General features: G+C 71.6%; 44 protein-coding genes, 3 tRNA genes and 1 pseudogene. 24 read left to right on the top strand and 24 right to left on the bottom strand.

Annotated elements, in window-relative coordinates; translation table 11 throughout:
* Positions 1 to 44 precede the first annotated feature (44 nt).
* From ACYVKX_RS11010 to ACYVKX_RS10995, 4 genes are all read right to left on the bottom strand, one after another.
* Positions 45 to 413 carry a nitrilase-related carbon-nitrogen hydrolase gene (locus tag ACYVKX_RS11010; protein ID WP_460831972.1) on the bottom strand — a complete coding sequence of 123 codons (369 nt, stop codon included), beginning with the start codon at positions 411 to 413 and terminating at the stop codon, positions 45 to 47.
* Positions 413 to 1,330, bottom strand: a complete 918-nt coding sequence (locus ACYVKX_RS11005; RefSeq protein ID WP_460831968.1) for a cyclase family protein — start codon at positions 1,328 to 1,330, stop codon at positions 413 to 415. Before ACYVKX_RS11005 ends, ACYVKX_RS11010 begins: the two co-directional genes overlap by 1 nt.
* On the bottom strand, positions 1,327 to 1,629 hold the full coding sequence (locus tag ACYVKX_RS11000; RefSeq protein WP_460831966.1) for a Dabb family protein: 303 nt from the start codon (positions 1,627 to 1,629) through the stop codon (positions 1,327 to 1,329). The genes ACYVKX_RS11005 and ACYVKX_RS11000 overlap by 4 nt, the downstream gene beginning before the upstream one ends.
* A gap of 792 nt (positions 1,630 to 2,421) precedes the next feature.
* Positions 2,422 to 2,494, bottom strand: a tRNA-Arg gene (locus tag ACYVKX_RS10995).
* A 428-nt stretch (positions 2,495 to 2,922) separates the two neighbouring features.
* Between ACYVKX_RS10995 and ACYVKX_RS10990 the strand changes: the two genes are divergently transcribed.
* Positions 2,923 to 3,207: a transposase gene (locus tag ACYVKX_RS10990; protein ID WP_460831964.1), complete on the top strand. Its 285-nt coding sequence runs from the start codon at positions 2,923 to 2,925 to the stop codon at positions 3,205 to 3,207.
* A 13-nt stretch (positions 3,208 to 3,220) separates the two neighbouring features.
* Here the strand turns inward: ACYVKX_RS10990 and ACYVKX_RS10985 are convergent, their stop codons facing one another.
* From ACYVKX_RS10985 to ACYVKX_RS10975, 3 genes and pseudogenes are all read right to left on the bottom strand, one after another.
* A complete protein-coding gene (locus ACYVKX_RS10985) occupies positions 3,221 to 3,385 on the bottom strand; it encodes a hypothetical protein (RefSeq protein ID WP_460831962.1) in 165 nt (54 codons plus the stop codon).
* Positions 3,386 to 3,474: 89 nt separating this feature from the next.
* Positions 3,475 to 3,687: pseudogene (locus tag ACYVKX_RS10980) on the bottom strand (hypothetical protein); the annotation flags it as partial.
* Positions 3,688 to 3,917: 230 nt separating this feature from the next.
* Positions 3,918 to 4,496, bottom strand: coding sequence for a lactate racemase domain-containing protein (locus tag ACYVKX_RS10975; protein ID WP_460831960.1), 579 nt, complete (start codon positions 4,494 to 4,496; stop codon positions 3,918 to 3,920).
* A 729-nt stretch (positions 4,497 to 5,225) separates the two neighbouring features.
* Between ACYVKX_RS10975 and ACYVKX_RS10970 the strand changes: the two genes are divergently transcribed.
* Positions 5,226 to 6,401: an LLM class flavin-dependent oxidoreductase gene (locus ACYVKX_RS10970; protein ID WP_460831958.1), complete on the top strand. Its 1,176-nt coding sequence runs from the start codon at positions 5,226 to 5,228 to the stop codon at positions 6,399 to 6,401.
* 194 nt (positions 6,402 to 6,595) lie between these two features.
* Here ACYVKX_RS10970 and ACYVKX_RS10965 read toward each other — a convergent pair whose 3' ends face one another.
* The 3 genes from ACYVKX_RS10965 to ACYVKX_RS10955 form a co-directional block, all read right to left on the bottom strand.
* Positions 6,596 to 7,885, bottom strand: coding sequence for an NtaA/DmoA family FMN-dependent monooxygenase (locus ACYVKX_RS10965; RefSeq protein ID WP_460831955.1), 1,290 nt, complete (start codon positions 7,883 to 7,885; stop codon positions 6,596 to 6,598).
* Between the two features lie 412 nt (positions 7,886 to 8,297).
* The gene (locus ACYVKX_RS10960; RefSeq protein ID WP_460831953.1) at positions 8,298 to 9,539 is read right to left on the bottom strand and encodes an NAD(P)/FAD-dependent oxidoreductase; all 1,242 of its coding nucleotides are present in this window, start codon (positions 9,537 to 9,539) and stop codon (positions 8,298 to 8,300) included.
* The gene (locus ACYVKX_RS10955; protein WP_460831951.1) at positions 9,536 to 10,891 is read right to left on the bottom strand and encodes a rhodanese-like domain-containing protein; all 1,356 of its coding nucleotides are present in this window, start codon (positions 10,889 to 10,891) and stop codon (positions 9,536 to 9,538) included. The genes ACYVKX_RS10960 and ACYVKX_RS10955 overlap by 4 nt, the downstream gene beginning before the upstream one ends.
* Positions 10,892 to 11,029: 138 nt before the next feature.
* Between ACYVKX_RS10955 and ACYVKX_RS10950 the strand changes: the two genes are divergently transcribed.
* The 8 genes from ACYVKX_RS10950 to ACYVKX_RS10915 all read left to right on the top strand — a co-directional run bounded on the left by ACYVKX_RS10950 (position 11,030) and on the right by ACYVKX_RS10915 (position 19,405).
* Positions 11,030 to 11,830 carry a GntR family transcriptional regulator gene (locus ACYVKX_RS10950; RefSeq protein ID WP_460831948.1) on the top strand — a complete coding sequence of 267 codons (801 nt, stop codon included), beginning with the start codon at positions 11,030 to 11,032 and terminating at the stop codon, positions 11,828 to 11,830.
* Positions 11,827 to 12,171, top strand: coding sequence for a rhodanese-like domain-containing protein (locus ACYVKX_RS10945; RefSeq protein ID WP_460831946.1), 345 nt, complete (start codon positions 11,827 to 11,829; stop codon positions 12,169 to 12,171). The genes ACYVKX_RS10950 and ACYVKX_RS10945 overlap by 4 nt, the downstream gene beginning before the upstream one ends.
* A gap of 7 nt (positions 12,172 to 12,178) precedes the next feature.
* The gene (locus tag ACYVKX_RS10940; RefSeq protein ID WP_460831944.1) at positions 12,179 to 13,012 is read left to right on the top strand and encodes a sulfite exporter TauE/SafE family protein; all 834 of its coding nucleotides are present in this window, start codon (positions 12,179 to 12,181) and stop codon (positions 13,010 to 13,012) included.
* Positions 13,013 to 13,249: 237 nt separating this feature from the next.
* A complete protein-coding gene (locus ACYVKX_RS10935; protein WP_460831942.1) occupies positions 13,250 to 14,533 on the top strand; it encodes an MFS transporter in 1,284 nt (427 codons plus the stop codon).
* A complete protein-coding gene (locus ACYVKX_RS10930) occupies positions 14,530 to 17,349 on the top strand; it encodes a dihydrodipicolinate synthase family protein (protein WP_460831940.1) in 2,820 nt (939 codons plus the stop codon). Before ACYVKX_RS10935 ends, ACYVKX_RS10930 begins: the two co-directional genes overlap by 4 nt.
* Position 17,350: 1 nt before the next feature.
* The gene (locus ACYVKX_RS10925; RefSeq protein ID WP_460831937.1) at positions 17,351 to 17,803 is read left to right on the top strand and encodes a GlcG/HbpS family heme-binding protein; all 453 of its coding nucleotides are present in this window, start codon (positions 17,351 to 17,353) and stop codon (positions 17,801 to 17,803) included.
* Positions 17,800 to 18,549, top strand: coding sequence for an enoyl-CoA hydratase/isomerase family protein (locus ACYVKX_RS10920; RefSeq protein ID WP_460831934.1), 750 nt, complete (start codon positions 17,800 to 17,802; stop codon positions 18,547 to 18,549). The genes ACYVKX_RS10925 and ACYVKX_RS10920 overlap by 4 nt, the downstream gene beginning before the upstream one ends.
* 70 nt (positions 18,550 to 18,619) lie before the next feature.
* Complete coding sequence (locus ACYVKX_RS10915) at positions 18,620 to 19,405, top strand: IclR family transcriptional regulator (RefSeq protein WP_460831932.1); 786 nt, start codon at positions 18,620 to 18,622, stop codon at positions 19,403 to 19,405.
* A gap of 61 nt (positions 19,406 to 19,466) precedes the next feature.
* Here the strand turns inward: ACYVKX_RS10915 and ACYVKX_RS10910 are convergent, their stop codons facing one another.
* Positions 19,467 to 20,321: a M24 family metallopeptidase gene (locus ACYVKX_RS10910; protein WP_460831975.1), complete on the bottom strand. Its 855-nt coding sequence runs from the start codon at positions 20,319 to 20,321 to the stop codon at positions 19,467 to 19,469.
* Here ACYVKX_RS10910 and ACYVKX_RS10905 point away from each other — a divergent pair.
* Both ACYVKX_RS10905 and ACYVKX_RS10900 read left to right on the top strand, forming a co-directional pair.
* Positions 20,320 to 22,143 (top strand): phosphoenolpyruvate carboxykinase (GTP), encoded by a 1,824-nt coding sequence (locus tag ACYVKX_RS10905; protein ID WP_460831930.1) that lies wholly within the window; start codon positions 20,320 to 20,322, stop codon positions 22,141 to 22,143. The two genes, ACYVKX_RS10910 and ACYVKX_RS10905, sit on opposite strands and share 2 nt — an antisense overlap.
* 126 nt (positions 22,144 to 22,269) lie before the next feature.
* Positions 22,270 to 23,277 (top strand): LuxR family transcriptional regulator, encoded by a 1,008-nt coding sequence (locus ACYVKX_RS10900; protein WP_460831928.1) that lies wholly within the window; start codon positions 22,270 to 22,272, stop codon positions 23,275 to 23,277.
* 125 nt (positions 23,278 to 23,402) lie between these two features.
* On the opposite strand, the gene ACYVKX_RS10895 is transcribed toward ACYVKX_RS10900, so the two are convergent.
* The 3 genes from ACYVKX_RS10895 to ACYVKX_RS10885 all read right to left on the bottom strand — a co-directional run bounded on the left by ACYVKX_RS10895 (position 23,403) and on the right by ACYVKX_RS10885 (position 24,358).
* Positions 23,403 to 23,537 carry a hypothetical protein gene (locus tag ACYVKX_RS10895; RefSeq protein WP_460831925.1) on the bottom strand — a complete coding sequence of 45 codons (135 nt, stop codon included), beginning with the start codon at positions 23,535 to 23,537 and terminating at the stop codon, positions 23,403 to 23,405.
* Between the two features lie 214 nt (positions 23,538 to 23,751).
* Positions 23,752 to 23,845: transfer RNA gene (locus tag ACYVKX_RS10890), tRNA-Ser, on the bottom strand.
* A 45-nt stretch (positions 23,846 to 23,890) separates the two neighbouring features.
* Positions 23,891 to 24,358: a hypothetical protein gene (locus ACYVKX_RS10885; protein ID WP_460831922.1), complete on the bottom strand. Its 468-nt coding sequence runs from the start codon at positions 24,356 to 24,358 to the stop codon at positions 23,891 to 23,893.
* 113 nt (positions 24,359 to 24,471) lie between these two features.
* On the opposite strand from ACYVKX_RS10885, the gene ACYVKX_RS10880 reads away from it, so the two are divergent.
* Positions 24,472 to 24,855, top strand: coding sequence for a hypothetical protein (locus ACYVKX_RS10880; protein ID WP_460831919.1), 384 nt, complete (start codon positions 24,472 to 24,474; stop codon positions 24,853 to 24,855).
* 16 nt (positions 24,856 to 24,871) lie between these two features.
* Here ACYVKX_RS10880 and ACYVKX_RS10875 read toward each other — a convergent pair.
* From ACYVKX_RS10875 to ACYVKX_RS10860, 4 genes are all read right to left on the bottom strand, one after another.
* A tRNA-Ser gene (locus ACYVKX_RS10875) sits at positions 24,872 to 24,956 on the bottom strand.
* A gap of 46 nt (positions 24,957 to 25,002) precedes the next feature.
* Positions 25,003 to 25,233, bottom strand: coding sequence for a biotin/lipoyl-binding carrier protein (locus ACYVKX_RS10870; RefSeq protein ID WP_460831917.1), 231 nt, complete (start codon positions 25,231 to 25,233; stop codon positions 25,003 to 25,005).
* A 146-nt stretch (positions 25,234 to 25,379) separates the two neighbouring features.
* The gene (locus tag ACYVKX_RS10865; protein ID WP_460831914.1) at positions 25,380 to 26,453 is read right to left on the bottom strand and encodes a hypothetical protein; all 1,074 of its coding nucleotides are present in this window, start codon (positions 26,451 to 26,453) and stop codon (positions 25,380 to 25,382) included.
* Positions 26,454 to 26,463: 10 nt separating this feature from the next.
* Positions 26,464 to 27,228: a carbon-nitrogen hydrolase family protein gene (locus ACYVKX_RS10860; RefSeq protein WP_460831913.1), complete on the bottom strand. Its 765-nt coding sequence runs from the start codon at positions 27,226 to 27,228 to the stop codon at positions 26,464 to 26,466.
* A gap of 18 nt (positions 27,229 to 27,246) precedes the next feature.
* Here ACYVKX_RS10860 and mobA point away from each other — a divergent pair, with 18 nt between their 5' ends.
* Genes mobA through ACYVKX_RS10840 form a run of 4 tightly spaced genes read left to right on the top strand, consistent with a single transcriptional unit; the run spans position 27,247 to position 29,719 of the window.
* The gene (gene mobA, locus ACYVKX_RS10855) at positions 27,247 to 27,795 is read left to right on the top strand and encodes a molybdenum cofactor guanylyltransferase (protein ID WP_460831911.1); all 549 of its coding nucleotides are present in this window, start codon (positions 27,247 to 27,249) and stop codon (positions 27,793 to 27,795) included.
* Positions 27,796 to 27,836: 41 nt separating this feature from the next.
* Positions 27,837 to 28,163: a DUF6457 domain-containing protein gene (locus tag ACYVKX_RS10850; RefSeq protein WP_460831909.1), complete on the top strand. Its 327-nt coding sequence runs from the start codon at positions 27,837 to 27,839 to the stop codon at positions 28,161 to 28,163.
* 18 nt (positions 28,164 to 28,181) lie between these two features.
* On the top strand, positions 28,182 to 29,159 hold the full coding sequence (locus ACYVKX_RS10845; RefSeq protein WP_460831906.1) for an NAD(P)H-quinone oxidoreductase: 978 nt from the start codon (positions 28,182 to 28,184) through the stop codon (positions 29,157 to 29,159).
* 17 nt (positions 29,160 to 29,176) lie between these two features.
* On the top strand, positions 29,177 to 29,719 hold the full coding sequence (locus ACYVKX_RS10840; RefSeq protein ID WP_460831904.1) for a bacterial proteasome activator family protein: 543 nt from the start codon (positions 29,177 to 29,179) through the stop codon (positions 29,717 to 29,719).
* Between the two features lie 164 nt (positions 29,720 to 29,883).
* Here ACYVKX_RS10840 and ACYVKX_RS10835 read toward each other — a convergent pair whose 3' ends face one another.
* Genes ACYVKX_RS10835 through serS form a run of 5 tightly spaced genes read right to left on the bottom strand, consistent with a single transcriptional unit; the run spans position 29,884 to position 33,821 of the window.
* Positions 29,884 to 30,450 carry a hypothetical protein gene (locus tag ACYVKX_RS10835; protein ID WP_460831900.1) on the bottom strand — a complete coding sequence of 189 codons (567 nt, stop codon included), beginning with the start codon at positions 30,448 to 30,450 and terminating at the stop codon, positions 29,884 to 29,886.
* 17 nt (positions 30,451 to 30,467) lie between these two features.
* On the bottom strand, positions 30,468 to 31,253 hold the full coding sequence (locus ACYVKX_RS10830; RefSeq protein ID WP_460831897.1) for a Cof-type HAD-IIB family hydrolase: 786 nt from the start codon (positions 31,251 to 31,253) through the stop codon (positions 30,468 to 30,470).
* Entirely contained in the window at positions 31,250 to 31,729 is a 480-nt protein-coding gene (locus ACYVKX_RS10825) for a GNAT family N-acetyltransferase (RefSeq protein ID WP_460831895.1), read from the bottom strand. The genes ACYVKX_RS10830 and ACYVKX_RS10825 overlap by 4 nt, the downstream gene beginning before the upstream one ends.
* A complete protein-coding gene (locus tag ACYVKX_RS10820; RefSeq protein WP_460831891.1) occupies positions 31,726 to 32,556 on the bottom strand; it encodes an HAD family hydrolase in 831 nt (276 codons plus the stop codon). The genes ACYVKX_RS10825 and ACYVKX_RS10820 overlap by 4 nt, the downstream gene beginning before the upstream one ends.
* On the bottom strand, positions 32,553 to 33,821 hold the full coding sequence (gene serS / locus ACYVKX_RS10815) for a serine--tRNA ligase (protein WP_460831889.1): 1,269 nt from the start codon (positions 33,819 to 33,821) through the stop codon (positions 32,553 to 32,555). The genes ACYVKX_RS10820 and serS overlap by 4 nt, the downstream gene beginning before the upstream one ends.
* Positions 33,822 to 33,874: 53 nt before the next feature.
* On the opposite strand from serS, the gene ACYVKX_RS10810 reads away from it, so the two are divergent.
* From ACYVKX_RS10810 to ACYVKX_RS10785, 6 genes are all read left to right on the top strand, one after another.
* A complete protein-coding gene (locus tag ACYVKX_RS10810) occupies positions 33,875 to 35,446 on the top strand; it encodes a bifunctional phosphatase PAP2/diacylglycerol kinase family protein (RefSeq protein ID WP_460831887.1) in 1,572 nt (523 codons plus the stop codon).
* Between the two features lie 223 nt (positions 35,447 to 35,669).
* Positions 35,670 to 37,334 carry a potassium-transporting ATPase subunit KdpA gene (gene kdpA / locus ACYVKX_RS10805; RefSeq protein WP_460831883.1) on the top strand — a complete coding sequence of 555 codons (1,665 nt, stop codon included), beginning with the start codon at positions 35,670 to 35,672 and terminating at the stop codon, positions 37,332 to 37,334.
* Positions 37,331 to 39,304, top strand: a complete 1,974-nt coding sequence (gene kdpB, locus ACYVKX_RS10800; RefSeq protein ID WP_460831879.1) for a potassium-transporting ATPase subunit KdpB — start codon at positions 37,331 to 37,333, stop codon at positions 39,302 to 39,304. Before kdpA ends, kdpB begins: the two co-directional genes overlap by 4 nt.
* A 9-nt stretch (positions 39,305 to 39,313) precedes the next feature.
* Entirely contained in the window at positions 39,314 to 39,928 is a 615-nt protein-coding gene (kdpC, locus tag ACYVKX_RS10795; RefSeq protein WP_460831876.1) for a potassium-transporting ATPase subunit KdpC, read from the top strand.
* Positions 39,929 to 39,930: 2 nt separating this feature from the next.
* The gene (locus ACYVKX_RS10790; protein ID WP_460831873.1) at positions 39,931 to 42,414 is read left to right on the top strand and encodes a DUF4118 domain-containing protein; all 2,484 of its coding nucleotides are present in this window, start codon (positions 39,931 to 39,933) and stop codon (positions 42,412 to 42,414) included.
* Positions 42,411 to 43,088: a response regulator gene (locus ACYVKX_RS10785; RefSeq protein WP_460831871.1), complete on the top strand. Its 678-nt coding sequence runs from the start codon at positions 42,411 to 42,413 to the stop codon at positions 43,086 to 43,088. Before ACYVKX_RS10790 ends, ACYVKX_RS10785 begins: the two co-directional genes overlap by 4 nt.
* Positions 43,089 to 43,110: 22 nt before the next feature.
* Here the strand turns inward: ACYVKX_RS10785 and ACYVKX_RS10780 are convergent, their stop codons facing one another.
* Positions 43,111 to 43,500 (bottom strand): DUF4446 family protein, encoded by a 390-nt coding sequence (locus tag ACYVKX_RS10780; protein WP_460831869.1) that lies wholly within the window; start codon positions 43,498 to 43,500, stop codon positions 43,111 to 43,113.
* 59 nt (positions 43,501 to 43,559) lie between these two features.
* Here ACYVKX_RS10780 and ACYVKX_RS10775 point away from each other — a divergent pair, with 59 nt between their 5' ends.
* Positions 43,560 to 44,423: a prephenate dehydratase gene (locus tag ACYVKX_RS10775; protein ID WP_460831867.1), complete on the top strand. Its 864-nt coding sequence runs from the start codon at positions 43,560 to 43,562 to the stop codon at positions 44,421 to 44,423.
* Positions 44,424 to 44,485: the final 62 nt, after the last annotated feature.

Below are 44,485 nucleotides of genomic sequence, written 5' to 3'. Positions count from 1 at the left end.
TCGCTTCTCGCCCCGTGCGAGGGAAGGAACTCAGAGGAGGTGTCTCACCTCAGCCTGACGCACAGGGGTTCACCGGTGCGGCTCAAGAGCACGGCCGTGTTCCACATTCGACGAGAGGGGGACCCAGAGCCCCCCCTCGCTCCCGAATGTTCGATGAACGTGCCAGCGTGCAGGTACGTTCCGGCGCTGCGGGCAGCAGCCGCCAACACCGAAATCTCATACCCGTCGATTGAGAGCGCCGTCTGCGTCCAATGCTCAGGAGCGAACGCGCCGTGAAGCCAGAGCTCAGGCAACACAACCAGGTCGGCTCCCTCTTGGGCGGCTACAAGTGCCGCCACCCGCTCGACTTGATCTCTGGGCTCGCGGGCGTCATCGAACTGAATCTGCAGTACGCGGACGTCCAGGATGGCCATCAACGGAAGGGGATCGCCAGAGGTCGGATCGGCGATCCGGTGGCGCCGCGGAGGCGGATCGGCGCAGCGATCACGCAGAACTCATTGACCTCATCCTTCGACAACTCTTCGAGGTTGACGAGCTCAAGCATGGGCACCCCAGCTTCTGCCAGAAAGTGGCAGTGGCCCGGTAGCCAGTTGTCGTCGTGCTGCGAGGGTCCAACCTCGACACATTCCTGGTCAGCTCCGATGACAGCGATCCCTTGCCCCGTCAACCACCTACCAGCGTCCAACGACAATCCCGGCGGATTGCCGAGAGTGCGGTCTCCGTCCGGCCAGTACCGCATGCGACCAGTCCGCACGAGAACTATGTCGCCAGCCTTGAGCGTCAGACCGGTCCGGGCGAGTTCAGCCACACAGTCGTCGACCGTGATCGCATAGGAGTCGGGAAGGCAGTCGATACCCTTCAAACGAGCGATGTCGAGCAGGACCCCGCGCCCAACGATAGGCGGGATCTGCTCGGCCCCACCCTTCGTCCAGTTCCGACTTCCGAGGTGTTCCGAGGCCGAGAAACCGTTGTAGATCTTCCCGTCAACACCAAAGTGATTCAGTGAATCGATGTGGGTACCGGTGTGCGTGTACATGAAGATGACGTCGCCGGAATAGCAGACTCGCTGATTGATGTCGGCCCCAACGCCGTTGAGATTGTCCACCACCGTTCCGTCCGGCGTATGACTCATGTAAATCTGATAGGAGGGATCGCCGGCGGCCTGAAAACTCGGCATGCCGACGAAATAGTCGATGCTCAAGTCGTAGATGCGGGCCGCGTCAGTCCGCTCCATGACGGCGGCCTGCATGGCTGCGGTGATCTGGTTCAGCGCTCCGAGCTGGTCGTCCAGACCGTAGGGACTCGACGCGACATGGATGTCGGCCTTCATACGTTGCCCTCCCGGATGAAGTCGACGACTGCCCTGGACTTCACCAACGGGAGGAGTTCATCGACGACTTCCATGTGGAAGGGGTCCTCTGAGTACTCGCGCAGTCCTTCCCAATCATCGAAGTCCGAGATGAGGCAGCCGTCCCACGGGTCCCCGTTCTCATTCGGCTCACCCGCGTGGGAACCAAGCTCCCAGCTGCGCAGGCTGGGCAGCCGATCCGAAAGGCGTGCCAGGAGCTCAAGGACCCGATCCGCGTCTTTCGAATCCGCGAGCTGCCACATGAAGACGTGTCGGATCAAGAGAAATCTCCTATCTCTACTAGGAGCGACCTAGCGACCGCCCTCGCTGCGATAGTGGAGCCCGCACGGCGTGAGTCGACATCCTCCGATCGCAGGATGACGGGCCGGGCTACCGGTTCCGCGACGCTTGTCACCGCTCGGCCGGGCGTGTTGATCCACGTGCTTGCGCACTGCGATCTACAACGCAACACGTCTTTGTGGCGCGTCGCGACTTTGTGGCTGCCTCCTTAGGTCCCCCGGCCGTTCTTGCATGGCAACGCACGAACGAAACGGCAGGCCAGACCAGCGTCTTGAACCGCTCGGTACGGAACAGTCTGGGACAGTCTGGGCGAGAGATTCACCGGTCTCCTCAGGTACTCGCGGCAGAAGAGCCCTCCGGCGTCAATCGCTTGCAGGCATGTTCGTCTGGCAACCTCGGCGCTCTCCTTTCGCTCAACCGTGCGTCGGTCGCGAGCCAGGGGCGCGATGAGCGCCGCGAACAACTGCAGTTGTGAGAAGCGCGAACGCGACCTTGAGCGTGAGCGCCGACGGATGTGCCGCCCACCTGTCCACGGAGATGCGTCGCACGACACGTCCCCGGGGCCGGTGACCGCCGGCGTTACCCCAGTAACTCAGAGGTGGCTCGCGCGGCGAGAACGCATCTCCGCGAGGCGGACGAACCGGCAGAAGGAGCCGCTGTGTCCCCATGTTCCGGAGCGGTTGGTCTGACCGATCTGGCCAGCCACTTGATCGCCAGTTCGTCGCTGAAATGCGCGAAGCCGCAGGTCAGCGGAGCTGCGGCTTCGACACCCGCGCGCCCGTAGGGATTCGAACCCCAAACCTTCTGATCCGTAGTCAGATGCTCTATCCGTTGAGCTACGGGCGCCGATCGATCCCTGACGGGATCGGGTACGGCCACTCTACCGAAGGTCGTCTGAGGCCGCGAATCTCGCGGCGTTGAGTGGTCGGCCGAGCCAGTTGCTCGGATGCTGACAGCGAGAACGGGAGTCGAGCTTGCCTGCTCGCAGACCCCTCACTGCCCAGCCGCGCGACCCGACGCCCGTTCTTTGGAGCGCCCCGACTCCCGCCTGCTGGCAACGCGGGCGGGAGGAGTGGACGTCCGGAGAAGTGGAGCGTCGGCTGGTGCTGGACGCGATCTTCTACCTCGTTCGCGGCGGGATCGCCTGGGCGCAGCTCCCAGCCGGCCCCGGGCACGGTGTACGCCTGGTTCGGCAGGTGAGCCCGAGCCGGGGTGTGCTGGGGTGTGGCAGCCTCGGCACTGCACGACGTACTGCGCGATCGGCTCCGCGTCGGATGGGCCGTGACCCCAGGCCCACCGCCGCGATCCTCGACTCCCAGTCCATCCAAGGCTCCGACCAAGTCCACCAGAACACCCGCGGGTACGACGCGGGGAAGAAGACCAACGGCCGCGAATGCCACCTGGCGGTCGATACCAACGGGCTCCTCCTCGCCGTGGTCGTCACGACCGCATCGATCCAGGACCGAGACGGCGCGTTCCGCATCATCGCCGCCCTCGCCGCACGGTTCTCCACGATCCGCCACATCTGGGCCGATGCCGGCTGCGCCGGCCGAGTGTGATCTCGACCGCGCACTACACGAGGAACGGGATCGTCTGCGGCCCGTCGGGCAAGTAGCACACGCGAGCTTCGGGGCCGTACCGCATCAACGCCTCCGCGACCGCCGACTCCACGTCTGAGACCGGTTCCACGTGGCATATCCGCGCCGTCTCGGCGTCGAGGCTGGAGACGATCTGCACCCGTGTCTGGGCAAGCACACGCGCCAGAATCTGCACCTGCCACTGGTCGGGCACAGCGAGCCCGGGCTGCCGATGAGATCGAGCAGGCCCCGCGCGGTCGTCGCCGAGCCGAGTAGGTCGTAGAACGAGCCGTGGTGGGGTACGCCGTCGGCGCACTCCGCCACCAGCACGATCGCTCCGTTCGGATTGACGACACGCTCAGCGGCGGCGAGGCCCTTCACGGCCTGGTAGAAGTTCTGGTCCAACGGGTAACCGGACCCGGTGGTAACGACAACCTCGAAGCGCTGCGAGACCGCCTGCATCGCCTGGCTGCGGGCGACGGCGCAGGCTGCCGCGTGCATGCTGGACAACTGCCCCCCGAACGCGTGGGTCACCTGCTTTTCGGGATTGAGCAGGACGTCGACGGAGAAGTGCGGAGGACATGCCTGTGCGCATGCGCGGATATCGCGGTGGACTGGGTTGTCCTCGGTCTCCCCCCAGGTCGATCGCGGGTCGCCGATTCTGCGCGCGTCGTGCAGCACCATCGTGGTGGTCAGGCCGGCCAGTCCTGGCACGACCATCTTGGCCCCCCGCTGAAGCCTGCGAAGAAGTGCGGCTCGACGAATCCGGTGGTGATGCGGACATCGGCGTCGTACCACTCCCGGTTGACGTAGACCGGAACGTCCGCGCCATGCATGCCCAAGTAGACGAGGGACTTGTCGTCGCGCGCGTCGTGATTGACCACCCGCACCCGCTGAAGCACGTCACCGCCGAGCATCTCGATCTCCTCGGCCGGCGTACTCGCACGATGCGTGCCGGTCGCGATGAGAACCGTGACCTCGGCGTTAGGGCGAACATCATCGATGACGGCGAGCAAGGCCGTCAGCATTTCTCGCCGCGGCTGGGCCCGGGTCACGTCACAGACCGAGACCACGATCCTTCCCGGCCCGCCGACGACCTCGCGCAGCGGTGGACCTGTGACCGGATTCTCCAGTGCTGCCCTGACCGTGACGACCGGATCGGCCACGGCAGCCGTGTGGCGGGGAGTGATGACAACCGGCGCTGGCCCCTGAAGACTCACCGATAGAAAGCCCCGGCCATAGGCGAGATCGACCTTCGGACAGGCGCTCACGCGAACCGCCCTAACTTGTGAACTGCATCCTGTCGGGGTGCCAGACACTCCCGGCCCGTGGCTCGATCTCGATCGCGGATGCCGCACCCGAGATCCGGGCGTCGTCTTCGGGGGCCAAGACCCGCGACCAGTCCGCGAGCGCCTTGCAGCGTCTGCACACCCCATCCCGACCGCGTGGTCTTGGCCCCCGCTTGGGCCCTGATGCACTCTCCGCGCTTCCGGCGATGTTGCCCCGAGGCGGTGCTGGAGCCGGTTGGCGCGATCCTAGGCTCCACCGGCACCAGGCGCTGGGATGGGGTGTGTTGGCGGGACGCCGGGGACGATGGTGGTTGACCGTTCGCCGTGGCCGAGCCGACCGATGTCCAGCAACTGGTGAAGCAGTTGATGGCCGGAGCCGGCCCCAAGGAGAACAGGGCACTCCTCGACGGGCAGATGAGTGGGCCGATGAGTGGGCAGGTGTCCAGAAGCCTCGACAGGCTGCAGCGTCGCCGCCTCGCCGAACTGCAGGATGCGCGGCGAACCGAGCTACCGGTAGCAGCCGGAGGGGTGGCCGCGGGCTCTGGACCAGCTGTCCGGAGACGTCCTCATCAATCGCGCCGCGTCCGCAGTCGGTTCTCGGCGGATATCACGAAGGCCGGTCCCTTGACGTGTACCCGATCCCTTCGTACATTTGTCTCGGAATAAGCAACGACGTTTGCATATAGAAGACACGAGGACATCGAGGTTCGAATGACTCTGCACCGTGCCCCATCGCCGCTGGAGGACCCGACCAGCCCGCTGTCACAGGCGGCCCGCCAGCCTCTGATGCTCGGCCTGTTCCTTCCCACGCAGAACGGCGGGTTCTCCCAGTCGCTGCTTCCGCGAGGGACGGACTGGAGCTTCGAGTACAACAAGAGGCTCACCCAGCGGGCCGAGGCGGCGGGGTTCGACTTCGTCTTCGGGCTCCAGCAGTGGGTCGGCAAGGGCGGCTTCGGCGGTGAGGCCAATTACCGGGAGAACTTCCTCGATCCCTTCATCTCGACCGTGGCGCTGGCGCCGGTGACCTCGCGGATGATCACGATCTCCACTGTCCACGTTCTCTACGGCAACCTGCACCCGCTCTACCTGGCGCGCTTCGCGGCGACCGCCGACCACATCGCGGCCGGCCGGTTCGGCCTCAACATCGTCACGGGCTACGACCCGAAGGAGAGCGCGATGTTCGGCATGACGCGGATCGACCACGACGCGCGCTACCGGCAGGCCGGAGAGTTCAGCGCCGTCATGGAGGATCTCTGGCTCGGCCTGGAGAACCTCACGTACGCCGGCGAGTGGTACTCGACGCAGGACGCCTACATCTCCCCGCGCCCGCGCTACGGCCGCCCCATCATGGTCTCGGCCAGCGCCTCGCCCGCCGGCTTCGAGTACGCCGCGGAGCACGCCGACATCGTCTTCACCTCCAGCAAGTCAGGTGCGCCGTACGAGAAGGCGATGCGCTCCCTGCCCGACATCTGTGCGGACATCCGGGCCGCCTACGAGGCGACGGGCCGCGACCACCGCACCATCATCTTCCCGATGGTGATCTGCAGGCCCACGCACGACGAGGCGGTGGCCTACGCCGAGGAGATCGCCTCGCGTCCCGACACAGGCTCGATCGTCAGCTACGACAACCGTCACAAGTCCGGCGACGCGCACGGCTGGCCCGACCACGTTCCGGCCGACCGGGTCCTCGGCGGGCACGTGCAGATCATCGGGAGTCCGGAGGAGGTCGCCGACCAGCTCGAGGGGCTGCACCGCGCCGGGATGGGCGGTGTGCAGCTGGGGTTCTACGACTACGAGCCCGAGCTGGACTTCTTCATCGAGAACGTCGTCCCGATCCTCGAGCGTCGGGGCCTCCGGCTCCCGGTCGGGGACCTGGTCCACTCCTGACCCATCGCGACTAGGGTCCTCCCGGCTCCGACGAGCCGGGAGGACCGTGGTCATTTTCGGTGCGGCACTTTCGATACGCCGTCGGCGGTACGGCGTCTTCGGTACGGGACCAGAAATGCCTCATCCCCCGGGACGGATCCTTCCCGGGGGATGAGCAGCTGGGACGGGGCACCTCCGGGCGCCTCAGCGGGCAGTCACGCCACGCCGACTCCCAGGTTGTCCAGGAACAGCTCGTGCTTGTAGTCCTGGTGGAAGACCCCGCGCCGCTGGAGCTCGGGCACCAGTTGGTCGACGATCTGGTCCAGCCCGGAGGGCAGGACGTCGACCATGAGGTTGAAGCCGTCGCCGGCCCCGGCGTCGTACCACCGGACCATCAGGTCCGCGACGCTCGCCGGGGTCCCGACGACCTGGAGGTGGCCGCCGCCGTTCTCGGCGAGGATCTGGCGGACGGTGAGCCCACGCTCCTGTGCCAGTGCGACGACGGCGGCACGGAAGCCCGCGCTGCCCTTGAACTCGTCCTCGGGGATGAGCTTGTCGACCGGCAGCGGGGCGTCGAGCTCGAGCTCTTCGGCCGGGACGCCGACGCGCCGGGCAAGCTTGGCGAGCTCCGGCTGGGTCCCGAGCCCCTCGTCGAGCGCGACCTTGCGGGCGCGGGCCTCCTCCATCGTGGACCCGAGGACCGGCAGCAGTCCGGGCAGCACCTTGACGGCGCCGGCGGCGCGCCCGTGGGCGGCGGCCCGGGCCCGGAGATCGGCACGGAACGCCACCGCCTCGGACTGGACGTTCTGCACGGTGAACACGACGTCGGCGTACCTGGCCGCGAGGTCGCGTCCGGCATCGGACCCGCCGGCCTGGAACAGCGCGGGGCGGCCCTGGGGTGAGCGCGGCATCGTCATCGGCCCGCGCACGTTGAAGTGGGGGCCGACGTGGTCGATCGGGGTGACGCGCTCGGGGTCGGCGAACAGGCCGGCATCGCGGTCACCGACGACGGCATCCGCCGCCCAACTGTCCCACAGTTCCAGCACGACCTCGCAGAACTCAGCGGCTCGCGAGTAGCGCTCGCTGCGGTCCGGCAGGCTCGCGGACCCGAAGTTGTCGGCCACCGTGGGCACGAAGGTGGTGACGGCGTTCCAGGCGGCCCGTCCGTTGCTCAGATGATCCAGGGTCGCGTAGCGGCGAGCCAGGTCGTAGGGCTGGTTGAACGTGGTCGAGGACGTGCCGACCAGCCCGATGCGGTCAGTCACCCCCGCCATGGTCGCCAGTACGACGGCCGGGTCGAGGGCGCCGAGCGCCGGCCGGTCGGTGCCCTCCTCGGCGTTGGTGAGGGTGTCGGCGAGGAACACCGCATGCAGCTTCCCGCGCTCCGCGGTCCGGGCCAGTGACCGGAAGAAGTCGGGCCTCGTGTAGTCCAGCGGATCCTCGTCGCGGTACCGCCAGGCACCGAGGTGCATCCCCAGCCCCATGAAGCATGCGGTGAGGAGCATCTGTCGGTCCTCGCGAGAAGTTGTGGTCACGCACGGCCTCCGCTGTCTGTTCGTGTCGGGCGGTGTCTCGGGGAGATACGTATCGCTATCGAATACGTTGTCACCTACTGAGATACATCCTAGAGACAGGCGAGACCGTGTCAAGCGCCACACCTCAAGCGCCGGGGCCGGCGAGCACCCCGGCGGCGGCTCGGATGCCGAGACCGTGGCCGGCCCGGGTGGCGAGGGGTGTTCGACTGGGTGGGTGGAGGAGGCCCAGGACGCCCCTCCGCCCGCGGCAGGTCCCGGAGAGGACGTGCCGCGGGCGGAGGACGCTCAGCGGTGGTTGTCGTTCTGGCGGCGCGTCAGAGCGTGCCTCGGCGACCCGCGCGCCCGGCGGGTCCCGTTCTGATGCCGGTCAGGCCCGTGCTGGTCAGGCCCGGCCCTTGAGCATGAGGTTCCAGTACATCGCCGGCAGGCCGTGCCGCTTCAGGAGCCACATGTCGCGCCGCTCCTTGGTGGTGTCGATCAGGGGCAGGCTGGGCGCCGGCTCCATGGAGTAGTCGAACTCGGCGAGCAGCATCTTGTTGCGAGCCGTCGTCAGCGGGCAGGAGGCGTACCCGTCGTAGGACGACGTCGGCGCCTTGCCCGCGCGAACCGCAAGCAGGTTGGCGGCAACGACGGGAGCCTGCTTGCGGATAGCCGCACCGGTCTTGGAGTTCGGGCTCGATCCGGCGTCGCCGAGGGCGAACACGTCCGGGTAGCGGGTGTGCTGCATCGTGTGCTTGTCGATCTGGACGTAGCCGGCCGGGTTGTCCGGGTCGGCCAGGGGCGTGGCCTTGACCCAGTCCGGAGCCGACTGCGGCGGGACCACGTGCAGGAGGTCGTAGTCGAGGGACTCCTCGGTCCCGGCGCCGTTGTCGGTCACGACGACGGACCGGTTCTCGGGCTTGATCTCGGTGACCTCGCTGCTGGTCCGCACCTCGATGCCGTACGCCGCCGCGACCCGGTCGAGCTCGCGGGCGAACACGGGCACGCCGAAGATTTTCGGCGTAGGCAGCACCAGCACGACGCGGATGTCGTCCAGGACCCCGCGCTGACGCCAGTAGTCGGCAGCGAGGTAGGCGATCTTCTGCGGCGCACCGGCGCACTTGATCGGTCCGCTGGGCATGGCGAAGACCGCGGTTCCGCGGCGCATGTCCTGGATCATCCGCCAGGTCTTGGGCGCCAGCTCCACCGCATAGTTCGACGAGACCTGGGGCGTCTCGAGGGCTTCGGTCATCCCGGGCACACGTTCCCAGTCGAGCTGGATGCCGGGGCACACGACGAGCTGGTCGTAGGTCAGGACCGCGCCGTCGCCCGTGGTCACCTCGCGGCGGTCGGGGTCGATGTCGGTGGCCGCGGAGCGGACCCATGTGGCGCGGCCGGGCATGACCGAGGCCATCGGACGGCTGCTGGCCGAGAGCGGGGCGCGCCCGCCGCCGACCAGCGTCCACAGCGGCTGGTAGTAGTGGACTTCGGACGGCTCGAGGACGGCGACGTCGCGGACGCCCTGGCGCAGGAGACGCGATGCCACCGAGATCCCGGCGGTACCGCCTCCGACGACGAGCACCTCGTGGTGCTGCTGGGTCATGCTGTTCTTCTCCTTCTTGTAGGGGGCGGGGAGGAGCGTCACGTGGGGGACAGCAGCGCCGAGCGGCTGAAGTCGTCGTCGACGAGGACGACGTCGCGGCCGGCCCGAGCCAGCAGGCTGACGGCGATCGAGGCGCGGAAGCCGCTGGCGCAGTGCACCCACAGTGTCTGGTCGGGCAGCTCGGACATCCGCTGCTCCAGGCTGTGCAGCGGGATGTGGAGCGTGCCGGGGATGGCACCGGCCGCCCGCTCGTCGTCGCGGCGTACGTCGAGCACGGTGAGCCCCGCCCGGCGCCCGGGGTCGAGCGCGGCCAGCTCCGTGAAGGTCGCCCGGGGGTAGGAGCCGAGGGCCTCATCGCCGGCCAGCGTCGCCACGGGCCCGACGGCGGCGGCGTCGGGCCGCTCGATGCCGATGCGCACGAGCTGGCGCTGCGCCTCCCGGACCTGTTCGACGCTCTCGCCGACGAGGGTCAGGGGGGCTCCCCACGGCATCAGCCAGCCGAGATAGGTCGAGAACTGGCTGCCCAGCTCGATACCCACGGTCCCGGACAGGTGCCCGGCGGCGTATGCCGTGCGGTGGCGCAGGTCGACCACCCAGTCGCCGGCCGCGATCCGGGCGCGGATCTCGTCCGGTCCGGCGAGCTCGGGAACGCTCAGGTCCGCCGGCTCGGGTCCGGCGAGGTTCCGGCCGCTCATGCGCGCGTAGTAGGCGGGATAGGCGGTCAGGTTCGCGACCAGCCGGCTGACGAAGGCGTCCTCGTCGGTTTCGACCAGGGCGTCGTTGTGGACGCGCTCCTGCGCGATGGTCGAGCGGTCGCTCTGGGTGGCCGCTCCGGAGGAGCAGAAGCTGCCGAACCCGTGCGTCGGGTACAGGCGGGTCGGCCCCGGCAGGTCGCCGAGCAGCCGCGCAGACCGGTGCTGGGCGCGAGTCAGCTCGTCGGTGCGGTCGCGCCCCAGCAGGTCGGTGCGGCCCACGCTGCCGTAGAGCAGGGAGCCGCCGGAGAACAGCGCGGGGTCCTCCCCGTCGGTACGCACGAGATAGGCCAGGTGGGTCGCGGTGTGGCCGGGGGTGGCGATCACCTCGACCTGGAGCGAGCCCACGTCCAGGAGGTCCCCGCCGCGCACCGGCCGTCGCGAGAAGCGCACCGGGTCGTCGGCACCGACCACGTAGTCGGCCCCGAGCCGGCGCGCGAGCGTGAGCCCGCCGGTGACATAGTCGTTGTGGATGTGGGTCTCCAGGACGGCGGCGCAGGTCAACCCGCGCTCCTCCAGTACCCGCTCGACCCGGTCCACGTCGCGCTGGGGATCGACCACGAGTGCGAGCTCGCCGTTATCGACCACGTAGCTGCGATCGCCGAGCTCGGCGGTATCGAGGATCTCGACGTTCAGACTCACCAGGCCTCCTGTTCTGGGTGGCGACGTGGTTGCACGCCGACGCTTTTGTACGTATCTTTTGGCTCAATAACGCCACAAGCTGTACGTACTTTTGTTAACGTAATAGGCGGCGCGGGGGATCGCAAGGGGAGACGACAGATGAACCAGCAGTCATATCCGCGCCGGCACGCGTCGGCCAGGCGGCCCGACCGGACCGGCGGCGGGCCTCTGTGGGAGCAGGTCCGGGCCGACGTGACCCGGCGGCTGCGCCGGGGGGAGTTCCGTGAGGGATTCCCGAGCGAGGCGACTCTCGTCGCCGAGTACAAGGTCAGCCGGCAGACGGTGCGCCAGGCGCTGCGCAGCCTGCGTGAGGCGGGCTTGATCTCCGCCGGCCGCGGCCGCGCCTCGCGGGTCGCCGAGAAGGAGATCAGTCAGCAGCAGGGTGCGCTCTACAGCCTGTTCGCCTCGGTGGAGCGCGCCGGGTACCGGCAACGCAGCGAGGTGCGGCGACTGGACGCCCGCGCGGACGGAACGGTGGCAACCCGGCTGGGGCTCGAGGAGTCCTCGCCGCTGGTCTACCTCGAGCGGGTCCGGCTGGCCGACGAGGTGCCGCTGGCCATGGACCGTGTGTGGCTCCCGGCTCGGCTGGCGGCGCCACTGCTCGACGCCGACTTCACCCGCACGTCGCTGTACGCCGAGCTGGACCGGCTCTGCGGCGTACGGCTGACCGGCGGCAGCGAGCAGGTCCGCGCCGCCGTACCGACCGTGGCCGAGCGGGCAACGCTCGACATCGACGAGCGCACCGCGGTGCTGGCGATCGACCGGCTCGGCAACCTGCGCGGCGAACTCGTGGAGTGGCGCCAGACGCTGGTGCGCGGCGACCGGTTCGCCTTCGTCACCGACCTGACCAGCCCCGACCGCACGACGGTCACGGTCCTGGCCGGGGGGCGTCCGAGGTGACGTCGCCTTCGACAGACCCGGTCGACGTGGACCTGTCGCGGGCCCGTGAGCTGCTGGCGGACGACGCGCTGCTGCTCGACGTCCGCGAGGACGACGAGTGGGCGCTGGGGCATGCCGAGCAGGCCTGGCACCTCCCGCTCGGCGAGCTGGACCCCGCGGCGCTGCCCGACGTACCCGTGGTCGTGGTGTGCCGGTCGGGGAACCGGTCGCGCGCGGCGGCCCGCACGCTCGAGGCCAGCGGCCGTACCCGGGTCTACAACCTTGCCGGCGGCATGCGTGCCTGGCGTGACGCCGGGCTACCTGTCGTGCGACCGGACGGATCCTCGGGGGCGGTCGAGTGAGCCCGCGTTGAGCTGGGCTCAGCCGGTCGTACTCGGGCTGCTGATCGGACTGGTCCTCGGTGGGCTCGGCGGCGGAGGAGCGATCCTCACGGTGCCCGCGCTCGTCTATGTGGTGGGCCTTCCGGTGTCGGAGGCGACCACCGGCAGCCTGGCGATCGTCGGCGCCGCCGCGTTCGTGGGCATGCTCAGCTATGCCCCCGCCGGACGCGTCGCCTGGCGGACCGGCGTGGGGCTCAGCCTCGTCGGATTCCCGGCCGCGTGGGCCGGCTCCTGGCTCAACCGCCGGGTGGATCAGGACGCGGTGCTGCTCGGCTTCTCCGTCCTGCTGGTCCTGGCCGCTCTCGCGATGCTCCGGCGGAATCCCGGTGTCGGCGGCTCCGAGCCTCCGCCGGGCCCCGGCTCCTCGTCGTCCGTCCTCGACACCGGTGTCGCGACGAGGGCCTCGTCGCGGACCGTGAGGGGGTCGGCGTCCTTCACGGGAGTCGTGAGTGTCGCGCTCGCGGTCGGCTTCCTCACCGGGTTCTTCGGCGTCGGCGGCGGCTTCGTGATCGTCCCGGCCCTGGTGCTAGTGCTGCGGATGCCGATGGAGCTCGCGGTGGGCACCTCGCTGCTCGTGGTCACCCTGAACTCCGCGACATCGCTGGCCGCGCGGATCGGCAACGTGCATCTCGACCTGGCCCTGATCGGGCCCCTCGCGGCTGCCGCGATGGTCGGGACCCTGGTCGGCAAGGGTGTCGCCGACCGTCTCCCCGGCCGGCGCCTCAGGGACGTCTTCGCGGGACTGCTCGTGCTCCTCGCGGTGTACACCGCGGTCCAGAGCGTCCTCGGTCTCGCCGGTTGAGCCGGACTCTGCCGGGTCTCGCCGCGCCCGATCGCCAGGTCGTCGTGCCGAGTGTCTTGACGTGGTGTCGGCCGTCACACTACCTTCGTCTTCACATCGGCGACAACGTATCGTATGCGAATACGTATCAAGGGGAGAGTCAGCATGACGGGTACGGCGGCAATGACACGCGGCCATCAGGGTGCAGAAAGCGCTCGGTCGCGTCGTAACGCCCTCACGGGCGCGTATCTCGGGTGGATGTTCGACGGTTACGAGACCTTCGCGACGGTGCTCGTCGCGTCGGCGCTGGTCAACGACCTGGTCGGCCCGGGCACGGCCCTGGCCAGCCCGATCTACGTGGGCGCCGTGCTGGCGATCACGCTCGTCGCGTGGGCCATCGGCGGACTCGCCTCCGGCGTCCTCGCCGACCGGTTCGGCCGGCGGCGGGTGCTGATGGTCTCCATCCTGTGGTACTCCATCTGCGCGGGACTCACCGCGCTGGCACCGTCGTTCGGGCTGTACCTCGTGCTTCGGTTCCTCACCGGCCTGGGCATGGGGGCGGAGTGGGGCGGCGGCAGCTCGCTGGTCGCGGAGACCGCGCTGCCGGCCCGCCGCGGCCGCCGGATGGCCTTCCTCCAGGCGGCCTTCGGCGTCGGCTTCCTGATCGCCACGGGACTGTGGCAGGTGGTCAACACCGGCGACCCGGGCGACTGGCGCTGGATGTACCTCATCGGCGTCGCCCCCGCGCTGCTCGTGCTGTTCATCCGGCGCAACGTCGAGGACTCCGTGATGTGGAAGGAGGCCGACGAGGAGCGCCGGCACGCCGAGTCCGCGGTGGCCTCCGGCACGGCCGACCAGCAGGACCAGCTTCTCGCCCGTACCACCTTCGCCCAGCTGCTCAGCGTCCCGGCCTACCGCCGGCGGGCAGGGGTGCTCCTGATCGGCGCACTCGGGTCCATGGTGGGCTGGTGGGCTGTCTCGACCTGGATTCCCGCCTTCGCGGCGGCCACGATGGCCGGGACCGTCAGCGACCTGCCGACCAGCATCACCCTGGTCGTGCTCTCCTACAACGCTGCGGGCGTCCTCGGGTACCTGACGATGGGCTGGCTCGCCGACGTCTTGGGCCGCAAGCCGACGCTGGCGCTGTTCTTCGCCATGTCGGCCGCCCTCACGCCGGTCTTCTTCATCTGGCCCGACACCCGCGGTGAGCTCATCGTGGCGGCGTTCGTGAACGGCTTCTTCACCCTCGGGCAGATGACCTGGCTCGCGCTTTACCCGAGCGAACTGTTCCCGACCAACGTCCGTGCCACCGGCATGTCGATGGTCTTCAACCTCGCCCGCTTCCCCGCTGCTGTGGGCGCGCTGATGACACCGACGCTCATCAGTGCCTTCGGCGGGTCCATCGCGACTGCGGCGATCGTGATCGGCTGCATCGGCTACGGGCTGGGCCTGCTCATCGCCCCGTTCCTCGGTCCGGAGACCAAGGGCCAGCCGCTGCCGGACGTGGGCGAGGTGCCGACGTCTCCACAGGTCGTCACGTGAGCTCTCGCCAGGCCGATCCGCGCCCGGCGCCCCGGCGGGTCGTCGTCGTCAGCGGGAACCCCAAGGCCGCGTCCCGCACCACCGCCGTCGCGCAGGCAGTGGCCGACCGGCTGGCCGGGGCGCTCGCCGACGAGTCGAGTCGCCCCGAGATCGTCACGATCGAGCTGGCCGATCTCGGCCCGGAGCTGTTCGACTGGACCAGCGAGCGCTGCGGGGCCGCGGTCGACCAGGTGCGGGACGCGGTCGGCCTGGTCGTGGCCTCGCCGGTCTACAAGGCCAGCTACACGGGCCTGCTCAAGGCGTTCCTCGACTGGTTCGGCGCCGGATCGCTCGCGGGCGTGCCCTGCGCGGCGGTGATGCTCGGAGGGTCACCGGCCCACGCGCTGGCCGTCGAGGTCCATCTGCGACCCGTCCTCGGCGAGCTGGGTGCCAGCACCCTGCCGGGATGCTACGTGACCGAATCCGAGCTGGATCTGCTCGACGACGCCATCGCCCACTGGTGGGAGGACGGCGGCCGGCTGGCCCGCGCTGCATCGGCCGCGCCGCTCGCCGTACCCCCACCGCTGCTGTCCGTGAAGGAGGACGAGATGACAACGATCCAGCGGGCGCCCGCGCCCGCCCGCGGCTCCGACGCCGCGGCCGCCCAGTTCGACGCGGCCCGCTTCCGTCAGGTGCTGGGCCATTACCCCACCGGCGTCACGGTGGTGACGGCCCTCCATCCCGACGGCGAGCCGGTCGGCATGGCCGTCGGGTCGTTCACCTCGGTGTCCCTCGACCCGCCGCTGGTGGCCTTCTTCCCCGAGAAGAAGTCATCGACGTTCCCGCGGATCCGCGAGGCCGGCTCGTTCTGCGTCAACGTCCTGGCCTCCCACCAGTCCGGAGTGTGCCGGTCCTTCGCGATGAAGGGCCTCGACCGCTTCGACGGGATCTCCTGGCGCCCGGCCGGCTCCGGCTCACCGGTGCTCGACGGGGTGGTGGCCTGGATCGACTGCGACATCGAGTCGGTCACCGAGGCGGGCGACCACTACCTGGTGGCCGGACGGGTGCGGGCGTTGGACGTCGAGGATGCCTCGCTGCCGCTGATGTTCTTCCGGGGAGGGTACGGCGAGTTCTCCTCCCACTCCCTGGTCGTGGCAGACGAACCGGACCTGGTCCGTCTGGTCCGCGCCTCGGAGGTAGCCCGGCCCGAGCTCGAGGCTCTCGCCGCCGAGCTGGGTCTGGAGTGCACGGTGTCGGCGCCCGTGGACGCCAACCTCGTGGTGCTGGCCAGCGCCGGCGTCTCGGGGTCCGAGAGCGGACCGCCCATGGTGGGCCGCCGGATCCCGATGATCCCGCCCCTCGGGGGTCAGTTCATGGCGTGGGAGCCGCCGCATGTCATCGAGGAATGGCTCGGCCGGTCCCCGGTGCCGCTCAGCCCCGAGCTGCGGCACGCCTACGAGCAGACCCTGGCCAGGGTCCGCGAGGACGGCTGGCTGGTCTACCGCGACGACTCCGGCTTCGCCTCCCTTGACCAGTTCGCCCGCAGCACGACCAGTGCCGGGGTCGGCACCGAGATCTACGAGGAGTTCCAGAAGGTGGTGGCCGGTCTCGGCCCCGGGTTCGACGTACTGGATGTCGACGCGGTGGACGCCGCGGGGTCCGACCAGGCCGCCGACCTGCGGGTCAGCCGGGTGATCGTCCCCGTCCGGGGGCCCGACGGCCGGACCTGCCTGGCGGTCAACGCCCACCTCGACGGCGGGCCGTGCGACCAGCAGCGGCTGGCCCGCGTACGCCGGGTGGTGACCGCCGCGGCCTCCCGGATCGAGCGGGCCATCGCCGGCCAGAGGTCCTCGCGGCGGCGGACCAACCGCCCGCCGTCCCCCCGCGCGCCGGACCGCCCGGCGCCATCGAGAAGGAGACCCAGCCAGATGCCACTGCAGGGGGTCGTCGGCGCGCTGCTGACCCCGTTCGCGCCGTCGGGCGAGGTCGCTCGACCCACGCTCGAGCGCCTGTACGACTTCATGGTCCCGCACTGCGACTCCGTCAGCGTCCTGGGGGCCGAGGTGTCCGAGTACGCCATGCTCAGTCCTGCTCTGCGGCGCGGGCTGCTGGCCGAGTCGGTCCGCGCGCTCGCCAGCCGCACGACGGTGCTGGCCGGGGTCAGCGCGCCGACGCCTGCGGAGGTCCTCGACCTCACCGAGCTCGCGGCCGGCGCCGGCGCCCACTTCGCGCAGGTCCTGCTCCCGTCCCGGCCGGCGGGCGGGCCGCCGTCGGCGGGCGAGACCATCGCCTTCGTCGAGGCCGTCGCCTCTCGCAGCCCGCTGCCGGTGGTGCTCTACCACCACCCGGGCCGCGGCTGCGACCCCGACTTCGCCACGCTGGTCGAGGCCTGCTCGGTCGACAACGTGGTGGCGATGAAGGACTCCTCGCGCGACATCTCGCGCAATCTCCGCGCGGTCGAGGAGATCCAGAAGGCCGGCCACGCCCAGTACCTCGGGACCATCCAGCCGATGTTGGCGATCATGCTCAGCGGCGGCGCCGGCGCGATGACCCCGGCCGGGCTGACCCTGGTGGCCGCGGCGATCCGCGACGCGCTGGCGGCCGGCGACCTGGCGCTGGCCGGGAGGATGCAGACGCTCATCGGCCGGTTCCCGGCGGCGTGGGGGAAGTACGGCCTGATGCCGCTGGCCAAGGCGGCGCTGGAGTGCCTGGGCATCCCGATGGGCACGCCAGCGTACCCGTACGACGCGGTGCCGGAGGACCTGCGGCCCGAGATCAAGAACATCATCGCAACCTGGGAGCGCGAGCTCCCCTACCTGACCAACGAGGAGAGCTGACGTGCAGGACATCCGACGAATCGGACTCGACGAGGCCGAGGTGCTCGTCGCGGGCGCTCGCAAGGCGTCGGACCAGATGGGCGTCCCGATGTGCATCGCCGTCGCCGACGAGAGCGGCAACCTGGTGGCCTTCGTGCGCGAGGACGGCGCCAAGATCACCAGTGTGTCGATCGCCATCGACAAGGCGTTCACGGCCGCGGGGGCGCGCAACCACACCACCTTCTACGCCGGAGTGTCCCAGCCCGGCGGCCCGGCGTGGGGCATCGACCAGACCAACGGCGGCCACTTCACGGCGATCGGCGGCGGCGTCCACGTGCTCGAGGGCGACACGGTCGTCGGCGGCGTCGGGATCAGCGGCGGCACCGCCCACCAGGACCACGACGTCGCGATGGCGGCTGTCGAGGAGCTGTCCCGGGCGACCTCCGGCGCGCTGGACACCCGGAGTCCCCAGTGACCGACGTCAGCGCGCCCTCCGCTCCGGCCGGTCAGCTCGTGTCGTCGGAGGTCTCGGGCGAGGTCCAGGTCATCACGCTGCAGACCGGGCACCCCGGCAATGTGGTGTCGGTGGCGGCGATGCGCGAACTGATCGCGGCGCTGACCCGTGCCCACGACGAGCGGCGACTGCTGCTGCACCTGCGCGCTGCCGGCCCCGACTTCTGTCTCGGCCGGCTGCAGGGCGAGGTGGTGGAGGGGCTCAGTCGCCCCGAGTCGCTGCGGATGATCCTGACGGCGAACCGGTTGCTGAACACCTTCCCGGGGGTCAGTGTCGCCGAGGTCCAGGGCCGCGCCTTCGGCTTCGGCGCGGGGTTGGCGCTGCAGTGCGACGTGACGGTCGCCGACCCGACCGCGGTCTTCGCCTTCGATGAGGTCGAGCACGGACTGGCCCCGCTGGTCGTCGCCGAGTACCTGCCTCGGTACGTCGGCGCCAAGCGCGCCCAGCTGCTGGTCCTCACCGGTCGCCGGGTGCCGGCCGAGCAGGCCGAGGAGTGGGGGATGGTCACCGACCTCGCCCCGACCGGCGGCGCCGGCGACGTGGTCGCAGACCTGCTCGCGTCGTTCGGCCGGTCCGCCCCCGGGGCGCTCCGGCTCCTGCAGCGCTACGCCGCGGCCGTGGAGGAGTTGGACGACCCTCGTGAGCAGGCGGTCGACCTGCTCGATGACTGGCTCAGCGCCGGTCGCCCGGACTTCCCGAGCCCGTGACGAGCTCGGCGCCCAGGGGAGGCCGACGCCGGCCCGGGTGATCGCCGCGCGTCGAGTAGGGTCTTGGACCGTGACCGATGACAGCGTCGCCGTACCGGCAACGCCGGGGGTGGACCGGGCTGGGAACCTGCTGACCTCCACCCAGAAGGCGCTGGCGCTGCTGGAGACCATGGCCTCGGTCGGCCGCCCCGCTGGGGTCAGCGAGTTGGCGCGCATCGTCGGGGCGTCCCGGGGAACCGTGCACAAGCAGCTCAGCACGCTGGTCGCCTCGGGGTGGGTCGAGCAGCACGGCGACGGCCGCTATGCGCTGTCGTTGCTGGCCACCCGGATCGGGAACGCCGCGCTGCGCCAGGCGGGGCTGGGCGACAAGATCCAGCAGATCCTCGAGGCGGTCGTCGCCGAGAGCGGCGAGTGCGCGACCGTCGCAGCGCTGCAACGCGACAGCGCCCTGATCGTTCAACGCGCCGAGTCCGACCAGGTGCTCAACGCGAACATCCGGGTCGGCACGGTCATCCCGCTTCACACCGGTGCGTCCAGTCAGGTGCTGGTCGCCTTCGCCACCTCGGCCGAGCAGCGCGAGCTGTGGCGCCGGGCCGGCATCGCGCTGCCGTCGGAGACCGCGCTCGAGGCGATCCGCGCGGCCGGCTGGGCCGTGACCACCGACGAGTTCCTCCCCGGGGTCACCGCCCTCTCGGTGCCCGTGCGCGACGAGCTGACGCTGCGCACCATCGCCCTCACCCTGGTGGCACCCAAGCACCGGGTCGACCCGGAGCGGGCGCTCCCGGTGCTGCTCGCCGCGCGCGCGGAGATCGAGGCGCTGGGCTCCGGAGCGCCGGTCATCGCCGCGCGCGCCTAGCGAAGCTAGACGCCGCGAGCGTCCACGGCGGCAACCCGGAGAGGGTCGCCGCCGCGGGGAGTCACCCGACCGGCACCGCCACCGCGATCTCGTCGACCGAGCCGTCGGCCGCCAGATAGTACGGATGGCGGCGGGTGAGGAGCGCGGCATCGTCTTGGCCCACGACGAAGGTGAGCTCGTGCTGGTATCCGCCGTCCCCCAGGACGCCGCAGGGCACTTCGACGTTGAGGACCATCCCGGGCTCCAGAACCAGGTCGTGGCCGTCGGCGAACGCGGGCAGCCAGGGCTGGCGGGCGGTCAGGACCGGGGCGTCCCTCGCCTCCACGCCGATGCCGTGTCCCACGTGGGTGTGACGGAATCGGGTGAATCCTGCCGAATGCATCGCCTCGGTCGCGATCTGGTAGAGGTCTGAGGCGCAGGCTCCGGGCCGCGCCGCAGCGACCACCGCGTCGACAGCCTCCGTCACGGCGGCATATGCCTCCAACTCCGCCGACGACGGTGGCGCCGGAGCGCCGCCGCGAGGAGTGGATGCGCCGCAACGTCGCGATCGTGACGCTTCCTGGCGTGGGCTTCGTGGGTCCCAGTGCTCTCGTGAGCGTCCTCGTATGGACGTCTTCCGCGCCGGCGAAGCTGTACGTCCTCGGCGTCGCCACGCGGGCGCGCGGCCCTCCCGCCGGTTAGGTCTCGGAAGGACCCAACTCCGGGCTCTCGGGCACGCGGGAATCCCGCTCAAAACAAGGGATGTGACCCGCCCCACCTGCCGTTGAACGTTCCAATGTGTGCGCCTCGGAATCCGGGCTACTGTCGCCCCACCCACGGGGTCGGAGCACGTCCGCCGCCGCCTCCGCGGGGGCCACCGAGCCGCCGCCAACGACGCCGAGCGAGCCGCCGCGAACGCGCGAGAGGGAACCGCCATGACCGTCACGACGACCGCCCCCACGACCCACCAGGGCATCCTCGACTTCGTCCGCGAGGTCGCGGCGATGACCCGGCCCGACCGGATCCACTGGTGCACCGGCTCCGACGAGGAGTGGACCGAGCTCACCGACGCCCTGGTCTCCACCGGAACCTTCACCCGGCTGAACCCGGCCATCAAGCCCAACTCCTTCCACGCCGCCAGCGACCCGATCGACGTCGCGCGCGTGGAGGACCGCACCTTCATCTGCTCGGTCGACGAGCGCGACGCCGGCCCGACCAACAACTGGATGGCGCCGGAGGAGATGAAGCGGATCATGCGCGGCCTCTACGACGGCTGCATGCGCGGTCGCACGATGTACGTGATCCCGTTCGTCATGGGCCACCTCGACGCGGAGAAGCCGATGTTCGGGGTCGAGCTCACCGACTCGGCGTACGTCACCGCCTCGATGCGCGTGATGGCCCGCATGGGCAGCGCGGTGCTCGACCGGATGACCGAGCTGGACGCGGAGTTCGTGCCGGCGCTGCACTCCGTCGGCCACCCGCTCGAGCCCGGCCAGGCGGACGTCGCCTGGCCGTGCAACGACACCAAGTACATCGTGCAGTTCCCCGAGGAGCGCACGATCTGGTCCTACGGCTCGGGGTACGGCGGCAACGCGCTGCTCGGCAAGAAGTGCTACGCCCTGCGCATCGCCTCGGTCATAGCGCGCGACGAGGGCTGGCTGGCCGAGCACATGCTGATCCTCAAGCTCACCTCGCCGCAGGGCGTCGTGAAGTACGTCGCGGCAGCGTTCCCGAGCGCCTGCGGCAAGACCAACCTCGCGATGCTCAAGCCGACGATCCCGGGCTGGAAGGTCGAGACGCTCGGGGACGACATCGCCTGGATGCGCATCGGCGAGGACGGCCGGCTGTGGGCGGTCAACCCGGAGTACGGCCTCTTCGGCGTCGCGCCGGGCACCAACGAGCACACCAACCCGAACGCCATGGCGACCGTCAACAAGGGCAACTCGGTCTTCACCAACGTCGCGCTCACCGAGGACGGCGACGTCTGGTGGGAGGGCCTGGAGAACCCACCCGCCAGGGCGACGTCCTGGAAGGGCGAGCCGTGGACGCCCGAGTCCGAGGAGGTCTCCAGCCACCCGAACTCGCGCTACTGCACGCCGATCAAGCAGTGCGACATCCTCGCGCCGGAGTACGACGACCCGCGCGGCGTCCCGATCGACGCGATCCTCTTCGGCGGCCGCCGCAAGACCACGATCCCGCTGGTCTTCGAGGCCCGCGACTGGACGCACGGCACCTTCCTCGGCGCGACCCTCTCCTCCGAGACGACCGCCGCCGCGGTCGGCGCGGTCGGGGTGGTGCGCCGCGACCCGATGGCGATGCTGCCGTTCATCGGCTACAACGCCGGCGACTACTTCAGTCACTGGATCAGCGTCGGCAAGGACAACGACGCCGCCAAGCTGCCGAGGATCTTCTACGTCAACTGGTTCCGCCGCGCTCAGTCCGAGGACGGGGGTTCGGGCGGCTTCCTGTGGCCGGGCTTCGGCGAGAACAGCCGCGTGCTCAAGTGGGTCGTCGAGCGCATCGACGGCCAGGCCGCCGCGGTCGAGACCCCGATCGGCCACGTGCCGGCCCCGGGCTCCCTCGACACCGACGGGCTCGACATGTCCGAGGCCGACCTCGCCGCAGCGCTGCACGTCGACGCCGACGAGTGGCGGGCCGAGGTGCCGCAGATCCAGGAGTGGTTCGAGAGGTTCGGCGAGGACCTGCCGGCGGTGCTCTGGACCGAGCTCGACGGGCTCCGCGCCCGGCTGGGCGGCTGAGCGCCGTACCCCTGGTCCTCTTCGGAGAGGCCCCGTCCGGGATCGGACGGGGCCTCTCCTGTTGGCCGCCTGTGGAATCATCATCCCCACTGGCATCACGGGGGTGTGCGAGAGGGGTAGGGGAGCGTGGAGACCTTCGGACCGGAGGAGCGCGACCTGTTCGAGTCCGCCGGCACGGCCCTCTACGAGGAGCTCGTCGACGCGGGTGGCCTGCCGGCCGACGACAGCCGGCTGGTCCCGGGCGGTGAGCTCGCCGAGGCGCTCGAGCTCCTGCACGGCCTGGGCCTGGCCCGGCTCACCCCGGACGAGAAGCAGTGGGAGGCCCAGGACCCGGCCGCCGCCCAGTCCCGCGTGGTCAGCCCGCTCGGCACGGAGGGGGCCCGGCTGCTGAGCGAGTCCTCGCAGTGGGCGACCGCGTTCGGCGCCCTCGCCCACGCGTGGCGGCGGGCGCCGCAGGCGACCGCCACCGGCCCCTTCATGTACCTCCCCCGCGCGGAGATCGACCCGTTCATCGCGGGCGTCGTCGCCGACTGCGAGGAGGAGGTGCTCACCGCGCAGCCGCAGGCGATCCGCGACATGCGGCTGATGCCCAACACCGTGCTGCGAGACACCGCGCTGCTCGAACGGGGAGCCCGGATCCGCACGCTCTACCAGCACAGCGCCCGGCGCAACAACGTCACCCGCAAGTACGTCGCCGCCGTGACCGAGCGCGGCGGCGAGGTGCGGACGCTGGACGAGTTCTTCAACCGGATGATCGTCGTGGACCGCCGGGTCGCGATCATCCCGAGCAGGGAGACCCACGACATCGCGCTCGTGGTCCGCGAGCCCGGCGTGGTCGCCTACCTGGTCGACGTCTTCGAGCGCTCCTGGGAGCGGGGGCGGCCGTTCACCAGCCGCGAGGCGTCGGTGATGAAGGACATCGCCTCCGAGCAGCGCTCGATGACGCTGCGGATGCTGATCGAGGGGCACTCCGACCCGGTCTCCGCCAAGCGGCTCGGAGTCAGCCCGCGCACCTACGCCGGCTACATCTCCGACCTCAAGGAGGAGTTCGAGGCCGAGACCCGGTTCCAGCTCGGCTACACCATCGGCCGGCGCGGCCTCACCGGGCACGACGACGAGGGTGCGGGGTCCTGAAATGCGATGAAGGGCAGCGACCGGAGGTCGCTGCCCTTCATCGTGGTGGTCGAGCCGGGCCGGGGGGTGGCACTGGGACCGAACAAGTGGGGGGTGAGTTGGGTCCCCGGCTCGACCTGGCTTCGTTAGCGGCCCCAGCAGCTCTTGGCGCTGCAGCGACCCCAGCTGGTGTCGGCCTGCGCCGGGGCCGAGATCCCCAGCAGTCCGACGCTGAGCGTCGCGGTCACAAGCGCGATGGCGACCTTGCGCGCAATGTTCATGTTCCCTCTCCCACCTTCTGCTACTTCCGGCTCCCACGGATGATCCGGTGACATCAGTGTGGGCGAGCAGATCGCCGGAGGACGAACGGAGGGATGACTCAGATTTGTGCATTGCACGTTTCTGCAATCGCTGCAGTTTCCTGCAGTCCCGGAGCGGCGTACCGGAGGGCATGCCACGGCCCCCTGACGCGGTGCGCGAGAGGGGGCCGTGGGCTGGCGGAGGCGGAGGGATTTGAACCCTCGATGGGGTGGTAGCCCCAAACCCGCTTAGCAGGCGGGCGCCATAGACCGGACTAGGCGACGCCTCCCCGACAGCGAGCACAGGCTACAAGCACCCGGGCGGCGGCGCCCAATCAGGGGGCGGGCCCGTCGAGAGGCCGGAGCCCGGAGCCGCCCTGGAGATGGCGCTGGAGGTCCCGCACGAACTCCTCGCGGTCGGCGGCGAGCGCCGGCACCGGGATCGTGGTGCTCCGGCCGTCGCGGAGGCGGATCACGACCACCGGCGTACCGCCCGCGGAGGCGGCGACCGCCTCGGTGACGTCCACCCAGGACGCCGCGGTCGCGCCGGCGCCGCGGACCATCCGGACCCGGTAGCCGTCGGCGGTGAGGCGGACGACAGGGAGACCGCGCAGCACCAGCCAGCCGGTCGCGAGGATGCCGGCCAGGCCCACCGCCGCAGCCCCGACCAGGACGCCGGCCGGCCAGGCCAGGACGGCGACGGACAGGGTGAGGACGGCGAGCACGACGGCGAGCAGGACCAGCAGGACGCCGAGGAAGCGGGCGCCGAGGGCCGGTGCGAGCCGATAGTCGGACGTCTGCACGCACTGATTGAACAAGACACCGAAATGAAACCCGTCACCGGGGTTGTGGCCGGTGGCCGACGGGGTGACACTCGAAGTCCCCCCCACCGCTCCGGGCCTGCCGGGAGGACCTGATGACCGTCACGACGAACGGGATGACGACCGCGATGCGGGGCCTCACGCAGGCCCTCGAGGCCCCCCGACGACCCGGAGCCCCCCTGGGGAACTGGCGCTGGAGCGTGCGGCAGCGGATGGCCGACGTCCGCGACGCGCTGATCGCCGAGACCGCCCACGGCGGCGAGGGCTGGCTCGCCGCCCGCGAGGGCGGGCTGCTGCGCGAGCGCACCCTGCTGCTGAACCGGCTCAGCGCCCTGGGCCCACGGGTCCTGGAGAGCCCGAACGTCGAGGTGGTGCGCGCCGACCTGCTGCGGCTGCTCACCGACGTCTCCCACCACCTCCAGCGGATCCACGACCTCGCCTACGACGAGGTGGAGCTGGAGCTCGGCGGCTCGGAGTAAGAGCCTCGGAACAGAGCAGAGGGGGCGGGATTCGAACCCGCGGTGGGTCTCCCCACGACCGCTTTCAAGGCGGTTCCGATCGGCCACTCCGGCACCCCTCCGTGCGCCCCGCACGCGGCAGCGGCACCCGAGGAGTCTACGGGCCTGCTAGCGCGCGACCTCCACCAGCACGTCGCCCTCCTGGACGACGTCGCCCGGAGCGACTTTGACCGCGCGGACCGTACCGGCGGCTTCGACGAGGATCGGGATCTCCATCTTCATCGACTCCAGGAGCACGACGGTGTCGCCGGCCGCGACCGCGTCGCCGGGCGCGACGGCCACGCTCATCACGTTCGCGACCATCTCCGCGACGATCTCGGTCACCTGCTCACGAGCCATGTCGCCGAACCTAGCCGTTACCGATAGGTACCCCGCGATCCAAACCCGTCGAGTTGGGCAGGAATCGCCGTTGAGTCGGGCCTCGGTCACGGCTGGGCGGGAACGATGCCCAACTCGTGGGCGACTTCTGCCCAACTCGACGGCGTTCAGAGGAGCGGGCGGGTCCGGGGCGGCTCGGGGCGCAGCGCGGCCGCCTCCTCGGCCCGGCGGCCGCGCCTGCCGGAGGAGCCGGTGACGGCGAGGTCGAGGCGGATCACCACGAAGCCGATGGCCAGGCCCACGACCAGGCCGTAGCCGACCGAGAGGGCCGCCTCGGAGAGCTCGATCGCCGGGTTCACGAGTGCGGTCGCGATCGGGGCGGTGGCCGCGACGCCGAAGGCGCAGACCCACCAGCCCTGGCGGCGGCGGGCCCGCATGTGGGTGCCCCAGGCGAGCGCCGGGACGCCGAGCACGCTCACGAGCGGGCGCGGGAAGGCGCCGAGACTCTCCCGGCTCCAGGCGACGCCGTCGAGCAGGGTGGACATCAGGCCGGGGGTGCCGTAGCGGCGCAGCACCTCGGCGTACGCGAGGGTCACGGCGAGCACCAGGCTGCCGACCAGCACGATGAGGAACCCGCGCCGGCCGAGGCCGTGCAGGCCCGCGCCGAGGCGGTAGACGACGGCGAAGGCGCCGAGCAGGGCGAGCCCGAGGGCGACGTACTCGAACCGGGCGACGGTCACCACCGGCTCGAAGCCGACCACCGCGAGCGCGCCGACGGCGGCGACCACGGCGGCGACGAGCACCTCCCGGACCGCGTGCACGAACCTCACCGCCGGCACGGTGCCCATCACCGCGAGCACCGCGGCGACGACGCCGGTCAGCACGGCGGCGCCGGTGCGCAGCCGGTCGTCGTCGAGCACGACGACCGCGACGCCGAGCACCAGGGCGAGCAGTCCCACCACGACCGGGCGGCCACCGGTGCGGGCGGCGAGCGCCCAGGCGTACGCCGTGGCGATCGCGACCGCCCCGGCACCGCAGAACCAGCCGGGGTCGAGGTCGGCGACGCAGGCGGCGAGCAGGCCGAGGCCGGCGAGGACGGTCAGCACCCAGAGCACGATCGGCGCTCGGGAGCTGGCGATGCGCTCCGCGCGGGTGCGGACGCTGCCCGCCGGCCTCCCCTTCGACTGGGTGCGCCGGGACGACGGCCGCTCGGCACGACGACGTGGAGCGGACCTGGACACGGCGGGAAGGCTACAGACGCCGGTTGGCCAGCGAGGGGTTGGTCCTCCGGGCCGTGGCGAGGATCTCCCGATCGAGCTCCGCCGACAGCACCTCGGGCCCCTCGCCGGCCTCGGCGAGCATGTCCCCGAGCGGGTCCACGACCAGCGAGTGGCCGCTGTAGCGCGGTCCGGGCTGACCGGCCGCGACGACGAACACGGTGTTCTCGATCGCCCGCGCCCGGGCCAGGGTGCGCCAGTGCTCGACCTTGCGCGGCCCGGCCACCCAGGCCGCCGGGACCACGAGCACCTCGGCGCCCTCGTCGACCAGCCGCCGGGCGAGCTCGGGGAAGCGCAGGTCGTAGCAGGTCATCAGCCCGACCCGGAAGCCTGCGACGTCGACCAGCACCGGGTCGAGCGCCCCGGCGGACAGTCGGTCGGACTCGCGGTAGCCGAAGGAGTCGTAGAGGTGGATCTTCCGGTACGACGCCGCCGCGGCGCCGCGCACGACGAGCGTGTTGAACGGCCGGTCCGGGTCGGCGCCGCGCTCGAACATCCCGGCGACCACGGTCGTGCCCCGCTCGCCGGCCACCCGGCCGACCTCGGCGGCGAACGGGCCACGGAGCTCCTCGGCGTACGGGCCGACGTCGGAGCCGGCCTCGCCGAAGTCGCGCGCGAACGCCTCGGGGAAGACCACGAGGTCGGCGCCGGACGGCGTGAGCTCGTCGAGCAGCGCGCGGTTGGCGTCCGGCTCCAGGCCGGACGCGTGCTGGACGAGGGCGACTCGCAGGCTGGCCACGGTGCGAGACTGCCACACATGTCCTTCGCCGCGATCGTGCTGGCCGGGGGTCGGGCCGTGCGCATGGACGGCGCGGACAAGGCGTCGGTCGAGCACGGCGGACTCTCGCTGCTCGAGCACGCGATCAACGCGCTCCTCGACGCCGACGAGGTCGTGGTGGTGGGCGACCCGGTGCCGACCACCCGGCCGGTGACGTTCTGCCGGGAGAGCCCACGCTTCGGCGGTCCGGTCGCCGCCCTGTTGACGGGGTACGACGCCCTGGTGCGCCGGCCCCGGACGCTCGGCGTGCTCGCGGTGGACATGCCGCGGGTGACCCCGTGGACGTTCCGGCGGCTGCACGAGGCCGCCGCGGGACACGACGGCGCGTTCCTCGCCGACGCCGGCGGTCGCCGGCAGCTCGCCGGCGTGCTGGACGCGGACCGGCTCGACGCCGTACGACCCGACCACGAGAGGCAGCACGGGATGGCGATCCACCGGCTGCTGGCGGCGCTCGACCTGGCCGAGCTGCCGCCGGTCGGCGACGAGGGCCGCGACGTCGACACCTGGGCGGACCTGCGGGATCTGTAAGGGGTTGCGGAGTCACATCGGTTCCGGGAAATCTGGCTCCCGTGAACCTCCACGACTGGATCGACGAGCTCTCCGACGTCCTCGAGGTGGACACGGAGGTCGACGAGGGGCTGGTGCTGGACCTGGCCCGGGTGGCCGCGCACAGCGTCGCCCGGCCGGCCGCGCCGATCACGACCTTCCTGCTCGGGTACGCGGCGGGCTCCCAGGACGCGGACCCCGAGGAGCTGGAGGCGCTGGCCGCGAAGGCGCAGCGGCTCGCCGACGGCTGGGACCGGCCCGCGGACGCGCCGGACCCTGACGACGTCGACGACGAGGTGCCGGACGACAGCGCGGTCGACCACACCGAGGACGAGTACGACGAGGACTGACTCCCTAGGGTTGGGCACATGCGTGCCGTGATCGCCGACGGGGCCGGTGGCCCCGAGGTCCTGTCCGTCGCCGAGGCGCCCGACCCCGAGCCGGGTCCGGGCGAGGTGGTGCTCGACGTCGCCGCCGCGGCCCTGAACCGCGCGGATCTGCTGCAGCGACAGGGGTTCTACCCTCCCCCACCGGGTGCGTCCGACGTACTCGGGATGGAGTGCAGCGGCACCGTCTCCGCCGTCGGCGAGGGCGTGGCCGGCTGGTCGGTGGGCGACGAGGCGTGCGCGCTGCTCGCCGCGGGCGGGTACGCCGCCCGGGTAGCCGTACCCGCCGGCCAGCTGATGCCGATCCCCGCCGGCGTCGACCTCGTCACCGCGGCCGCGCTGCCGGAGGTGGCCTGCACGGTGTGGTCGAACGTGTTCATGGTCGCGGGCCTGAAGCCGCACGAGACGCTGCTGGTGCACGGCGGCGCGGGCGGCATCGGGACCTTCGCGATCCAGCTCGCCCACCAGCTCGGCGCAATGGTCGTGACGACCGCCGGCACCGAGGACAAGCGGGCGGCCTGCCTGGCGCTGGGCGCCGACGTCGCGGTCGACTACCGGGAGCAGGACTTCGTCGAGGAGACCAGGCGGGCGACCGCCGGCCGCGGCGCCGACGTGATCCTCGACAACATGGGCGCGGCGTACCTCGACCGCAACGTCGACGCGCTCGCCACCGAGGGCCGGCTGGTCATCATCGGCATGCAGGGCGGCACCCGGGCCGAGCTCGACATCAACAAGCTGCTCCGCAAGCGCGGCGCCGTGATCGCGACCGCGCTGCGCTCGCGCCCGGTCGGGGAGAAGTCCGCGATCTGCGCCTCGGTCGTCGAGCACGTCTGGCCACTGGTGGCCGAGGGGTTGGTGCGGCCGGTCGTGCACGGCGCGCTGCCGCTGGCGGAGGTCGCCGCCGCGCACGCGCTCATGGAGTCCGGCGAGCACAGCGGGAAGATCCTGCTCACCCTCTGACCGATACGGTGGGCTTCATGAGCGAGGAGCAGCAGGTCGTCGTGATCGGCCCGGACGGTCAGCCGATGGCGGTCGCGCAGGACGACGCCGGCGACGAGGAGCGGTCGGTCACCGAGCTGGTGGAGCAGCCGGCGAAGGTGATGCGGATCGGCAGCATGATCCGCCAGCTGCTCGAGGAGGTGCGCTCCGCACCGCTCGACGACGCCAGCCGCAACCGGCTCAAGGAGATCCACCAGGTCTCGATCAAGGAGCTCGAGGAGGGCCTGGCCCCCGAGCTGGTCGAGGAGCTCGAGCGGCTCTCGCTGCCCTTCACCGAGGACTCGACGCCCTCGGACGCCGAGCTCCGGATCGCCCAGGCCCAGCTGGTCGGCTGGCTGGAGGGGCTCTTCCACGGCATCCAGACCGCGATCTACGCCCAGCAGATGGCCGCCCGCGCGCAGTTCGAGCAGATCCGCAAGGCGCTGCCCCAGGGGATGTCGCAGGGCATGTCGATGCCGGGCGGCCCGGGGCAGGATGGCGAGCAGCATCCGCAGCAGGGCACCGGGGGCATGTACCTCTAGGCGCTCGACCTCCCCGCGGTTCTCGGCCTTGGCAACGGCTGGGATTCGTCGGCCGTCGGGATCCCCGGTCAGCCGGGGACTCCTGACGTTGTCAGGGGTTGCAACGCCTGACAACGTCAGGGATCCCCGGTCAGCCGGGGATCCCTGCCACCGATGCTCCCCAGCTAGGCTCGACGCCGGCCGAGCGCCGCGACCAGCAGCAGGCCGAGCAGGCCGACGATGACCAGCGCGACGCCGGGGGCGGCCAGCCGGCTCAGCGCGGTCTTCTCGCCGGCGACCATCGTGAAGGTGGCGGTCGCCGGCTCCGGCGGGGTCGCCGAGGTGCCGGGGCCGAGCAGGCTCTCGACCCGCCGGAGGTGGGCAGGGGACGCGCTCGTCGTACCGCCGCCGCGGGCCGCGAGCACGCGGTCGCCGTCCTTGTTCGCGAACCAGAGCACCTCGTCACCCGCCTCGAAGGCAGGGAGCGCGCAGAGCTTGCGCGGCGTCTCGATGCTCGCCCGCTCGCCGACGTCGCCCTTGTAGACGAGGTCCACGTCCACCGAGAAGGTCACGGTCGAGCCGGCCCTCTCCCGGCCGGCCACGACCCCGCTGAACACCGCGTCCGCGCGCATGGTCTGCCGCTCCAGTGTGTCGCCCATCGGCCGACACCCCTCGGCCGTCGCGGGAGTCGTGGTCCCGGCCAGCAGGCCGGCGACCAGCAGCGCGAGCGCGAGCAGTCGTCGGGTCAGCACGCCCTCCATCTAAGCGATCAGAGGCCGAGGAGACCAGCCAGCACCGTCGCGACGCCGTCCTCGTCGTTCGGCGGGGCGGTGTGCGAGGCCGCCGCCAGCACGGTCGGATGGGCGTTCGCCATCGCGTACGACGTGCCCGCCCACGCGAGCATCGGCAGGTCGTTGGGCATGTCGCCGAAGGCGACCACGTCGGCGGCGTCGATCCCGAGGTCCGCGCACAGCAGCGCCAGCGTCGAGGCCTTGGTCACCCCGGGCGCGCTGATCTCCAGCAACGACGTGGTCGAGGACCAGGTGATGACCAGCCGGCCCGCGACGACCGCCTCGGCGGCGTCCCAGAACTCCTCGGGGGCGAGCTCCTCGTGCCGCGCCAGCAGCTTGAGCGGCGGCCGGTCGAGGAGCTCCTCGACCGGCGCGCGGCGGGAGCCGGCGGGCACCGGGTGCCGCTCGCGGAACGCCGGCTCCAGCCCGATGCCGTCCAGCGTCTCCACCGCGAAGGCCGAGCCGGGGATGGCGTCCCGGATGACGTCGCACACCGCGAGCCCGAGCCCGGGGTCGATCGGCCGCTCCAGGTGCGGCCGGTGCCGGGCGACGTCCCAGACCAGCGCGCCGTTGCTGACGGCCGCGAGGCCGTGCTCGCCGACATGCTCGAAGACCTCCTCGGCCCACCGCAGCGGCCGGCCGGTCACGAAGACGACCGGGACGCCGAGCGCCTCGACCCGAGCGAGCACGCCGGCGGTGTACGGCGAGACGGTGCCGTCGCTGCGGACCAGGGTGCCGTCGAGGTCGGTGGCGACCAGCCTCACAGCGGTCGCACCATGACCAGCTCGCCGTCCTCGGTCGTGCCGCGCAGGTCGGTGAAGCCGCACGTGGCGAGCACCCGGATGCTCCCGGAGTTCGTGGGCTCGACACTCGCGCGCACGCGGACGCCGAGCGCGTCGGTCTCGGCCAGCACGCCCGTCAGCGCCTCGGTCGCGAAGCCGTAGCCGTGCGCCTCGGCGACCAGCCCATAGCCGACCTCCACCTCCGAGACGCCGTCGGCGGCCGGCTCGGGCGGGCCGAAGAAGCCGATCGAGCCGAGGGCGGTCACGCCGCGGACGACGTGGCGCGGCGCCCAGGTGTCGCCCGCGCGCCACAGCGCGGCCGCGGCCACGTCGTCGGGCCGCGGGTAGTCCGGGTGCCACCCCTCGCGCCGCTGGCCGGAGCGGATCGCGGCGACGTCGGCGGCGGTCCACAGCGGCAGGCGGAGCCGTTCCGTGGCGATGTGGTCGGGCAGGCTCACGCCGGGAACCAGCGGGACAGCTCGGTGGCGAGGCCGTCCTCGTACACGCTGCCGGTCACGTCGTCGGCCGCGTCGACGACGACCTGGATCGCCTGGCCCATCGCGACCGACCGCCCGGCCCACGCGAACATCTCGAGGTCGTTGCGCCCGTCACCGACCGCGAGCGCGTCGGCCGCGTCGATGCCGAGCTGGTCGGCGACGTACTGGAGCCCGGAGGCCTTGGAGACGCCGACCGGCGCGAGGTCGAGCCAGGCGGTCCAGCCGACGACGTAGTTGGTGCCGTGCAGGCCGAGCTCACCGGCCAGCGCGACGAACTCGTCGGCGGTCGACTCGGGGTCGCGGATGATCACGCGGCTCACCTCGTCGACGAGCAGCTCGTCGAGCTCGGTCACGATCATCTCGCCGGAGAGCTCGCCCTTCGGGAAGTGCGAGCTGACCCGGTAGCCGACCCCGCGCTCCTCGACGGCGACCAGGGCCGACGGGTGGCGCTCGAGGATCGCGTGGACGGCCGGGCGCGCGTCGAAGGTCTCCTCGTGCACCACCTCGAGCGGTGGGTAGCGGAACACGACCGCTCCGTTGGACGCGACGATCCAGAGCCGGTCCGCCGCGGCCGCGGGCAGGTCCAGCAGGTCGGCGATCGGCGCCATGCCGTGCGGCGACCGGCCGCTGGCCAGTACGACGTGGGCGCCGGCGTCGAGGGCGCGGTGGACCGCGGCGTGGACGGCGGGCGAGATCTCCTCGTGGGTCACGCCGGCGCCCTCGACCCACTTCAAGATGGTGCCGTCGATGTCGAGGGCGACCAGGCGCGGCTTCCAGTCGGTCGTCACGAGACGACCGGCTCCAGCACCTCGAGGCCGCCGAGGTAGGGGCGCAGCGCCTCGGGCACCCGCACCGAGCCGTCGACCCGCTGGTGCGTCTCGAGCAGCGCGATGATCGGCCGGTTGGTCGAGCACAGGGTGCCGTTGAGGGTGGCCACCGGCGTCGTACCACCGTCACCGCGCATCCGCGTGTCGAGGCGGCGGCTCTGGAAGTCGGTGCAGTTCGAGGTCGACGTCAGCTCGCGGTAGCGCTGCTGCGAGGCGATCCATGCCTCGCAGTCGAACTTGCGCTGCGCGGAGGTCCCCAGGTCCCCCGCGGCGACGTCGATCACCCGGTAGGCGAGCTCGAGCTTGTCCAGGAAGTCCTTCTCCCAGCCCAGCAGCCGCTGATGCTCGGCGTAGGACTCCTCGACGGTCGTGTAGACGAACATCTCGACCTTGTCGAACCAGTGCACGCGGAAGATCCCCCGGGTGTCCTTACCGTGCGAGCCGGCCTCCTTGCGGAAGCACGGGCTGAACGCGGCGTACCGCAGCGGCAGCGAGCCGGCGTCGAGGATCTCGTCGGAGTGGTACGCCGCCATCGGCACCTCCGAGGTGCCGACGAGGTAGAGGTCCTGGCCCTCGATCCGATAGACGTCGTCGGCGGCCTGGCCGAGGAAGCCCGTCCCCTCCATCGCCCGCGGCTTGACCAGGGAGGGCGGCACCACCTCGACGAACCCGTGCTCGGCGGCCTGGTCCATGGCCAGGTTGACCAGCGCGCGGTGCAGGCGGGCGCCGACGCCGGTGAAGAAGTAGAAGCGCGAGCCGGACACCTTCGCGCCACGCTCCAGGTCGATCGCGCCCAGCATCCGGCCGAGCTCGACGTGGTCGCGCGGCTCGAAGTCGAACTCCGGGACGGTCCCGACGGTCTCGAGTACGACGTAGTCGTCCTCGCCTCCGGACGGCGCCTCCTCGGCGGCGAGGTTGGGGATGTCCATGATCGCGGCGTTCCACTCTGACTCGGCCGCGCCCTGGGCGGCCTCGGCCTCCTTCACCTCGGCGGCGAGCGCCTTGGTGCGGGCCAGCAGCTCCTGCCTCTCCTCGCCCTGCGCCTGCGCGACCTGCTTGCCGAGCTGCTTCTGCTCCGCGCGCTTCGCCTCGAACCCCGCGATCGCCGCGCGCCGCGCCACGTCCGCGGAGAGCGCCCGGTCCACGACCTCGCCGGACAGGCCGCGCTTGGCCTGGGCGGCGCGGACGCGGTCGGGGTCGTCTCGGAGGATGCGCGGGTCGATCATGCCGGCAAGGCTATCGGGGCCTCGCCGAGGGGATGCCCGGCATACTTCCCACCATGCTCGACCGACCCCGCGCCACCGTGCTCACGTGGGCCGTCGTCTGCTTCGCGGCGGTCGGGCTGCTCGCCGTCGGGGTCGCCGCCGAGTGGGCCTGGCTGGTCGACCTGGACGGCCGCGGCGAGGGCACCCAGGCGTGGGCGACCGACGTCTCCTGGCTGCACGACGTGCTGCGGGTCGTCGAGGTGCTGTTCGGCACGATCGGCATGGCGCTCAGCACCGTCGTGCTGTTCGCGCTGCTCTTCCGCAGGCATCGCCGGGCCGCCTTCCTCACCGCCGGCGTGATGATCGCGACCTCGATCAGCACCACGATCATCAAGAACCTCATCGATCGCGACCGGCCGCCGTGGCAGAGCACGGAGGCGCTGCTCACCAGCCACGCCTACCCCTCCGGGCACGCCTCGTCGGCGGTCGCCCTCGGCGGGATCGTGATCATCCTGGCGTCGATGCTGGTCCGGCGCGCGAACCTGCGCCGGGCGGCGTACGCCGGGGTCGCGCTGGTCGTCATCCTGGTGTGCCTGGACCGGGTGCTGCTCGGCCGGCACTACCCGAGCGACGTGGTCGGCGGCGTACTCCTCGGCGTAGGCGTGCTGCTGCTCGGCATCGCCTGCTACAGCCCGCTGCCGCGCAGCCACGCGGCGAGCGTGGAGCCGCTGCCGGAGGTCTACGTCTCCGAGCGTCGGATCGCCGTGGTGCTGAACCCGGTCAAGGTCGAGGACGTCGGCCAGTTCGAGTCGACCGTCAACGCGATGGCCGCGGAGGCCGGCTGGTCGACACCGTCCTGGCACTACACGACCGTCGAGGATCCGGGCACCGGCATGGCCGAGGCCGCGTCCGTGGCCGGCGCCGACCTGGTGCTGGTGTGCGGCGGCGACGGCACCGTGCGCGAGGTGTGCGCCGAGCTCGCCGGCACCGGCATCCCGGTCGGGATCATCCCCGCCGGCACCGGCAACCTGCTCGCCCGCAACCTCGACATCCCGCTCTACCTGCGCGCCGCCATCGACGTCGCGCTCACCGGCCAGGACCGGGCCATCGACATGGTGGAGGTGTCGGGCGACGGCTTCGAGGACACCCACTTCATGGTCATGGCCGGCATGGGCTTCGACGCCGCGATCATGGAGGGCGTCAACGAGGACATCAAGAAGCGGGTCGGCTGGCTGGCCTACGTGCTGTCCGCGCTGAAGTCGCTGATGTTCCCCGCCGTCCGGGTCGAGGTCTCCGTCGACGGGGGCCCGTTCACCCGGCACCGCGCCCGCACGATCGTCGTCGGCAACGTCGGCTTCCTCCAGGCCGGCATGCCGCTGCTGCCCGACGCCGTCCTCGACGACGGCGTGCTGGACGTCGTACTGCTGCACCCGCGGAGGTTCCTCTCCTGGGTGCCGCTCGCCTACCGGGTGCTCGCCCGCCGGCCGCGCACCGACGAGCTGGTGAACCGGATGACCGGCCACACCATCGTCGTCCGCGCCGCGGTCGACACCCCCCGCCAGCTCGACGGCGACTCGGTCGGCCCGGGCAGGGAGCTGCGGATGACCTGCGTCCACGGCCGGGTGCTGGTGCGCGTCCCGCGCTGAGTGCCGAGTCGGCATCTCCTGACGGGCAAGTTGCGCCGAGTCGGCGTCAAATCAGCGACAAGAAGCGACGAGGCCCCGTCAGGGAAGCGTCAAGACCGGTGTGGGTACGGCGGGCAGCGGCCTATGACTGGGGCGTGTCCGATGTCATCTACCTGCTCCTGACCCTGGCGGTCTTCGCGCTGCTCGCGCTGCTGGCGGGCGTCCTGGATCGGGGGCGGTCGCGATGAGCGGTCTCGCTCCCGCCCTCGGCCAGATCGCCGTGCTGGTGGTCGCGCTGGCCGTCGCGGTGCCGCTGCTGGGCCGCTACCTCGCCCACGTCTACACGACCGGGAGACACCTGACGATCGAGCGCGCGGCGTACCGGCTGCTGCGCCTCGACCCCGACGCCGACCAGCACTGGCGGACCTACGCCATGTCGGTGCTCGGCTTCTCACTGGTCGGCGTTCTGGCGCTCTACGCGATCGGGCGGCTCCAGCAGCGCCTGCCGCTGAGCCTGGGCTTCCCCGCCCTGCCCGCGGACGGCGCGTGGAACACCGCGGTCAGCTTCGTGACCAACACGAACTGGCAGTGGTACTCCGGCGAGGTCACCGTCGGCCACCTCATGCAGATGTCCGGCCTGACCGTGCAGAACTTCGCCTCGGCAGCGGTCGGCATGGCGGTCGCCGCGGCGTTCGCCCGCGGGCTGACGCGCTCGCGGCACGACGGCCGGGTCGGCAACTTCTGGACCGACCTGGTCCGCGGCGTGGTCCGCGTGCTGCTGCCGATCGCGGCCGTCGCGGCGGTCGTGCTGGTCGCGTTCGGCGCGATCCAGAACCTGTCGAGCAACCGCACCGTCGAGACCCTCGCCGGCGGCCGCCAGGTGATCACCGGCGGGCCGGTCGCGAGCCAGGAGGCGATCAAGCAGCTCGGCACCAACGGCGGCGGCTTCTACAACGTCAACTCCGCGCACCCGTTCGAGAACCCGACGCCGTTCACCAACCTGTTCGCGATCTTCTTGATGCTGGCGATCCCGTTCGCGATGGCGTGGGCGTTCGGCCTGATCGTGAAGGACCGCCGCCAGGGCACCGCCATCCTCTCCGTCATGGCATTGCTCCTCGTGGTCGCCACCACCCTGCTCACCTGGGCGGAGCTGGCCGGCCCGGGCCTCGCGCCGGCCGCCGCCGGTGCGGCGATGGAGGGCAAGGAGGTGCGGTACGGCGAAGCGGGGTCCGCCCTCTTCGCGGCTGCCACCACGGGCACGTCGACGGGCGCGGTCAACGCGATGCACGACTCGCTGACCGCCCCCGGAGGCGGGGTCGCGATGTTCAACATGATGCTCGGCGAGATCGCGCCGGGCGGGGTGGGCTCGGGCCTCTACGGCATGCTGATGCTCGCGATCGTCACGGTCTTCCTGTGCGGGCTGATGGTCGGCCGCGCTCCGGAGTACCTCGGCAAGAAGGTCGGCCGGCGCGAGATCGTGCTCGTCGCGCTCTACGTGCTCGCCACCCCGATCCTCGTGCTCGCCGGCATCGCGGTCGCGATCACCGCCCCGGCCGGCCTGGCCGGACTCCAGGAGTCCGGGCCGCACGGCCTCTCCGAGGCGCTGTACGCCGTCACCTCGGCGGCCAACAACAACGGCTCGGCGTTCGGCGGGCTCACCTCCGGGACGCCGTTCTGGAACACGCTCCTCGGGCTGCTGATGCTGATCGGCCGGTTCCTGCCGATCGTGCTCGTCCTCGCCCTCGCGGGGCGGTTCGCGACCCAGCGGCAGCTGCCCCCGAGCGCGGGCACGCTGCCCACCCACCGGCCACTGTTCGTGGCGCTCCTCTCCGGCGTCGCCGTGGTCGTGGTCGGCCTGACCTACGTGCCCGTGCTCGCCCTCGGCCCGATCGTGGAGTCCCTCTCGTGAACACCTTCGACGTCAGAGGCGCCCTCCCGGGCGCCGTCCGCAAGCTCGACCCCCGCGAGCTGGTGCGTACGCCGGTGCTGCTGGTCGTCGAGGTCGGCGCGGCCGCCACGACGGTGATGTCGGTCCTCGACCCCAGCACGATGGGCTGGATCGTCACGGCCTGGCTGTGGCTGACCGTGCTCTTCGGCACCCTCGCCGAGTCCGTGGCCGAGGGCCGCGGCCGGGCCCAGGCCGCCAGCCTGCGGGCGCTCCAGCGGGAGACGACCGCGCGCCGGCGCCGTACCGACGGTGGCCTCGACGTCGTCGCCAGCACGGATCTGCGGGCCGGCGACGTGGTCGTCGTCGCGGCCGGCGAGCGGATCCCGGGCGACGGCGACGTGATCGAGGGCGTCGCGTCGGTCGACGAGTCCGCCGTCACCGGCGAGTCCGCACCGGTGATCCGGGAGTCCGGCGGCGACCGCTCGGCGGTGACCGGCGGCACCGTCGTCCTCTCCGACGAGATCGTCGTGCGGATCACCAGCGACCCCGGCCAGTCGTTCGTGGACCGGATGATCGCGCTGGTCGAGGGCTCGGAGCGGCAGCGCACGCCGAACGAGATCGCGCTCAACGTGCTGCTCTCGGCGCTCACGGCGGTCTTCGTCGTGGTCTGCGCCTCGCTCTACTTCGTCGCCGGCTACAGCAACGCCCACCAGTCCCCGCTCGTCCTGACCGCGCTGCTGGTCTGCCTGATCCCGACCACGATCGGCGCGCTGCTCTCGGCGATCGGCATCGCGGGCATGGACCGGCTGGTCCGCCGCAACGTGCTGGCCATGTCCGGCCGTGCCGTCGAGGCGGCGGGCGACGTCGACGTACTCCTGCTGGACAAGACGGGCACCATCACGCACGGCAACCGGCAGGCCGTCGAACTGCTGCCGCTCCCCGGCGTGAGCCCGGAGGAGCTGGCGGAGGCCGCCCTGCTGTCCTCGCTGGCCGACGAGACGCCCGAGGGCCGCTCGATCGTGGCGCTGGTGGGTGGTGCCGGCGAGGTGCCGGCGGGCGCGACGCTCGTGGAGTTCACCGCGACCACCCGGATGAGCGGCATCGACCTGCCCGAGGAAGGCGTCCGGCAGATCCGCAAGGGCGCCGGGTCCGCGGTGACCGCGTGGGCGAACCGGACCGGTCCGGAGCTCGACCGGCTGGTCGAGCAGGTCAGCTCGACCGGCGGCACGCCCCTGGTCGTGGCCGACAGCGACCGACTGCTCGGCGTCGTCCACCTCAAGGACGTCGTCAAGGAGGGCATCCGGGAGCGGTTCGACGAGCTGCGGGCGATGGGCATCCGCACGGTGATGATCACCGGCGACAACCCGGTCACCGCGGCCGCGATCGCGCGGGAGGCCGGCGTCGACGACGTCCTCGCCGAGGCCACGCCCGAGGACAAGCTGGCGCTGATCCGCCAGGAGCAGGAGGGCGGCCGGATGGTCGCCATGTGCGGCGACGGGACCAACGACGCGCCGGCGCTCGCCCAGGCCGACGTCGGCGTCGCGATGAACACCGGCACGACCGCGGCCAAGGAGGCCGGCAACATGGTCGACCTCGACTCCGACCCGACCAAGCTGATCGAGGTCGTCGAGATCGGCAAGCAGTTGCTGATCACCCGCGGGGCGCTCACGACGTTCTCGGTCGCCAACGACGTCGCGAAGTACTTCGCGATCCTGCCGGCGATGTTCGTGGTCGCGTTCCCCGACCTCGACGCACTGAACATCATGCGGCTGTCCAGCCCGGAGTCGGCGATCGTCTCCGCGGTCGTCTTCAACGCGCTGATCATCGTCGCGCTGATCCCGCTCGCGCTGCGCGGCGTGCGCTACACGCCGTCCTCGGCGACGGCGCTGCTGCGCCGCAACCTGCTCATCTACGGCGTCGGCGGCCTGATCGCGCCGTTCCTCGGGATCAAGCTGCTCGACCTCGTGATCTCGCTGATCCCGGGTCTCTAGGAGAAGACGATGAAGGACCTCTATACCCTGTTCCGCCACAGCCTGGCCGGCCTGCGCGTGCTGGTCGCGATGACCGTGCTGGTCGGGATCGCCTACCCGCTGGCGATCACCGGTGTCGCCCGGGTCGCCTTCCCCTGGCAGGCGAACGGCTCGCTGGTCACCGACTCGGGCGAGCGCACGACCGACGCGGGCAAGGCCGTCGGCTCGGCGATCGTCGGGCAGGTCGGCGATCGCGACGACCTGTTCCAGAACCGGCCGTCCGCGGCCGGCGACGGCTACGACCTGCTCGGCACCTACGGCACCAACCTCGGGCCGAACAACCCCGACCTGGTGGCCGCCATCGAGGAGCGCCGGGCGGCGATCGCGGAGCGCGAGGGCGCCGACCCGTCCGACGTACCGCCCGACGCGGTGACCGCCTCGGCGTCCGGCATCGACCCCGACATCTCCCCGGCGTACGCCGCACTTCAGGTGCCCCGCGTCGCGGCGGCGAACGGGCTGACCGAGCAGCAGGTGCGGGACCTGGTCGCGGAGCACACGTCCGGACGGACCTGGGGCGTGCTCGGCGAGCCGCGCGTCAACGTCCTCGAGCTCAACATCGCGGTGGCGCTGCTGGCAGGATCGTGACCATGGAGGAGCGCCGGGGGCGGCTGACGGTCTACCTCGGCGCCGCGCCCGGCGTCGGCAAGACCTACGCCATGCTCGGCGAGGCCCGGCGGCGGGCGGAGCGGGGCACCGACGTCGTGGTCGGGTACGTCGAGACGCACGGCCGGCAGCACACCGCCGAGATGGTCGAGGGGCTCGAGGTGGTCCCGCGGAGGGAGGTCTCCCACCGCGGCACCACCTTCACCGAGATGGACACCGACGCCGTGATCGCGCGGCGGCCGGCGGTCGTCTGCGTCGACGAGCTCGCGCACACCAACGTGCCGGGCAGCGTGCGCGAGAAGCGTGCGGAGGACGTCGAGCTGATCCGCCGGGCCGGCATCGACGTGATCACCACCGTCAACATCCAGCACCTGGAGTCGCTCAACGACGAGGTCGAGCGGATCACCGGCGTCCGCCAGCGCGAGACCGTGCCCGACGAGGTGGTCCGCACCGCCGACCAGATCCAGCTCGTCGACATGTCCCCCGACGCGCTGCGCCGCCGGATGGCGCACGGCAACGTCTACCGGGCCGACCAGATCGACGCCTCGCTGACGTCGTACTTCCGGGTCGGCAACCTCACCGCGCTGCGCGAGCTCGCGCTGCTGTGGCTGGCCGACCGGGTCGACGCCGCGCTCGGCGACTACCGCCGCGCGCACCGGATCGAGCAGCCGTGGCCGGCCAAGGAGCGCATCGTGGTCGCGGTCACCGGCGGAGCCGAGAGCGAGACCCTGCTGCGCCGCGGCGCCCGGCTCGCCCAGCGGGCGGCGGGCGCCGAGCTGGTCGCCGTGCACGTCATCGCCAGCGACGGCATCGCCGACCCCGACGAGCGCCGGGTCGCCCGTGCGCAGCGGCTCGCCGACGCGCTCGGCGGCTCGTTCCACTCGGTCGTCGGCGAGGACGTGCCGCGGGCCGTGGTCGACTTCGCGACCGGCGCCAACGCCACGATGATCGTCGTCGGCGTGTCCCGGCACGGGCGGCTGCGCCGGCTCTTCGCGGGTACGACGGGCGAGCGGATCGCCTCCCTCGCCGGGTCGATCGACGTCCACCTCGTCACGCACGAGGCGGGCGCGCGGGCCGGCCGGCCGCGCTGGTACGCCTCGCCGCTGAGCAGGCGACGGCAGGTCGCCGGGCTGGTGCTCGCGGCGCTGCTGCCGGCGCTGCTCACGATCGTGCTCCGGCGAGTGCAGGACCCCGACCAGCTGCCGCTCGACGTACTCCTCTTCCTCGCGGTCACCGTGCTGGTCGCGCTGGTCGGCGGACTGGTGCCGGCGCTGGTCGCGGCGCTCGGCGGCTTCCTGCTGATGAACTGGTTCTTCGCGCCGCCGACCGGGCGGCTGACGATCTCGGAGCCGGAGAACCTCGCCGCCCTGCTGGTGTTCGTGGCCGTCGCGGTCGGCGTCGCCACCGTCGTCGACCGGGCGTCGCGACGGGCCGCGGACGCGGTCCGCGCCCGCACCGAGGCCGCGACGCTCGGCTCGCTCTCGCGGTCGGTGCTCACCGGTCAGGACACCGCGGAGGCGATCGTGGCCCGGCTGCGGGAGACCTTCGGGCAGCGGGCGGTGTCGCTGCTCTCCCGCGGCCCGGCGGGCTGGACCGTGACGGCCGCCAGCGGCGCCGACCCGGCGTGCGCGCCGGACGAGGGCGACACCCGGGTGCCGGTCGACGACGACCATGTGATCGCGCTCCGCGGCGAGCCGCTGCGGGCCAGCGACCGGCGGGTGCTGGAGGGGTTCGCGGTGCAGACCGGCCTGGTGCTGGAGTACCGGCGGCTGCGCGAGCGCGACGAGCGGGCCGCCGCACTGGAGCGGGCCGAGGCGACCAGCACCGCGATCCTGCGCGCGGTCTCCCACGACCTGCGCACCCCGCTGGCCACCATGCGTACGGCGGTCGACGGGCTCGTCTCCGGCTCGGTGGACCCGGCCGGGCAGCGCGAGCTGGTCGACGCGGTCGAGTCGTCGACCGCGCAGCTCGAGCGGCTCATCGACAACCTGCTCGACCTCTCCCGTCTGCAGTCCGGGCTGGTGCATCCGGCGCTCCGCGACCGCAGTCTCGAGGAGATCCTGCCGCTCGCCGTCGCCGGCCACCCGCCCGGCGCCGTGTCGCTGGAGGTCGAGGAGTCGGCGCCGCTGGTGCGCACCGATGCCGGCCTGCTCGAGCGGGTCGTCGCCAACCTGGTCGCGAACGCGGTCCGCGTCTGCGCGGGAGAGCCGGTGCGGGTGCTCGCGCACGTGCTGCCCGAGACTGTCGAGGTGCTCGTGGTCGACCGCGGTCCCGGCGTACCCTCCGAGCAGCGGGAGCGGATGTTCGAGCCGTTCCAGCGGCTCGACGACACCAGTCCGGGCGGTCTCGGGCTCGGGCTCGCCGTGGCGCGCGGGCTGATGTCGGCGCTGGGTGGCACGCTGTCCGCGGAGGACACGCCGGGCGGAGGGCTGACCATGATCGTGTCGATCCCGCGGGCGGTCGCGTGAGCAGGGTGCTGGTGGTCGACGACGAGCCCGCGCTGGCCCGCGCGCTCGCGATCAACCTGCGCGCCCACGGCTGGGAGGTCGTGACCGCGGCCGACGGCCGATCCGCGCTGGCGGCCGCCGCGAGCGAGCACCCGGACGTCGTCGTCCTCGACCTCGGCCTGCCCGACCTGGACGGCACCGAGGTGATCGCCGGCCTGCGCGGCTGGACGTCGGTGCCGATCGTCGTCCTCTCCGCGCGCCAGCACGGCGAGGACAAGGTCGAGGCGCTCGACCTGGGCGCGGACGACTACGTGACCAAGCCGTTCGCGATGAACGAGCTGCTGGCGCGGCTGCGCGCCGCCGTCCGCCGCGGGCAGGCCGCCGCGCCCGAGGAGTCGCTCGTGACCGCCGGGCCGCTGGAGATCGACCTGGCCCGCAAGCGGGTCGCCCGCGACGGCGCCGACGTGCGATTGACCCCGACCGAGTGGTCCTTCCTCGAGCTGCTCGCCCGCAACCTGGGCCGGCTGGTGCCGCGCGAGCAGATCCTGCGCGAGGTGTGGGGTCCGGCGTACGAGCACGAGACCCACTACCTGCGGGTGTACGCCGCCCAGCTGCGCCGCAAGCTCGAGGCCGACCCCGCCCACCCGGTGCACCTGGTCACCACGCCGGGCGTGGGCTACACGCTCGAGCCGTGAGAGCCCCCGCCCGCGGGGTGGCTCAGCGCCGGCGGGCGTGGTCGATCGCCTCGGCCTCCTCGGGCGAGAGCTGCTGGTCGGACCTCCAGCCGGTCACGCTCTTGGCGTAGGTGCGCGCGTCGCTGCGGCCGTGGATCGAGGTGAGCACGACGCCATGGCCGCTGTCGTCGAGCAGCGCGAGCGACCAGGAGAGGTGCCCGCCCATGTCGCCGAACGCGTCGTACCGCACGACGGCCAGATGCCGCAGCGCGTCCGTCCCCTCCGCCCGCAGCGCCGCGACCTCCTGGCGCAGGCCGTGCACGTCCTCGGGCAGCGCGTCGACGCCGATGCCCTTCCGGGGCGCGCTCCGGCGTACCGCCGCCGCGGCGAGCACCAGGGCGAGGACGGCGACGGCGAGGGTTGCGAGCTCCACACTCCCACCGTAGGTCTGCGGGCCGGACGGGAGCCGGAGCGGCGCGCCAGCATGGGACCATGGCGCCCGTGACGCTCGAGACCCGACGCATCGCCTACCAGGGCGAACCCGGCGCCAACTCCCACCAGGTGTGCCTGGAGCACTACCCCGACTGGGAGGCGCTGGCGTGCGCGTCGTTCGAGGACGTCTTCGCGGCTGTGGAGTCCGGGGACGCCGAGCTCGCGATGATCCCGATCGACAACTCCATCGCCGGCCGGGTCGCCGACATCCACCACTTCCTGCCGGGCTCCGGGCTGCACATCGTCGCCGAGCACTTCCTGCGGATCCGGTTCTGCCTGATGGGGGTCCCCGGCACCACGCTCGACACGATCACGACCGTGCACAGCCACGTGCACGCGCTCGGCCAGTGCCGCCGGATCATCCGCGAGCACGGCTACCGCCCGCTCATCTCCGGCGACACCGCCGGCGCCGCCCGCGAGATCGCCGAGCTCGGCGACGTCACCCAGGCCGCGATCTCGCCGCCGCTGGCCGCCGAGATCTACGGGCTGGAGATCCTGGCCGAGGACGTCGAGGACGAGGACCACAACACCACCCGCTTCGTCGTCCTCTCCCGCGAGCTGGTCGAGGCGCCCGCGGGCGACGGCCCGGTCGTCACCAGCTTCATCTTCAACGTGCGCAACCTGCCGGCCGCGCTCTACAAGGCGCTCGGCGGGTTCGCCACGAACGGCGTGAACATGACCAAGCTGGAGAGCTACATGGTCGGCGGGGAGTTCACCGCCACCCAGTTCCTCGCCGAGGTCGACGGCCACCCGGACGACCTCGGCGTGAAGCGCGCGCTCGAGGAGCTGGCGTTCTTCACCACCGACGTCAAGGTGCTCGGCGTCTACCCGGCCGACCCGTTCCGGGCGGAGGTCTCCTCCTAGGGAAGCACTGATCTTTGGGACAGTGCGGCCCGGCGTGTGGCGTGGCTGGTGGGATCGCGAAA

Source organism: Nocardioides hungaricus (assembly GCF_054782915.1).
This window is presented reverse-complemented; position numbering and strand designations above follow the sequence as displayed.

Bases quoted from the DNA above. Each gene is read 5' to 3' on its own strand.
- ACYVKX_RS10845 (WP_460831906.1), top strand. From the start codon at position 28,182: ATGCGTGCCGTGATCGCCGACGGGGCCGGTGGCCCCGAGGTCCTGTCC.
- mobA (WP_460831911.1), top strand. From the start codon at position 27,247: ATGTCCTTCGCCGCGATCGTGCTGGCCGGGGGTCGGGCCGTGCGCATG.
- ACYVKX_RS10870 (WP_460831917.1), bottom strand. From the start codon at position 25,233: ATGGCTCGTGAGCAGGTGACCGAGATCGTCGCGGAGATGGTCGCGAAC.
- kdpA (WP_460831883.1), top strand. From the start codon at position 35,670: ATGAGCGGTCTCGCTCCCGCCCTCGGCCAGATCGCCGTGCTGGTGGTC.
- ACYVKX_RS10950 (WP_460831948.1), top strand. From the start codon at position 11,030: ATGAACCAGCAGTCATATCCGCGCCGGCACGCGTCGGCCAGGCGGCCC.
- ACYVKX_RS10775 (WP_460831867.1), top strand. From the start codon at position 43,560: ATGGCGCCCGTGACGCTCGAGACCCGACGCATCGCCTACCAGGGCGAA.
- ACYVKX_RS11010 (WP_460831972.1), bottom strand. From the start codon at position 413: ATGGCCATCCTGGACGTCCGCGTACTGCAGATTCAGTTCGATGACGCC.
- ACYVKX_RS10970 (WP_460831958.1), top strand. From the start codon at position 5,226: ATGACTCTGCACCGTGCCCCATCGCCGCTGGAGGACCCGACCAGCCCG.
- ACYVKX_RS11005 (WP_460831968.1), bottom strand. From the start codon at position 1,330: ATGAAGGCCGACATCCATGTCGCGTCGAGTCCCTACGGTCTGGACGAC.
- ACYVKX_RS10840 (WP_460831904.1), top strand. From the start codon at position 29,177: ATGAGCGAGGAGCAGCAGGTCGTCGTGATCGGCCCGGACGGTCAGCCG.
- ACYVKX_RS10895 (WP_460831925.1), bottom strand. From the start codon at position 23,537: ATGAACATTGCGCGCAAGGTCGCCATCGCGCTTGTGACCGCGACGCTC.
- ACYVKX_RS10790 (WP_460831873.1), top strand. From the start codon at position 39,931: ATGGAGGAGCGCCGGGGGCGGCTGACGGTCTACCTCGGCGCCGCGCCC.
- ACYVKX_RS10990 (WP_460831964.1), top strand. From the start codon at position 2,923: ATGGGCCGTGACCCCAGGCCCACCGCCGCGATCCTCGACTCCCAGTCC.
- ACYVKX_RS10880 (WP_460831919.1), top strand. From the start codon at position 24,472: ATGACCGTCACGACGAACGGGATGACGACCGCGATGCGGGGCCTCACG.
- ACYVKX_RS10935 (WP_460831942.1), top strand. From the start codon at position 13,250: ATGTTCGACGGTTACGAGACCTTCGCGACGGTGCTCGTCGCGTCGGCG.
- ACYVKX_RS10910 (WP_460831975.1), bottom strand. From the start codon at position 20,321: ATGGCGGTTCCCTCTCGCGCGTTCGCGGCGGCTCGCTCGGCGTCGTTG.
- ACYVKX_RS10810 (WP_460831887.1), top strand. From the start codon at position 33,875: ATGCTCGACCGACCCCGCGCCACCGTGCTCACGTGGGCCGTCGTCTGC.
- kdpC (WP_460831876.1), top strand. From the start codon at position 39,314: ATGAAGGACCTCTATACCCTGTTCCGCCACAGCCTGGCCGGCCTGCGC.
- ACYVKX_RS10965 (WP_460831955.1), bottom strand. From the start codon at position 7,885: ATGCTCCTCACCGCATGCTTCATGGGGCTGGGGATGCACCTCGGTGCC.
- serS (WP_460831889.1), bottom strand. From the start codon at position 33,821: ATGATCGACCCGCGCATCCTCCGAGACGACCCCGACCGCGTCCGCGCC.
- ACYVKX_RS10905 (WP_460831930.1), top strand. From the start codon at position 20,320: ATGACCGTCACGACGACCGCCCCCACGACCCACCAGGGCATCCTCGAC.